The sequence below is a fragment of the Wolbachia endosymbiont (group B) of Longitarsus flavicornis genome (genome assembly GCF_964028135.1).
In the GTDB taxonomy this organism is placed as follows: Bacteria; Pseudomonadota; Alphaproteobacteria; order Rickettsiales; family Anaplasmataceae; genus Wolbachia.
This window is the reverse complement of sequence record NZ_OZ034758.1, coordinates 691,833-749,503: the sequence shown is the minus strand read 5'-3', so window position 1 is coordinate 749,503 and position 57,671 is coordinate 691,833. Positions and strand designations below refer to the sequence as shown.

At 33.9% G+C, this 57,671-nt stretch carries 43 protein-coding genes, 1 tRNA gene and 6 pseudogenes (2 of these 50 cut by a window edge); 13 read left to right on the top strand and 37 right to left on the bottom strand.

Features of this window, described 5'->3' with window-relative positions; genetic code table 11:
• From ABWU45_RS03450 to rnhA (ABWU45_RS03380), 15 genes and pseudogenes are all read right to left on the bottom strand, one after another.
• On the bottom strand, nucleotides 1–184 hold the start of the coding sequence (locus ABWU45_RS03450; protein WP_265024140.1) for a phage tail protein. It extends 977 nt beyond the left edge of the window; 184 of the gene's 1,161 nt are visible here — the first part of the coding sequence; it begins with the start codon at nucleotides 182–184; the stop codon falls past the left edge of the window.
• Nucleotides 184–984, bottom strand: a complete 801-nt coding sequence (locus tag ABWU45_RS03445) for a baseplate J/gp47 family protein (protein WP_265024141.1) — start codon at nucleotides 982–984, stop codon at nucleotides 184–186. The genes ABWU45_RS03450 and ABWU45_RS03445 overlap by 1 nt, the downstream gene beginning before the upstream one ends.
• A gap of 2 nt (nucleotides 985–986) precedes the next feature.
• On the bottom strand, nucleotides 987–1,322 hold the full coding sequence (locus ABWU45_RS03440; protein ID WP_265024142.1) for a GPW/gp25 family protein: 336 nt from the start codon (nucleotides 1,320–1,322) through the stop codon (nucleotides 987–989).
• 7 nt (nucleotides 1,323–1,329) lie between these two features.
• Complete coding sequence (locus ABWU45_RS03435) at nucleotides 1,330–2,361, bottom strand: YhcG family protein (RefSeq protein WP_338406667.1); 1,032 nt, start codon at nucleotides 2,359–2,361, stop codon at nucleotides 1,330–1,332.
• Nucleotides 2,362–2,396: 35 nt separating this feature from the next.
• On the bottom strand, nucleotides 2,397–2,651 hold the full coding sequence (locus ABWU45_RS03430) for a PAAR domain-containing protein (protein WP_019236415.1): 255 nt from the start codon (nucleotides 2,649–2,651) through the stop codon (nucleotides 2,397–2,399).
• Nucleotides 2,652–3,116 carry a phage baseplate assembly protein V gene (locus tag ABWU45_RS03425; protein ID WP_265024145.1) on the bottom strand — a complete coding sequence of 155 codons (465 nt, stop codon included), beginning with the start codon at nucleotides 3,114–3,116 and terminating at the stop codon, nucleotides 2,652–2,654.
• A pseudogene (locus tag ABWU45_RS03420) lies at nucleotides 3,103–3,513 on the bottom strand (hypothetical protein); the annotation flags it as partial. The pseudogene ABWU45_RS03420 and the gene ABWU45_RS03425, both read right to left, overlap by 14 nt.
• A gap of 18 nt (nucleotides 3,514–3,531) precedes the next feature.
• Nucleotides 3,532–5,463 (bottom strand): recombinase family protein, encoded by a 1,932-nt coding sequence (locus tag ABWU45_RS03415; RefSeq protein ID WP_353279002.1) that lies wholly within the window; start codon nucleotides 5,461–5,463, stop codon nucleotides 3,532–3,534.
• Between the two features lie 186 nt (nucleotides 5,464–5,649).
• Entirely contained in the window at nucleotides 5,650–6,543 is an 894-nt protein-coding gene (locus ABWU45_RS03410; RefSeq protein WP_250120255.1) for a helix-turn-helix domain-containing protein, read from the bottom strand.
• Nucleotides 6,544–6,592: 49 nt separating this feature from the next.
• Complete coding sequence (locus ABWU45_RS03405) at nucleotides 6,593–7,498, bottom strand: helix-turn-helix domain-containing protein (RefSeq protein ID WP_353279001.1); 906 nt, start codon at nucleotides 7,496–7,498, stop codon at nucleotides 6,593–6,595.
• Between the two features lie 79 nt (nucleotides 7,499–7,577).
• The gene (locus ABWU45_RS03400) at nucleotides 7,578–8,717 is read right to left on the bottom strand and encodes a hypothetical protein (RefSeq protein ID WP_353272557.1); all 1,140 of its coding nucleotides are present in this window, start codon (nucleotides 8,715–8,717) and stop codon (nucleotides 7,578–7,580) included.
• 106 nt (nucleotides 8,718–8,823) lie between these two features.
• Nucleotides 8,824–9,481, bottom strand: a pseudogene (locus ABWU45_RS03395) (JAB domain-containing protein).
• Nucleotides 9,482–9,651: 170 nt separating this feature from the next.
• Nucleotides 9,652–10,582, bottom strand: a pseudogene (locus ABWU45_RS03390) (helix-turn-helix domain-containing protein).
• A gap of 67 nt (nucleotides 10,583–10,649) precedes the next feature.
• Nucleotides 10,650–12,422 (bottom strand): annotated as a pseudogene (gene mutL, locus ABWU45_RS03385) (DNA mismatch repair endonuclease MutL).
• On the bottom strand, nucleotides 12,413–12,946 hold the full coding sequence (rnhA, locus tag ABWU45_RS03380; RefSeq protein ID WP_264376578.1) for a ribonuclease HI: 534 nt from the start codon (nucleotides 12,944–12,946) through the stop codon (nucleotides 12,413–12,415). The pseudogene mutL and the gene rnhA (ABWU45_RS03380) overlap by 10 nt, the downstream one beginning before the upstream one ends.
• 416 nt (nucleotides 12,947–13,362) lie before the next feature.
• On the opposite strand from rnhA (ABWU45_RS03380), the gene ABWU45_RS03375 reads away from it, so the two are divergent.
• A complete protein-coding gene (locus tag ABWU45_RS03375; RefSeq protein ID WP_338406617.1) occupies nucleotides 13,363–14,316 on the top strand; it encodes an Rpn family recombination-promoting nuclease/putative transposase in 954 nt (317 codons plus the stop codon).
• A 345-nt stretch (nucleotides 14,317–14,661) separates the two neighbouring features.
• Here the strand turns inward: ABWU45_RS03375 and ABWU45_RS03370 are convergent, their stop codons facing one another.
• The 8 genes from ABWU45_RS03370 to ABWU45_RS03335 all read right to left on the bottom strand — a co-directional run bounded on the left by ABWU45_RS03370 (nucleotide 14,662) and on the right by ABWU45_RS03335 (nucleotide 28,757).
• Nucleotides 14,662–19,836 (bottom strand): ankyrin repeat domain-containing protein, encoded by a 5,175-nt coding sequence (locus ABWU45_RS03370; protein WP_353279000.1) that lies wholly within the window; start codon nucleotides 19,834–19,836, stop codon nucleotides 14,662–14,664.
• Nucleotides 19,837–20,492: 656 nt separating this feature from the next.
• Nucleotides 20,493–21,437, bottom strand: a complete 945-nt coding sequence (locus tag ABWU45_RS03365) for an IS110 family transposase (protein ID WP_353277894.1) — start codon at nucleotides 21,435–21,437, stop codon at nucleotides 20,493–20,495.
• Between the two features lie 217 nt (nucleotides 21,438–21,654).
• Nucleotides 21,655–24,639, bottom strand: a complete 2,985-nt coding sequence (locus ABWU45_RS03360; protein WP_353278999.1) for a hypothetical protein — start codon at nucleotides 24,637–24,639, stop codon at nucleotides 21,655–21,657.
• 6 nt (nucleotides 24,640–24,645) lie between these two features.
• Complete coding sequence (locus ABWU45_RS03355; protein ID WP_353278998.1) at nucleotides 24,646–25,251, bottom strand: hypothetical protein; 606 nt, start codon at nucleotides 25,249–25,251, stop codon at nucleotides 24,646–24,648.
• Nucleotides 25,252–25,304: 53 nt separating this feature from the next.
• Nucleotides 25,305–26,549, bottom strand: a complete 1,245-nt coding sequence (gene ltrA, locus ABWU45_RS03350; protein ID WP_007302363.1) for a group II intron reverse transcriptase/maturase — start codon at nucleotides 26,547–26,549, stop codon at nucleotides 25,305–25,307.
• A 52-nt stretch (nucleotides 26,550–26,601) separates the two neighbouring features.
• Complete coding sequence (locus tag ABWU45_RS03345) at nucleotides 26,602–26,742, bottom strand: hypothetical protein (RefSeq protein ID WP_019078704.1); 141 nt, start codon at nucleotides 26,740–26,742, stop codon at nucleotides 26,602–26,604.
• A gap of 318 nt (nucleotides 26,743–27,060) precedes the next feature.
• A complete protein-coding gene (locus tag ABWU45_RS03340; RefSeq protein WP_353278997.1) occupies nucleotides 27,061–27,324 on the bottom strand; it encodes a hypothetical protein in 264 nt (87 codons plus the stop codon).
• A gap of 185 nt (nucleotides 27,325–27,509) precedes the next feature.
• Nucleotides 27,510–28,757 carry a hypothetical protein gene (locus tag ABWU45_RS03335; protein WP_353278996.1) on the bottom strand — a complete coding sequence of 416 codons (1,248 nt, stop codon included), beginning with the start codon at nucleotides 28,755–28,757 and terminating at the stop codon, nucleotides 27,510–27,512.
• Nucleotides 28,758–29,452: 695 nt separating this feature from the next.
• Between ABWU45_RS03335 and ABWU45_RS03330 the strand changes: the two genes are divergently transcribed.
• Nucleotides 29,453–32,062: a hypothetical protein gene (locus ABWU45_RS03330; RefSeq protein WP_353278995.1), complete on the top strand. Its 2,610-nt coding sequence runs from the start codon at nucleotides 29,453–29,455 to the stop codon at nucleotides 32,060–32,062.
• Between the two features lie 354 nt (nucleotides 32,063–32,416).
• On the opposite strand, the gene ABWU45_RS03325 is transcribed toward ABWU45_RS03330, so the two are convergent.
• Complete coding sequence (locus ABWU45_RS03325; protein WP_353278994.1) at nucleotides 32,417–33,046, bottom strand: hypothetical protein; 630 nt, start codon at nucleotides 33,044–33,046, stop codon at nucleotides 32,417–32,419.
• Nucleotides 33,047–33,185: 139 nt separating this feature from the next.
• On the opposite strand from ABWU45_RS03325, the gene ubiH reads away from it, so the two are divergent.
• From ubiH to ABWU45_RS03310, 3 genes and pseudogenes are all read left to right on the top strand, one after another.
• On the top strand, nucleotides 33,186–34,355 hold the full coding sequence (gene ubiH, locus ABWU45_RS03320) for a 2-octaprenyl-6-methoxyphenyl hydroxylase (protein WP_353278993.1): 1,170 nt from the start codon (nucleotides 33,186–33,188) through the stop codon (nucleotides 34,353–34,355).
• Between the two features lie 46 nt (nucleotides 34,356–34,401).
• Nucleotides 34,402–35,023 (top strand): annotated as a pseudogene (locus ABWU45_RS03315) (IS6 family transposase).
• Nucleotides 35,024–35,154: 131 nt separating this feature from the next.
• Nucleotides 35,155–35,931, top strand: a complete 777-nt coding sequence (locus tag ABWU45_RS03310; RefSeq protein ID WP_010406361.1) for an enoyl-ACP reductase — start codon at nucleotides 35,155–35,157, stop codon at nucleotides 35,929–35,931.
• A gap of 395 nt (nucleotides 35,932–36,326) precedes the next feature.
• Here ABWU45_RS03310 and ABWU45_RS03305 read toward each other — a convergent pair whose 3' ends face one another.
• Nucleotides 36,327–37,508 (bottom strand): hypothetical protein, encoded by a 1,182-nt coding sequence (locus ABWU45_RS03305; protein WP_353278992.1) that lies wholly within the window; start codon nucleotides 37,506–37,508, stop codon nucleotides 36,327–36,329.
• Between the two features lie 118 nt (nucleotides 37,509–37,626).
• Between ABWU45_RS03305 and ychF the strand changes: the two genes are divergently transcribed.
• Nucleotides 37,627–38,721 carry a redox-regulated ATPase YchF gene (gene ychF / locus ABWU45_RS03300; protein ID WP_353278991.1) on the top strand — a complete coding sequence of 365 codons (1,095 nt, stop codon included), beginning with the start codon at nucleotides 37,627–37,629 and terminating at the stop codon, nucleotides 38,719–38,721.
• 31 nt (nucleotides 38,722–38,752) lie between these two features.
• Here the strand turns inward: ychF and ABWU45_RS03295 are convergent, their stop codons facing one another.
• The 3 genes from ABWU45_RS03295 to glpX all read right to left on the bottom strand — a co-directional run bounded on the left by ABWU45_RS03295 (nucleotide 38,753) and on the right by glpX (nucleotide 41,288).
• Nucleotides 38,753–39,220 (bottom strand): hypothetical protein, encoded by a 468-nt coding sequence (locus ABWU45_RS03295; RefSeq protein ID WP_353278990.1) that lies wholly within the window; start codon nucleotides 39,218–39,220, stop codon nucleotides 38,753–38,755.
• A gap of 35 nt (nucleotides 39,221–39,255) precedes the next feature.
• Nucleotides 39,256–40,221, bottom strand: a complete 966-nt coding sequence (locus ABWU45_RS03290; protein WP_353278989.1) for a hypothetical protein — start codon at nucleotides 40,219–40,221, stop codon at nucleotides 39,256–39,258.
• 143 nt (nucleotides 40,222–40,364) lie between these two features.
• Entirely contained in the window at nucleotides 40,365–41,288 is a 924-nt protein-coding gene (glpX, locus tag ABWU45_RS03285) for a class II fructose-bisphosphatase (protein WP_254230082.1), read from the bottom strand.
• 257 nt (nucleotides 41,289–41,545) lie between these two features.
• On the opposite strand from glpX, the gene ABWU45_RS03280 reads away from it, so the two are divergent.
• Nucleotides 41,546–42,763, top strand: coding sequence for an ankyrin repeat domain-containing protein (locus tag ABWU45_RS03280; protein ID WP_353278988.1), 1,218 nt, complete (start codon nucleotides 41,546–41,548; stop codon nucleotides 42,761–42,763).
• Nucleotides 42,764–42,827: 64 nt separating this feature from the next.
• On the opposite strand, the gene ABWU45_RS03275 is transcribed toward ABWU45_RS03280, so the two are convergent.
• Nucleotides 42,828–42,901: transfer RNA gene (locus tag ABWU45_RS03275), tRNA-Arg, on the bottom strand.
• A 151-nt stretch (nucleotides 42,902–43,052) separates the two neighbouring features.
• Here ABWU45_RS03275 and ABWU45_RS03270 point away from each other — a divergent pair.
• The 6 genes from ABWU45_RS03270 to ABWU45_RS08375 all read left to right on the top strand — a co-directional run bounded on the left by ABWU45_RS03270 (nucleotide 43,053) and on the right by ABWU45_RS08375 (nucleotide 47,418).
• Entirely contained in the window at nucleotides 43,053–43,790 is a 738-nt protein-coding gene (locus ABWU45_RS03270) for an ABC transporter ATP-binding protein (RefSeq protein WP_007302769.1), read from the top strand.
• A 140-nt stretch (nucleotides 43,791–43,930) separates the two neighbouring features.
• The gene (locus ABWU45_RS03265; protein ID WP_006013840.1) at nucleotides 43,931–44,098 is read left to right on the top strand and encodes a twin-arginine translocase TatA/TatE family subunit; all 168 of its coding nucleotides are present in this window, start codon (nucleotides 43,931–43,933) and stop codon (nucleotides 44,096–44,098) included.
• A 126-nt stretch (nucleotides 44,099–44,224) separates the two neighbouring features.
• The gene (locus tag ABWU45_RS03260; protein ID WP_007302768.1) at nucleotides 44,225–44,878 is read left to right on the top strand and encodes an exopolysaccharide biosynthesis protein; all 654 of its coding nucleotides are present in this window, start codon (nucleotides 44,225–44,227) and stop codon (nucleotides 44,876–44,878) included.
• A gap of 114 nt (nucleotides 44,879–44,992) precedes the next feature.
• The gene (locus ABWU45_RS03255) at nucleotides 44,993–45,649 is read left to right on the top strand and encodes an exopolysaccharide biosynthesis protein (RefSeq protein WP_007302767.1); all 657 of its coding nucleotides are present in this window, start codon (nucleotides 44,993–44,995) and stop codon (nucleotides 45,647–45,649) included.
• Nucleotides 45,642–47,036 carry a cysteine--tRNA ligase gene (gene cysS, locus ABWU45_RS03250; RefSeq protein ID WP_064085935.1) on the top strand — a complete coding sequence of 465 codons (1,395 nt, stop codon included), beginning with the start codon at nucleotides 45,642–45,644 and terminating at the stop codon, nucleotides 47,034–47,036. Before ABWU45_RS03255 ends, cysS begins: the two co-directional genes overlap by 8 nt.
• On the top strand, nucleotides 47,005–47,418 hold the full coding sequence (locus tag ABWU45_RS08375; protein ID WP_012481730.1) for a YqaA family protein: 414 nt from the start codon (nucleotides 47,005–47,007) through the stop codon (nucleotides 47,416–47,418). Before cysS ends, ABWU45_RS08375 begins: the two co-directional genes overlap by 32 nt.
• 30 nt (nucleotides 47,419–47,448) lie before the next feature.
• Here ABWU45_RS08375 and ABWU45_RS03245 read toward each other — a convergent pair whose 3' ends face one another.
• From ABWU45_RS03245 to hemJ, 8 genes and pseudogenes are all read right to left on the bottom strand, one after another.
• Complete coding sequence (locus tag ABWU45_RS03245) at nucleotides 47,449–50,385, bottom strand: AsmA-like C-terminal domain-containing protein (protein WP_353278987.1); 2,937 nt, start codon at nucleotides 50,383–50,385, stop codon at nucleotides 47,449–47,451.
• Nucleotides 50,378–50,815 (bottom strand): ribonuclease HI, encoded by a 438-nt coding sequence (rnhA, locus tag ABWU45_RS03240; RefSeq protein ID WP_010401349.1) that lies wholly within the window; start codon nucleotides 50,813–50,815, stop codon nucleotides 50,378–50,380. The genes ABWU45_RS03245 and rnhA (ABWU45_RS03240) overlap by 8 nt, the downstream gene beginning before the upstream one ends.
• Before the next feature lie 175 nt (nucleotides 50,816–50,990).
• The gene (locus ABWU45_RS03235; RefSeq protein WP_052264838.1) at nucleotides 50,991–51,878 is read right to left on the bottom strand and encodes a heme o synthase; all 888 of its coding nucleotides are present in this window, start codon (nucleotides 51,876–51,878) and stop codon (nucleotides 50,991–50,993) included.
• 1 nt (nucleotide 51,879) lies between these two features.
• Nucleotides 51,880–53,430, bottom strand: a complete 1,551-nt coding sequence (gene ctaD, locus ABWU45_RS03230) for a cytochrome c oxidase subunit I (RefSeq protein WP_353278986.1) — start codon at nucleotides 53,428–53,430, stop codon at nucleotides 51,880–51,882.
• Nucleotides 53,431–53,445: 15 nt separating this feature from the next.
• Nucleotides 53,446–54,210 carry a cytochrome c oxidase subunit II gene (gene coxB / locus ABWU45_RS03225; protein WP_264375831.1) on the bottom strand — a complete coding sequence of 255 codons (765 nt, stop codon included), beginning with the start codon at nucleotides 54,208–54,210 and terminating at the stop codon, nucleotides 53,446–53,448.
• A 542-nt stretch (nucleotides 54,211–54,752) separates the two neighbouring features.
• A pseudogene (locus ABWU45_RS03220) lies at nucleotides 54,753–55,580 on the bottom strand (IS982 family transposase).
• A gap of 138 nt (nucleotides 55,581–55,718) precedes the next feature.
• Nucleotides 55,719–57,230, bottom strand: coding sequence for an HlyD family type I secretion periplasmic adaptor subunit (locus tag ABWU45_RS03215; RefSeq protein WP_264374713.1), 1,512 nt, complete (start codon nucleotides 57,228–57,230; stop codon nucleotides 55,719–55,721).
• 154 nt (nucleotides 57,231–57,384) lie between these two features.
• A protein-coding gene (hemJ, locus tag ABWU45_RS03210) for a protoporphyrinogen oxidase HemJ (RefSeq protein WP_264374712.1) crosses the window boundary here: on the bottom strand, nucleotides 57,385–57,671 show its 3' portion. Its footprint extends 142 nt past the window's final position; the window shows 287 of its 429 coding nt (coding positions 143–429); its start codon lies off the right edge, out of view; its stop codon occupies nucleotides 57,385–57,387.

Sequence of the window (57,671 nt, the reverse complement as noted above, 5' to 3'; positions counted from 1 at the left end):
TCGCTCTTCTTTTATCTTTTACCCAGCGTAGTATCTCCCCCAATTCATATTCCTCAATCAACCACGGCAATGTTTCTTCTTTAAGACTAAACTTAAACCCTCTGATGCAACTTGGATCAACTTTATAATCCGTTGCATCTACTAGCGCTTTTTCCTGTTTTGTTGCATTTGGTGGCAATAACATTAATTCAACTCAATCTCTAAGTTTCTTAAAGCAGCACACTCATTACCTAGCACCACAACATCTTCTTTTGGCTCGATTAATTCCACATTTTCTACACCATCTACAAATAAATTCGCTATTATCCATGATCTTGTCACACTCCACCCCAATCTCTTTGCTAACTCAAATTTTTCGATAAATTGTTTCTTTGCTATTTCAATAATTTCTGGTAGTGCCTGTGAATTAACACTGATCCTGCTGTGAATATCTATTTCCGTAATATTGCAACCAATTACTGTTACTGTATCTGTTAAAACCCTTATATCATCTCTGGTAACCTGCTTTTTTACAATTTCAAGTAGGTCTTCTGGCACTGTGGATAACTCTGTGGATAAAATTGAGATCTCTACACTTCCTGGCACTTTTGACTCAACCAGCGCATCCTTTACTCTTTTATCTGCTGAAAGTGCATGATATCTATAATATTCTTTACTTCCTCCTGTTGACCAACCTGCTATTTTTGCTTTGATTCTTTTTCTAAATCGTTCGTCCTCTTCTTCTTTTTGCCTCTCCACTCCATAAAACTCAGCTAAATTATCAAGATCTTCTCCTGTCGCAAATTTAAGTAAGTTACTCTTTACTGCTTCATTTATTCTTTCTCTAAGCAAAAGTTCTTGCCATGCTGCTACTTCTAATACCTTCATCGCTGGATCACTTTCAACTAATGCTGTAAAACTTGCGTCACGCTTCACCAACTCTTCCCTCATCCGAGACAGAATTTCTTCGAAGTTCAGTGGCTCAATAATGTTAGTCTGCTGCATCTTTATACTACGACTCCATCAAAGCGAATGTTTTTCCCACTTGGTACGTATAATCCTTCTAGGTCAAGCGTTACTTTTCCTTCTTTCACCTCTGTCATTTTTACTTTTTCTAACTTAAATCTCCTCTCAAATTTCCCCAGTGCTTCTGCAGTTGCTGCATATATCTCAAGTGTTAAATCTCTATTTATTGGCTTATCCACCAATTCAAATAATCTTGACCCATAATCTCTCCTCATTATTCTACTGTTAATAGGAGTGGTCAGTATATCAATTATCGATTGCTTTAAGTGCTCTATTCCTTCTAACGCTTTTCCTGTTTTAGCATCCATTCCTTTCATATATTTTTCATGGATTTGACTTAATACTTGCATGTTTTTCACGTGCTATAGAAATAGCCTTTCTCAACTTCTTTTCAAGAATTTCTTTAGAAGGAAGCTGTGTTAAATACTGTGCAACATGAATATTAGAGCCTTCGAGTTCAAGATATTCTATATCCTCTTGATCCTTATCAGCACATAAAATAATCCCTAACGGTTTTTCTTCACCTGCTTTTCGTTCATTTTTATCTAACCAATTTAAATACCATTCCATCTGTCCTTTATAAGCTGGTTCAAAGCGACCTATTTTTAGTTCTATTGCTATAAGGCGTTTTAATCCTCTGTGAAAAAATAGCAGGTCCAAATACCTGTCAGTTGTTTTAGTACTCATCCTTTTTTGACGTGTTACAAAACAAAAATCATTTCCAAACTCTTGTAAAAATTTTGTCAATTCATCCAAGATTGTATTTTCTAGATCAGTCTCACTATAACTTGATGGCAATTCCATGAAGCTAAGGAAGTATGGGTCATGAAAAATGAATTCTGGTGCTAACATATTTTCTTCACGTAAATTTTTTATACTCCTTCTTATAAACTCTTCAGTTTTTTTTGCTAGCGCTGTACGTTCATACAACATAGTATCGATTTTACTACGTAGTGCCCTAACACTCCACCTTTCAATACGACACATTTCTATATAATAATTACGCTTCAGCTCATCAGAAATTGCAATAATTTCTACAAAATGTGACCAACTCAATTGTTGTGACAGTGTCGCGACAATTTCTTGATCAGAAAAGAATTTAGAAAATTGCACCATACGAAATAATGACGCTCTATCAAAACCACGTCCATATTTAATCTGAAGTTCTTTTGCAAGTTGGGAGATGATTTGCTTCCCATAATCTGCACGTTTGTGCTTTAGAATATCTTGATCAATTCTAGAGCCAATTTCCCAGTTTAACAATACTAGAGTAGAATTGAATTGAACAGAAAGATGATTTTTTGCTCTATCTATTAAATTACTAATGTCTCCTAATAGGCTAGTAGTTATATCCATATTCATAACTTTATTTTTGATAAGTATAGCATATTTTATCCTGAAAAAATGTTACTGCTACCACTGATCACCTTGGAACCACAAGAAACCATATCACCAACTCTTCCCACTCCAAACCCATTTGCAAACACTGTTTTTGATCCTTCAGTTAATACTCTACCTTCTGTAAAATTATCTCCTTTTCGGCAAACTGGCTTACCATTTACAAAAACATTGTTACTGCCACTAACGCAAAAATGTAGTGTTGCTTCTGCACAATGATCTCCTACTCGCACAACCGATTTATTCATTTAATTAAGGTTTATTTTATCTGCCTTCAATTTTATTCCACTTTTTGTCATTTCTATTCTCGATCCCCCAGCTTTCAGTGTTATTTTGTCTACTACTTCAATCTCTAAATGATGCTTACCTTTATCATATGTAAACTTCGTCCCATCTTGAAATTTTATACTATTTATTTCTTTTTTATTCTCTGGTGCAGGGTATTTTTTCTGATATATTCCTCCTAATACCACTCCTAATGATAGTTCACCAAAAGGAGAAAATACCACAACTTGTTCATCGATACCTGGTGAAGACCAATTTCTATCTTTTCCTGCTTTACTTGTTATCCACGGTAAATAATCTGTTAAAAATTCTCCTATTTTCACTCTTACTTTTGCTTTTTCATAATCTACTTCTTTTACAACTCCTATACGAATGATATTCGCTACTTTTCTCTGTAACTCTGCAATGGCAAAATTATTTTCCAACATGCATTTCTCCTACTGCTATTTTATGTGGCTTAATTTTCCCCTCTTCCCATACTGATTTACCTAAATGAAGCTGATGACTCCAATCAACCATCCACACCAAATATGCATCTAATTCGGGTCTAAATCCATCAGGCTCTGCAGAGAGAAATTCAGCAGGAGAAATATTCTTTACGTTCCAAGTATTTTTATTTACTACTCTTGCTACTTCTGCTGCTAATGACCTTACAACTACCGAGGAATCCTCGACTGTTCCATCAACTACAATTCGTGCTTCAAATTTTGCTCTCAACGCTAATTCTTCTGTTCCTGGATCATGTCCTTTTTCAAAGCCACTAAGTTCCACAAATACTGCCGGTGCTATCAATTCTTTCCTTATTGTTGGATAAATTTCGCATGATTATACATATTGATGCTCCTATAAAAAATTTGGGTTGTTGAGTTTACCATTTTTAAAATCCGTAAGGATTCTAACAGTCTCTGGCGTATCTTCAAATAAATATTTGCCTTTGGTTTTACTATAATCTTTTCGTATTTTAATTTGGCCATTATCGATTCTATAATAAAGCCAATATTTAGTAACATTGAGGATTTTTGCAATTTGTGGAACAGTAAGGTATCCAGGTACTTTAAGTGGTTGTGATTTATTCTTTTCTCGCATAATATTATTTTTTAATCGAATATTTGCTACTGTACATTCTAAAACGATATTCTTTGAGCATGAGGGAGAACGATGTCCTTGTTTTTCTAAGTACTTAGCGATTTCTGCATCTGTTTTACCTTCTTTACTCAACTCTATTATAGACTGTTCCATTTCTGCTGCTCTAGTCAATGTGTGGAAGGAGCGTACTGGAATAGGAACGTGAGAAGTCGTAGTTTCACCGCCATGCCATACAATGCGTACTTGAAGGCAATCACGTCTGATCCGGTGTGCTACCACCTTATCAATTAGACAACGAAGAAAAGATTTTTGTTGCTGACGTGACAGAACTGATTGATGCCAAATTTCAGGTAATTTCTTACCTACATCTAAAAATACTGTTTTCAGTTCCTCAGATAATTGAGGAATCGGTTTACTTGGATACTGACGTTCACATGTAATTTCCGCTTGCTTAAGTTCATTCAACGCTTGTTCCCAACGTCTTTCAAGTTCTGCAGCTACAAGACGATTATCAGGATCAACTTGATTAAATTGTCGTTCTGTCAATCCCACTTGGTATCTCAGGCGTTCTAATTGTTGTAAATAAGCTTTATTAACTGCTTGTTCAGATTGTAGTTGCGAATTAATAGCCTCGGTATAAGCGTCTAGCTCGATTTGACTAAGTGCTGCAAAAAATTTAGGAACTACTTCATTGTCAATAATATCAGCAGGTAAAAATTGACATGCAGGTAAAAGATATTGTTGGTGTAAGTACTTGCATAAATAATGATTTCCTCCTTTATACTTCACTCTCATTTTGTGTCCACATTCTCCACAATAGATTATTCCATGTAATAATGCTGCACCTGGTCTAACTATACCACGTGTTCTATTGTGATTATACTCTGCATGATTATCTTTTAGTATTCCCTGAATCTTTATAAAAGTTTCCCAATCTATATAAGCTGGATATTTATCTTTAATCAGAACTTTCCATTCCTCCATTGGCAATTTCTTTGTTGTTTTGTCAGCAGAAGATGGTTTGTGACGTGTAGTACAAGAACGACCATAAACAAATGCTCCTCCATAAGCTGGATTTTTTAGTGTTGAGAGAATTGCTGTAATCGTCGGTTTTTTCCATTGCAATTCTTTAAATTTGTCATACCTAGGAATGGTAAGTTGGTTGTTGTTAAAATATCTTAGAACTTTTGCTACTGTTCGCTTTTCTAAAAAAGTTTCAAAAATAAGCTTAATACGGTGCTGAACTTCAAGGTTAGGATCCTTATGCACAGAATCATCAATGTTACGAACGAAACCGACTGGAAGGGATAAGGCTAAATCTCCTCTGGTTGCTTTATTTAGCAGTCCAGCATTTAGTCTGGCTCTTATAGTAGATAACTCCATTTCAGCAAGCTGTCCTTTCAGACCAAGTAACAACCGACCATTAATAGTACCAGGGTCATAAACACCATCCCGATCAGCTATCAAACACTGTTTATAGCCACATATATCCAATAACGGATACCAGTCAGAACAATTACGTGACAAACGAGTCACATCGTAAGATAGGATAATCCCTACCTTTGATAAAGCGACTTTAGCGAGAATCTCTTTATATCCTTCGCGCTTTTCAGCACTAGCACCAGTTAATACTATCACATTATCAGGAAAAGTAATCGGGAGTACTGACGGCTGTGGCGATTTTACCAACTAGCTCCTCTGCTAGCATTAGCAATATGTGTTTTCAGCATCAATTTTAAAAGCATTAAATTTGAAGTTTATCAAACAACACGAATTAGCAGCAAAACTTTATGAAAATGCTTCAGTTGAGTCAGCTAAACAAGGATTTAGAATGGTTAATATATTGACTATTTTTACTTGTATCTTAAACACAATTCAATTTTCACACTCATCGGCAGTTAGGCCACTTGCTCGCAAAATAACATCAGTAGAAACACCCGCCTTCACTAGATTTTTCGCAACCTTGATCTTTTCTGTTTTTTTAACTTTCTCTTTGCTATTCTTCATATCCCTAGATAAAAATTTCTTCACTAATTCTTGCTCTTCAGTTTTTCTTAGTAAATTAAGTAGTTCACTATCTTCATTTGTTTTAGGCAGCAGAACTTTAATATTCACTGATAATCCTTCTGCTATTTGATATAATTTGTCAAATGATATGGCAGTGTATCCTATTTCATACTCGTGTATTTCCTTGAGTGTTAAACCAACTTTGTTTGCTAAATCTTTCTGAGTATACCTTTTTATCAATCTCCATTCTCTTATTCTTTGCCCTATTCTGTAGTATATAGAATCAGTGCAGACTTCTTTCTCTGTATTATCATACTCGTAAATAGATAAGCCGGTTGCTTGGGAAATTATGTCAACTGAAACCCCTTCTTTCACTAGATTTTTTGCTATTTCCAACCTTGCCTCTTCTTGATTAATTTTTTCGCTAATATGAACAAACCTGACTAATGAAGGTACTATTTTGCCTAACTTTTGATTCTCGTATATTTTCGTTAGATAGAGTATTTCCTCGTCTTCATAGCTGTCTTCCCTTACTATTACTGGTTCAGGTAATAAATCTACAACGTCAACTGATAATACTCTTGCTATTATATATAGTACTTCAATTGGAATAGGAATATACCCATCTTCATAGCTGTTTACTTCTTGGTATGTTAAACCTATTTGACTTGCTAATCCTATTTGAGTATGCCCTCGCATTAACCTACAATTTTCTATTCTTTGCCCTATTCCGTAACTAACATTGCTTGCAGAAACAAACATTTATCCTCCATTTAAGAAAAAAACTTTATTGCTATAATTTTTTTACGAGCTATCCATCTAAAACCATATCAATAGATAAACCTACCGCTTGCAAAATAGTATCAATAGAAATTCCCCCTTTTACTAGATCCTTTGCAACTTTAATCCTTTCTATCTCTCTCACTTTCTCCTCACAAATACGTATCCCTTCAAACAAAGATTTTATTAGTGCATGACGTAGTTCTTGGCTCTCAATTTCTTTGTATTCTTTAATCAAATTCGGTAGCTCATTTTCCACTTTACTACCTTCATCTTCCTCTGTTAGTAGATCTGTAATACTAATCGATAATGTTTCTGCTATCTCATATAATTTTCCCAGTGGAGTAGCTACGCGTCCTTGTTCATAGTTGCTTATTTCGTCACGTGTTGTACTCATTTTCTCCGCTAAATCCTTTTGAGTATACTCTCTCACTAGTCTCCATTCCTTTATCTTTTTGCCTATTTGGTAGTAGATAGAACCAACTTTTTCTTCAACACATTTATCAGCAGACAGACCAATTGTTTTTGCAACAATATCAACAGAAACTCCTGCTTTAACCAGACTCTTTGCAATTTTTATTTTTTCCGATTTTCTACTACTTTTCTCACTAACTTGGACAAATTTGGTTAGCAAACAAAACATCTTACGTAACTCCTGATCGTTAATCTTTTTATATTCTCTTACTAGATTTAATATTTCTTCTTCATCTTCAAGACAGCTTTTTGATACAGGAATAAGATCCGTAATACTGATTGATAGTGCCTCAGTTATAGCATACAACCTTTCAATTGGAACTCTACGATTCCCTTTCTCATATTGCAATATCACCCAGTATTTTACACCAATTTTCTCTGCTAAATCTTTCTGAGTGTACCCTCGCTCTAACCTCCAGCTTTTTAATTTTTCTCCCACTTTATAATCTAGACTTTTTTCCACAAAAAGAACCTTGCATATAATATTTTCTATTATAGCTCAAAGGCTCCAGATATAATAGCCAGACTCTGGAACCTTTAAATTAAAGTGCCCTACAAGTTTCTTTACTATTTTCACGTACTTTGTCTACCCATGAAAACAATTTTTCACTTACTTCCTTCTGCTTTTCACTCCATATGCCACATCTAGTGAAACTACCTTTCTCTACTGCTTCTTTAAGTTTTACTCCCCCGAAAAGGCAATTTTTTCCAATTTCTTCCCCTATTTGTTGTAATTCAGCCCACATTTCCTTGTTTTCTACTCTGACTTGTACTTGATCATATTTTTTTACATCGTGGTACAATATAACATTTAGCTTACCAATGCTTGTAGGAAATTCTAATATAATAGAGCTTTCATCTGACATATCGATATAGTTTCTTATACCTCCCTTCTCACTTTTAACCTCAACTGCATCATTGCCAATTTTTAAAATATTACTTCCTAACTCTCTCAGTATTTTGGCTACCTCTACCTTGCTATTATCAGAAAATTCTATATACGATGTTGTATTGTCTATCTCAACATCTATTAATTCTCCTTCTTGCACAGCATTTTCGCCAGCTTCCTCTAGCTCTTCTAGTTGCTTATCTATCTGTGGCTGAACTTCTGGCTGTAGCTCATTATAGATTTCACCTATTAGTTTATTCTGCAATAAAGTATCATGAAAATCTGCACCACTTAGCATTAATTTACGCATTATCTTTTTTCGATCAGTCTTATCAAATTTATGAAAATGTGTACCCAATACTACATACTCTGCAATGCTCCATTCCCCATCGTTATATGCATTTATTCTTGCTCCAGAGGCTAGTACTTGGTCTATAGTTTTGTGCAATTCATTTACGTTTTTTGCCTCTACCACTTCACTTTTAAACCAGCTCAACTTTTCGCTTTCGCTTATACTTGGCTTTATTTTTTGCAAAGCTGAAGCAAATGGATTTTTATCTTCTTGATCACTTACAGGTTTTGTGCCATATATATAATCAAGTCCTTTTCCATAGTTGATTTTGTTTTCGCGAACGTTTCTGCTAGGGAAAGGCATTGTATCTTCCAGTTTTATCTCCTTCTGGCTATTAATTTTACTCACAAATTTAGACTGCTCTATATCAACGCTTTCAAGAGCACCAAATATTTTCTTGTGATTAACATTAGTCTTTTTATTCTGATCTTTACTAGTCATATAAACCTCATATTAAAAATACTTTTTAAGTGTACAATAAACTTTGTTATTATACATTATATTACTCATTATAAATTATAGTGGGTAGATTTGCAAATACTTTCTGCTATAACAATCCGTTTTCTCTAAAGCTAAAATAACCCCCACTTGTAATGATAATATGATCAAATAATCTAACACTTACAGTACTACACGCTGCTGCTAAGCTCTTCGTTACTGCTTGATCTTCTTCTGAAGGTTCTAAACTTCCCCCAGGGTGGTTGTGTGACATTATTACTAATGTTGCATTCTTTATTAATGCTTTTCTTGTAATTTCCTTTATGTATACTGGTGCTTTTTCCATTTCACCAATATAGGATTCTTCTCCGATTAATTGGCGCCTTTTATTCAAGTACAGTATTTTTACACATTCCCTTTCTGAGTGGCCTATACTTACGTTTAAGTACTCTACTAGCCCTTGTAAGTCCATTATTGGCTCAACTCTTGAGCTTTTCTCTCAGTACCCTTTCTAGTGTTTCCTTAACACACATAATCATTGCTACTGCAGAATCAGTTACTCCTTCTATAACTTTCAGGTCATCCATTTCTCTACCTAAAATCCTTCCTACTCCCGTATAAGTATTCACCAGATTTTTAGCAATTTCTTGAGCCTGTGGTCTTTCATGTACTGCACTTAGAAACGTTTCCATTATTTCACGATCAAGTAGTGCTTTGCCTTTGCTTTCTAATATTCTGAACTCTATTTCCTCTTTACTTTTATTCATATAATTTACCTTTCACTAACAACAAACTTTTTTTAAATATTTACTGCTGTTTTTTATCAGCATTGGCATAGAGCCATAGCTTTCGAGTGAAGTCAAATCAATTTCTCAATCTTTTTTACTTATTTTTTCATCAAGAAGTGAAGATATTAATATATGGTGATTTTTTTATTTTAAACTTGTTGAATTTCATCTAAAGAAATGCCTACCGCTTGCAAAATAATATCAATAGAAATTCCTCCTTTCACTAAATCCTTTGCAATTTTCATCTTTTCTGCTCTTTTCACTTTCTCTTCGCAAATTCGTATCCCTTCAAACAAAGATTTTATTAGTGCATTACGTAGTTCTTGGCTTTCAATCTTTTTGTATTCTTCAATTAAATTCGGTAATTCATTTCCTACTCTTTCATCTGCATCTTCTGCTAGTTCAAGTAGATCCACGATATTAATCGATAACACCTCTGCCATTCCATATAATTTATCAAGTGGAACAGCAACCCTTCCTTGTTCATAATTGCTTATTTCGTCACGTGTTGTGCTCATTTTCTCTGCTAAATCCTTTTGAGTATACTCTCTTCCATTCTTTTATCTTTTTTCCTATTTTGTAGTAGATAGAATCCGTTTTTTCTTCAACACATTCATCAGCAGATAGACCAATTGTTTTTGAAACAGTATCAACAAAAACTCCTGCTTTAACCAGAGCTTTTGCAATTTTTATTCTCTCCGTTTTTTTACTATTTTCTTCACTCACTCTGGCAATTTTAGTTAGTAAACAAAGCATTCTACGTAACTCCTGATCGTTAATCTTTTTATATTCTCTTACTAGATTTAGTATCTCTTCTTCTTCGTTTTTAAGGCAAATTTTTTCATTTGATACAGGAATAAGATCCGTAATATTAATTGATAACACCTTTGCTATAGCGCACAACTTTTCAATCGAAATTTTTCGTGTTCCTTTTTCATATTGTAGTACTATTTGATACGTTACACCGATTTTTTTTGCTAAATCTTTTTGAGTATACCCCTTTGCTATCCTACAACTTCTTACTTTCTGTCCTACTACTTTATAATATAAAAAATTAGAGTAATTATTCTCTTTTTTCACATTTTATACTCATAATCAGAAGAGCCGTTACGTATACCTAATTGGGAACCTTTTTGACAAACTGAACTCATCTCCTTTCAAACAATTTTTCTATATCACTTAGTTTTATTTCTATATACGTTGGTCTTTCATGACCAGAATATAGAGTTTTCTCAATTTGTCTTAGTATCTCATTCATCTCTTCCAATTTCATTTTTCTTCCTGCTCCATGGCAAGCGATTGTGGCTGATATTTTATTCACCTTATCCTCTATTGGCACCGTATCTTTCATTTCCATTAACTTATCTACTATATCAACTAGCATCTCTTTTATATCTATTGTTCCCAAGATTGCAGGTATTTCTTTCACCCTTACTTTATCTTCTGATTCTATTTCAATACCAAAACCCATTTCAAAAAGCTCATCTTTATAAGTTTCAATCATCTCCATTCCAGCTTGGTTTTTGATTTCAACTGTTTCAGGAAGAAGAAGTTTCTGTCTTTTTATGCTTGATTTTTGCTTTAAGCACTCGTATATCAATCTTTCATGAGCTGCGTGCTGATCTACTATAATTAATTTGCCTTTAGCCTCAGCAATAATGTAAGTACTGTGGACCTGACAGCGTGCATACCCTAGAGCTCTATTAAATCAATTTGCTCCCTTTCTAGAACCATCGCTCCCTTTTGGGGTGGAGATTCTCCATACTTAAACGTTTCTGGTAAGCTTTGCCTTCTTTCATCTGGTGCATTGAATTCTTTCATTAGACGATTTTCTAAAAGACTTGGTCTCTTTTCATAAAACTCTTTTTGATTTTTTTCCTCTTCACTATTAACCTTCTCTTGGCTATCAAACTCTTCAATACTTTGAGACTTAACATCACTTGCTGCGAACCTCGTCAATAATGCTTTTATTATCCCTCTTCTCACTATTTCATATATTGACCTTTTATTCTGAAATCTTACTTCTGATTTATTTGGATGCACATTTACATCTACTTGATCGTATGGTATCTCTAAGTGCAACACTGCAAAAGGATACCTCCCACTTAGAATAAAATCTTGATACGCATATCTAATTGCACCAATAAGTAGATTGTCTTTTATTGGCCTGCCATTAACAAACGTATAGATCTGAGTTGAATTGCCACGACTAATAGTTGGTTTACAGATGTGTCCCTTAAGTTTGATGCCTTCTTCTTCCTCTTTAACTTCCAGTGAATTGTTTTGAAATTCTTCTATTTCACATAATCTGTTGAACAGCGAAGTTTGCTTAACATATTTTAAGAGCTTTTTATTACCAGAAGTGAGAGTAAACCCAATACTATAATTAATCATCGCTAAGTTATTCACAATATCAACAATACTTTGTGTTTCTGCCCTTTCGGTTTTTAGAAATTTTAGTCTATTTGGAGTCGCAAAAAATAAGTCACGAACTTCAATATATGTACCCTGCAATAAAGAATAAGGGGTAATCTCTCTTATTTTTTCTCCTCCCTCATACCTTATAGACCATGCTTCCTTTGCTCCACTTGCCTTAGACGATAATTTCATTCTACTTACTGCTGCAATTGAAGGTAAAGCTTCTCCCCTAAACCCAAGGTGCTTGATTTCTATTAACTCACTATCGCTTAATTTTGAAGTGGCATGCCTCATAAATGCTAGTTCTAAGTCGTCCTTTTCTATTCCATTTCCATCATCTGTCACAGTTATAAGGTTACGTCCACCACTTTCTATTTTGATCTCTATCTCTGAACTTCCAGCATCTATTGCATTTTCTACTAATTCCTTTTGCTGGCCTCTCTATTACCTCTCCCGCTGCTATACGATTTATAGTTTTTGTGTCTAAAAGAATTATTGCCATAATACTCCACCCAATCTATGAAACTTAGAGTTCCCTCTATTTTTTGGTGATTTCTTGACCTCACAATCTCTATATTTTAGCTTTTTAGATTCCTTTCTAGCAAGTCTATCTGCCTCCTCATTGTACATATTACCGTTGTGAGCTCTAACCCACTTCCAATTAATATCATGCTGCAAAGCAACTTCATCTAGTTCCTGCCATAATTCTCTGTTCTTCACTGGCTTTTTATCGGCTGTCTTCCAACCATTTATTTTCCACTTGTTGATCCACTCTGTTATACCTTGTTTAATATACTGACTATCAGTGTGTACAATAACTTTGCAGGAAATTTTTAACATCTTTAGTCCATTAATTACAGCCTTTAGCTCCATCTTGTTATTTGTTGTGTTTTCTTCACCTCCAGAGATACGTTTTTTGATAAAGACACTTTTATTTTCATACATCACCACGGCTGCCCATCCACCGGGACCAGGGTTTCCAGAACAAGCTCCATCTGTATATATTATAACCTTCTTTTTGTCCATATTGACAGGATATAGATTTAACATAAATTTGCTACTGAAATGTTGACACTAAGTTTCAAGATCTTTATCATGTAAAGGTGTGGGAGATTAATGAACCTGTCCTCACGATATTAGGTAAATCGTAATTGAGCTTTTGGGCTTGTATTTTTATTAGGAGGTTAATCTCTCACACCCAAAATAAGTGTTTTTAAAGCTCTTTATAGCTCATGAATTCATTTGCTGGGGTTTATGGAGGGAGTTGTAAAAGATGATAAAATAAACAGCTAAGGTGCGCAGTAGCATTCTATGGTCATCTATGAAGGTAGTTTTTTGCCAACTCTTGAAATTTAGCTAACTTTAATAGACTTTAGCACAAAAACGTTGAATATTTCTTCACAATTGTGTATAATTATTAATGCTTTTTAGGTTAATCCGTCATGGCTCTTTCGAAGTTTCTCGATCCAAAGAATGATATATCGTTCAAGCGCATCTTTGGCACTGAAAAAAATAAAGATATCCTTATTCACTTTCTTAATGATATTCTTGGCTTCACCGGCAAAAGTGCAATAAAGGATATAGAGTTTTTAAGTACTATTCAAGACCCTGATATTGCCTCTAAAAAACAAAGCATTGTCGATGTTCTTTGTAGAGATGAAAATGGGCTGCAAGTCATAGTCGAAATGCAGGTCGCTAAAACCAAAGGCTTTGAAAAACGTGCCCAATATTACGCAGCTAAAGCTTACTCAAGACAAGCTAGTAAGGGTGATCAATATCATGACCTTAAGGAAATTATCTTTATTGCTATAGCAGATTGTATTTTATTTCCTGATAAGTCTGAGTATAAATCAAAGCACACTATTCGCGATGAAGATACTAATGAACATGATCTAAAAGATTTTTACTTTATATTTATTGAGTTGCCTAAATTTCCAAAAACCAAAGAAGATCAGCTTTCAAGTATAGTTGAAAAATGGGTATACTTTTTCAGATATGCAGACGAAACTAGTGAAGAAGAGCTAGAGAGAATAATAGGAAGTGATCTAATAATTAAAAGAGCTTATGAAGAACTAAATAGGTTCAACTGGTCTGAAAAAGAATTTATTGCCTATGAACAAGAGATCAAGCGTATTCGTGATGAACAGGCTGTTCTTGCTCAAAAACTCGATGATGCTAAACAAGAAGGTAGACAAGAAGGTAGACAAGAAGGTAGACAAGAAGGTAGACAAGAAGGTAGACAAGAAGGCATCGAAATCGGCCATGAAAAAGGTAAAATTGAAGGTAAAATTGAAGTTGCAAAAAACTCACTCAAGGCCGGTGTTTCTATAGATGTTATAGCTCAAATTACCGGTCTCTCTCATTCTGAAATTTTACAACTCAGGGAAAAAACATAAATACTACAACTTATTCACTTCAACATTTATGAAAACCTTTCTTAAGTTAAACATACCCCATAATTAAGAGTCTAATAAACTGTCTAAAACAGCTATAAAGATTGCACAAAGAATTATATAAATTACTATCATAACGTTACCCAAACTTCTATATCAAAGCTACGTGCTGTAAGTTCAATATGGAAAACACATTAACCACTTAGCATTATTATCTGTAATATCTACTTCATCCATGTTAGTATTAGAACCATCAAACTTGGTCTGGTATCTCTAATTATTTTGGCTACCTTCACTTTAAATTTTCCACTACTTGGCATATTATAGCTCCACCCCTTATATTATAACTCACCTATTGAGATTACCTCTAAGCTTGGTTACTCCTATCTCAGAAAGACAAGTTGATACTTTTGAATGGCTGTGAACTGAAGCATTACTTAAATAACTTTGAGGCTCTAAACTCATTTGCTTTGCATCATCAACTTCTAATCTACCATCTCTGTTGTGTAATATCTGCTCTATTGATTGATTTAGCAGACCCTTATTAAATTGAGCTATAAACTTGTCAAATTTCTTCGGACTTAATTTACCAGCTTCTTCATCAGGACATGCTTTCCCTACATACAATTTTAAAATCCCTGAAATTTCATTAAATTTACCACTCATGACTTTTCTAGTAATCTCTTTCTGCATTCCCATATAATCAATATTTAATCGATGCATTGACACACCACTTTTTAATCCAGCTTGCTCTACTACTTTCTCAAATCCCTTTGTAATATTCAATGCATAGCCCTGTGCTTCTAGTGGAGATATAGACTGATCTACTGTAGAAATGTACTTCTGACCTGTAGCTTTTCTAATGAGCACGTCAAGTAACATTATTGTACCATTTACATCGATTGGTGCACTAATTTGTGAGATTGAACTTTGAGTGAATGTTTTCTCAGGTAAAGCAGCTCTAGAACCTAATAACCCACCTATAGAGCTCTTTACCCAACCAAATAAATCATTTATCCATGAAGATGGTCTTGTGCCACTACTTGCTGCTATCTCAGGTTGATTACTTGAATCTATAGCAAGAGGTTTACGTGATAAGTGATGACGACTATGATCTCCATGATGATGACGGCGTTTGCGTTGTAAAGGTTCTCCTCTTTCTTCCTTAACTTTTTCCAAATATTCTACAACATTATTATGTTTTTGCTCAATAGCAATATCTAGCGGCGTTTTGCCATCATTAGCTTTAGCATTAACTTCTGCTCCTCTGTTTACAAGATACTTTACTACATCCAAATGGCCATTCTGAGAAGCCCAATGTAATGGTGTCCAACCACTTTTATCAGTATCATTAACATTTGCTCCCTTGCTGAGCAAAAGCTCTATAACGGTTTCATAATTTTTTTCAGCAGCACGATGTATAGGTTTCTTACCATAAATATTTTTAGCATTAATATCAGCACCTTTTTCTATTAAAGATTTTGCAATCTCTAAATTGCCTTTTGATGCAGCCCAATGTAATGGTGTCCAACCATTTTTATCGGTAGCATTAACATTAACACCTTTTTCAATAAGACACTTTACTATATCTAAATGACCATTCCAGGAAGCATCATATATAGGGGTTCTACCATCATGATCTTTAGCCTCTAAATTAGCACCTTTCTCAATAAGATATTTAACTACATTTAAGTAACCTTTCGATGCAGCATTGTGTAAAGGAGTGTTACCATCTTTGTCTTCAGCATTAATATCAGCTCCTTGCTTAACAGAATCTTTCACTTTACTAAGATCCCCAATTTTCGTAACAGTCAACAATTCTTGATTCAATTTGGCTTGTTCTAAAATTTTTACTATACCCGCATGCCTTTCTTGTTTAGCTAAATATAAAGGTGTCTGGCCATTCACATCTACGACATCAACATTAGCACCACTGTCAAGGAGAAGCTTCACTACGTCTGATTTATCTTTATCAATAGCAAAATACAAAGGTGTTTGACGATACATATCTATAGCATCAACATTAGCGCCATTACCCAGAAGAAGCTTCATTATATTTAATCCGCTTACTTCAGCAGCAAGATGCAAAGGTTTACGATTATAGCTGTCCTCAGACTCAACTTTAGCACCTTTATTAAGAAGAAATTGAACCATACCCAAATCATTTTTTTGAACCGCAAAATGCAAAGGTGTTCCTTGATACGTTATTTCATTATTAAACTTAGCACCACGAACTATAAGGAATTTTACTATATCCCATTTACTTCCTTTAGCAGCATAGAGTATAGGCGTCCAGCCATGATTATTGTCATCCGTAGCGTCATGAATATCTATAGCATCTAAGTTAGCACCTCGACTTACAAGATCTTGAACTTTATTAAGACTACCATCTTGTACTGCAGTAAACAATTGCTTATCTAGACTTAATTGTGTTTGTTGTAAGTATTCTACAACATTATCATGTCCCTTATCTCTAGCAATATCTAGCGGCATTTTACCATTCCTATCTTTAGTATTGATATTGGCTCCCTTACCTACAAGGTATTCTATTATATCAAGATGGCCATTCCAAGAAGCCCAGTGCAGAGGCATCCAGCCGTCTTTGTCAACCTCATTAACACTTACTCCTTTATTAAGAAGAAGTTCTATAATATTTTTATTATCGTGCTCAGCAGCAATGTGTATAGGCTCTCTGCCATAAACATTTTGAGGATTAATATTAGCCCCTTTGTCAACGAGAAACTTTGCAACTTCTAAACAGCCTTTCGACGCTGTATAATGTAGCGGTGTCCAACCATAGTTACTGGTATCATCAACGCTTACCCCCTTACCGAGAAGGAACTCTATAATATCTTTGTAATTTTTTTCAGCAGCAATGTGTATAGGTTTCCTACCAAAAATGCCCACTTCTATAGCATTAACACTAGCACCCTGACTAACAAATTTCCTGACTTCAGGAAGATCTCCATTTTCTATAGCAGTCAATAATTTTTTGTCTAATTGTGTTTGTTTTAAAAACCCTACTATATCTGTGTAATTACCTTGAATAGCTAAGTCTAAGGGTGTTTTTCCATCTTTATTTTTAGCTTCAATGTTAGCCCCTCGACTTGAAAGTACTTTAACTATATCAAGCCTGTCTTTGAAAACTGCATAATGTAAAGGTGTCCAGTCATCTTTCGTTTTAGCTTCAATATTAACACCTTTATTAAGAAGAAACTCAATTATTTCAGGTGTAGCACTATTATGCTGAATAGCCACATGCAAAGGCGTTAAACCATCATTAGTTTTAGCTTCAAGGCTAGCCCCTTTATCTATAAGAAGCTCAATTATTTTCAATTGACCATAAGCATTTGCTATATGTAAAGGTGTTTCACCAACGTTAGTTCTAGCCTCAATATCAGCATTTCGATTTAAAATTGCCCTAGATATATCAAGCTTATTATCATTGTCGGCAGCACAGTGCAAAGGTGTCCAATTACGTCTATCTCTAATATTAACATCTGCACCCATACTAAGAAGATTATCAACTTCACTAAGATTATTTTGTCTCACAGCATTAAACAGCTGCTCTGTCGATAGAACTGCTTTTTCTTTATTAAGCTCCACTATAACATCTTCTGAATTACAAGTAGAAGCTATACATTTTGAGTTAGAAACCATTGTATCATTGAAAGCAAACATCATTTCTCTTGCTGGTTGATAAGTATTCCAGTTCTCTACTTTTACAAGAGTGTTATTTTTATGTGATAGCAATAAGGTATCATTCATAACTTTCATATCGCAATCTAATATAGACTTATCTTTCAAATCAACTAAACCAATATCATTCTTGTTAATAGGTTGATTATGATAAATCTGTAACCCTTGCTCATCTGGTTGGTAATATCTGAAAGAACTAAATTCATCAGCTCTTTCTCCAAATTCTTCTGGTTCTATAATTCTATTGTTCAGTCCTACAGATAAATCCCAGTTTTTATGAACAGAAGAATAGTAATCCGATATTGATAATGCCCCTCTATCTGATAACAACAGCAAATCATTATTTAGTTTCAAAAAAAGCACTTTATCTGAGTCAAATACAAAACAATTATGATGATTTAAAAGGTCAGTACCATTAACACTAAATCTTCCATCTATTTTCAAGCTATGAGAGCAATAATCTCGCTCTAATTCTCCATTCTGAAGTTTGTAATATTCTTGCCCATCAAATGTAACTGTGACATCTTTATAATCTGGTAGCAAGGTTACATTTAGGCCATTTTTATTAATCTTTATTTCTCCTTTATTATTTTCTATAAATGGTATATCATCTAATGTACAATTTAATTGGCTAAAATCCAATATACCATTTGCTTGAGCAATTGTAATATTAGCGTTTCTATTATCGAAAAGATAAAGATGACTTATATTGCTTGGAGCTTCCCAGTAAAAATTATGATGTTCTTTATCAGGATAAAAAATATGATTACTGGAACTACCTATAGTGCTATGATAATTGGCACTTGATAATTGCTTTGTAATATTAAAGTTTGAATTATCTATCTTCCGTAAATTATCCAACTCATCATCTAACACAACATCACCACTTATGCTTTTTGTCACATGCAAGTTTGTTACTACGCCAGTCTTATCATCTACTTTTGTTGGTGTTACAAATAAACCATCTGCTGTTTTTACCAATGTTTGTTTATCTACACTTATAAAAGCTCTACTTTTATTATAGATGGTTGTTATATTGTTAATGTGTGTTATGTTACCTATATCATTAAAATTTATCGGTAATAATACTAAACCTTTTCCATGAATGGAATCACCAAAATAACCCTTTATTGTAGTAAAGTTTTTTGCTGTTATTACATCATTTCCACCCTTACCATCTACATAATCCGCATGAGAAACTTCTATATGATTAGCTTTATCACTGCCAATAATAGAATATATATTCTCTGAATCTGTAAAATTACCTCGCGTTACAACTATATTATTTTGTCCAATAGAAGATCCACCTAAATTACATACAAAATTATCTTTTGCTATGTAGAAGAAATTTGTTCCTTGTTTATGAACATCACAATTACTTAACTGATTTGTAAAATAATACCTATTCTGTGCACTAGATCCTTGATTATCGATTCCATAACTATTAAGTAGTATATTATTACCATTAAAAATAACATCGATGGTATAGTTAGAAGTTACATCTATAAAAGTATTTTGAGATGTAATATAATATATATGCCCATATCCACGGGAACTTTTTCTCTCATATATAATTATGTTACTACAGGCAGACGGGAAATTCTTGAAAAAAAATTTTGTTTTTGTTGTTGTTACTGTTCTGGTGTAACTAGCACTATACTCTTCACCTTTTGTTGTTCGATTATATACTTTGAACGATATATCATTACTAATAGGCCCACAAACCACATTATACTCATCTATAATAGGAACTAACCTTGAGACAGTACCATCAAGTTGCAAAGGATACTTAATGTGTGTTTGGATACTAGAATCTAAAGTCATACTATATGATTCGGAACCATCTCTACATTCATTCTTGTAATAGCCGCCTGAAGCAATTTTGTTTCCAACTCGCCTAAGATGACAAGCATTATATACTCCCTTGGATTCCAGTATTGTAGGTAATGTCATAGCTATTCTATCATACCTATCTCTAAATTTATTTATAACATTTGATATATACTGTTTATAAATGTTTTCTGCTTCTATATCATTTTCTATATAATCTGGTACCTTTTTACCAAGAAAGAAATCCCAATAAAAGTCATGCTTTTCCTGATCTGTAAGATTTATGTGCTCTTCTAGTTTTTCTACCTCAAGCTTTGCTTCTGCAAATTGTGATATGATAATAGCAGCAACTGAGATACCAGCACCAACTGGACCAGCAAATTCTCCTATTACCCCGGTTTCTAAACCTGCTACTGATCAACTATGTTTTTTTTAATTTTTTGAGTTTAGTTTTATTACAACTCTTGTTTATAATTTTGTATTTCTACTCAACTAAAAAATGTATTTTCGGCAATAAAAAATCTAATTTATTACAGAAAAAGAATTTTATATCAAACAGCTGTTACTGCTTAGATCTTATGATTAATGAATATGTGCTTTCAGTTTGTGTGGGCGCACATATTCATTAACCTATTTTCTATGCAGCTTTTTTATTTCATATTAATTGCTTCTTTAAGTCGTGCATTGGCAATTACTATGATCTTTCGCATTAGAGCTGTTATAGCCACCATCTTCTTTTTACCTCTACCAATAAGATCAGAGTAAAAAGTACCAAGTGCAGATTTAGATCTTGTAGCAGCCATCGCAGCTGTAAAAAGCTTTGTACGAACATTGCTTCTACCACCTGTTATTCTTCGATAGCCAATAGTTTTTCCACTTTCCTTTGGATGTGGCGCAACTCCAGCAAGACTTGCGACTTCTTTTTTGTTTAAGTAGCCAAGTTCTGGCATTAGACATACAAAGTCTTGAGACAATTTTGGACCTATTCCTGGCACTGTTCTAAGGATTTTTTGGCGCTTCTGTAACTCTGGATTTTCATCGATAATCTTTTGTATGGAATCGTTGAGCTCCTTTATCTGACTGTTAAAAAAGTCAATAGTTTTTTGGCAACTTTCTTTTACATAGCTGTTTTCAGGTGCTTCTAATCTGCATTTCTCTTGAGTTCTCATTTGCGTAAGATCATCACGACGTTGGCAAAGTGCAGCTAAAGTTGTTTGTTCCTTTGACATAGGTACAAATAGAGGTAGAGTACTATAGCGTTCAAATCCATATTGAGCAATAGCTTTTGCATCTGATTGATCAGACTTTGCTAAAGTTCCATGAGATAAGGTAAAGCTTTTTACTTTGCGAGTATTAGCTCGATGTACAGCAATATTCTTATCAACAAGAAAATGTGCTAAGCCAAGTTCGTACTTTCCTGTGTTCTCCAAAGTTACTAAAGAATCAGGTAAGATATTTGAAAACTCTTTAAACAATTGTTGCCAACCAGCAGTATTATTGTTAAATGTAACAGCGTTTTTCTGATTGTGAACTGCAACAACATTTTTAAATTTTCCGATATCAATGCCTATAAAATTTTGATAAGATGTAATCATGATAACCTCGATAGTTTAATTAATTTAAGATTGTAAACGGGTGCATACATATGTCCCACGCAACTATTCAAACGTATCGAGAGATAGGGCTAGTGTACCTTGATCAATACGGTTGTAATACCAATTGTTTCACCGGTCGCACACACCCGTGATAACTCTATTCCTATAGTGATTAGAGTTATCTTCCCTCTTGTTTCCTTTATATCACATTTTTAACTTACAACATTGTTTCAGTAACAACTGCAGGTACATCTGCAGATATAAAGATGGAGTTAGTTGCTATGTTTAAGTCAGCAATCTTTATATCTACAGGATCTATTGCATTCTGCCTTGCTTTTATTGACTCTGCTAGCCCTAAAAATGCTGCAAAGTTACCTATAGCACGTCCCATAACTGGGGCAAATCCTTTTAACATCTGAGAATCAAGCTTTGTTCCTAACTCTAATATTTTTCCAGAGATCTTTTCACCAATCTTTGGCATTACCAAGAGATTTAATGCATCATAACCTAGCCCTTCTACATCTCCATTTGCTATATGTTTACCAACTAAAAATACCGTAAAGGCAAGACCTGCACCTTCTGCTACTTTCCCTATTTTTTCTGCTACTCCAGACCTTCTCAGGATATTTTTCATTTCTTCTTTATTTTCTATGTTGTCCTTCATCTCCTTCACAATATCCCTAATCTCTGGATCTATTGAACTTAGATCTATATTTTTAACTTTTGCGATAAATGCTTCTTCAACATTTTGGTCTATAGTTTCACCTCTAGATATTCGCTCAGAAACCTTGAAAAGCTGATCATAAAACTCAATATTCTTTACTCTTTCTGCTACCTTGTCAGCATTAAACAACTCTTTGATACGTTGTTCTTTTTCCTCTTCTGTAATCTCTTCTTCATCAAACGAATCCTTGCAGGCCATATTTACACTTCTTTCTCTTCTTGGTTTTTTACTTGGTGGATACTCTGGTGATGAAGGTTCTCTTTTTTCTCCTTTAGAACACTGCCCTACAGTAGGTAACATATGAACTGAACTATGAACTACACCAACAGGAATAAATCCTTCCTTAGCTGTCCTACTTGTTAAAATAAGTTTATTTGGATTATTAGATCCTTTATCGAAAACAACACCGATAAATTTCACCTCATCACCATCTGTGAGTGTTTTATAGGTAACGCCCTCTTTATACTCTTCATTTATTTGATCATTTGCTTCCCTCAATAAAGCTTTAGCTCCTTTGCCCTGCCTTGATGTCTTAAGTTCTAATCCTATTGGAGTGTACTCCTCAGCATTTCCACCTTGAGCTACAAACTTAATACCATGAACTAGCATATCAATGCGTTCCCCTCTACCAGTTTGAAACTCAGTTAAAACTAATGCTCTAGTTTCTGGTGATTCTTGTAATTTTAGGTCGCTATAATAACTAAATACTCCATTCAATATTCCCTGGAAATGAGCTTCTTTATTAACGAGGCTCTTAAAAGGGAATATTCCTTCTCCAATTTTTTCTAATAATCTACTATATCCTCCTATTGATAAAGATTGAATATCTAATGCTCTATCGAATGTTTCTTTTAACTCATTAGGATAAGGAACTTCTTTGAAAGTACCTTGAAATCTATTATCTCCGTTGTTGTACTCTTGTAAAGAATTGTATTTTTCAGCCCAAATAGTAAGATATCTTTTAAAATCTGACTTGTATCTAGTGTCAAAATTAAGATTTAATTCAACTATTTCCCTATTCCCTATTTCTCTATTTAATCTATCAAGAGGTAGCACTTCATTTAGCATGTTCAGAACATCTTTTCTGTTAGCTTCAATAATATTTATCACATAAACCAATTTCTCTGTATTTTCTGGAATAAGCACCATTGTTACAACTGCATGGCTTGCATCAAGATTAGCCGATAGTCTTTCTCTGGCTCTTTCAGCTGCTGGACGTCTAAGCCTACGAAGATTAGGATGCACTTCAGTAGGTATATTGCCTCCATAGATAAAAATGTATTTTTTTAAACTTGTTCCTGAATCTTCACTTAATAATAACAATTGCCCTAGTAAAAACCTACTAAAATAATGATTATCTCCCTTTTCCGGTGTACCAGGAAACGTGTGATAGATACGTTCCATATTATTTTTTATTCGTTTTTTTAGCGCATTTGTGTAGATTTCTTGCGTATCCCAATCATCAGCAGACTTTAATATATCTTGAAAAAGAGGAATTACTCTCCCCTCACGGCTCGACCCTCCGATATTAGAAATAGGAGATGAACTATCAAGATTGACACCAACACATAAAATTTCGTCCGCAGTGGTTAAAACCCGCATAACATTTGGTTGGAAGCCTTGTGCATACCTCTCTGCTTGTTGCAAAGCCTTATCTGGAGTGGCATTAGGACCTGCCCCTGCTTTTAATTCAATAATAATGGGAATAGAGTTTAATGCACGATCAGGACCACGAGCTAGCAGGATAATATCTGCATAACCCCTTCCTGCAAATTGCTCTGGATAAACTCTAAGATTATACCTATAGTGGAAATTCATGAAAACGCCTACCATAAATCCATGATGTGCTGCTTCACGTGCACTATTATCATAGACTACTGATTCTACATATTCAGAATGAACGTTATTAATTTTTTCAAGAACTTTTTTTAAAGACCTGCTAACTGTTTGCGCATCAGAATCAGATAGCTTCGCTATATCACCTTCGGGATTATTCCATATTCCTTTCTCTACTTCATGAAATTCTTTACCAGCAGGGGAATCAAGTATCTCTTTAACTTCCATATTAACAAAAATTCCATCCTTTCCTTTGTAGATCTGTACTAATCTGGATTTTATTCTATCTTGAATTTCATTCTTAATATTTTGCTCAACGTTCCGATCTCTAATCTTACTCCTATCTATATTATTTCTTAATATGCTCTCCAACTCATTAACAGTAAACTGATGGCCACGCTTACCTTCTGAAATGGAAAATAAATCTATATTATTAATAGCGTCTTCAGCATTTCCAATTTGACCATTTTTGACAATAGCTACTTTTAAAGTTTTCGAGGTATCAAAACTAAAATAAATCTTTTTAATATTTAACTTTTCTGCAATCCCTGTATCCAGCAAAGTAGAAAAGCTCCCTAAGAAGAAGTGCGTAAAAAATCCTGCTTTTTCTACAGAGTGTAAATAAGATGGAACCTGATCCACAAATGACTAAAATCTCGGTTCAAAAGATTTAAAGTCCTCATCTTGCCGGCTTATACCAACTCCTTTACCTGCTTCCTCTATTAATAACTGTATTAATTCAAAATCTTGTGGTCTTCCTTTACCCATGACTTTTTTTAAACCTTTCGCAAGCTCTACATCATTATCAACATTACCTCTCTTAAGACCAAAGTTATAATGATTTCGTTTACCTGGTGCGCCAACATGAAATAACTGTATTTGAGTATTTCCATTTTCATATCGACTTTCAGTTGCACCAGAAACACTAATCCTTGCTCTGAGCATTTCACTCATTGCTTTTATTTCAGGTTCACCTCCCCAAGCATTAGGTTTCCGCATGTTCTCTAAGTAATTATCAAAATTACCTTCAACAAAATCTCTGAACTCATTTTCATGATCACGTATATAATCAACTACTCGGTTGCGAAACACATTTCTTACTAAGTTTGCAAATGTATCATCATAATTGGCAGTACTTAAATTCCTTACCAAATTCCTAATAAGATCTAAATTTTGAATTACAGCTCCTTCATTTCCAAATAGTACTTCATACCTTTGTCGAAATAGGAGAGTAGACCGGCGGAGCTTCCCCACCAGTCTCTCGCAGAACTGCACGGAAACCTCTCGACTTATACAGCTCCCATTATTTAGCCTTTTGATCCTAACCCAAGTGTCCAATGATAGAAAATACTTGGAGACCTCTTTCTCACTTTTCCTAGAAATTGCTTTGCTAGTCTTCCGTGATCACGAAGTTTCTTATATTTTGTCCTGACCCATCTTATGAGGTATCTCTCTATATTTCTGAGAGATGGATACATCTCTGATTTATAAAACCTGCCATAGTACTGAAACCAGCCTCTGACTATTGGATCTATTTTCTTCGATATTTCCTCTAGTGTGGTCCATGTAATCCGATGTATTCTCCATGACTTTATGGTTTTCTTGATCTTCTTCTTGGCTTTGTTACTAATTGCAGGTAGAAATGAGATGAAATAATTCCTCATCTTATTCTTTGCTACTCTAGGTCTAAAAGTATAACCTAGAAAATCAAAGCTTTGTTTAGGAAATTGTTCTTTTCTATCATCATCCTTACTGTACACAATCTGTGTCTTTTCAGGATGTAACTTCAATTTACACTTAGCCAATCTTTCTTCAATCATTACTTTCATAAATCCTGCCTGTCTTTTAGTTCTGCAGTGCACTATCGCATCATCTACATATCTTTCAAATGGTACTGTTGGATAATTTTGTTTCATCCACATATCAAACGCATGGTGCATAAATATGCTTGAAATGATTGGGCTTATTGAACCTCCTTGCGGAACTCCTTTATCCCTTGTTACCCTACTGCCATCTGCTTGCTGAATGGGGGCTTTCATCCACCTCTCAACATACAGTATGACCCATTTGCAGTCTGTGTGTTTCTTGATAGCCTGCAGTGCTAAATCGTGGTCCAGATTGTCGAAAAATCCAGATATATCAAGATCTACCGTCCAATCATTTTTCCAACATCTCTTCCGTGCTGTGTATACCGCATCCAGCGCAGACTTATTTGGTCTATAACCATATGAATCTTCGTGAAATTTCGGTTCTACTAACGGCTCAAGATACATTGTAGCTGCTGTTTGCGCTATTCTGTCGAATACTGAAGGCACACATAAAATTCTTTGCCCTCCTGTATCTTTTGGTATCGCAACAGCTTTTACCGGCTCTGGAAAATAACTTCCGGATGACATCCGATTCCATAATTTGTATAGATTATCCTTTAGATTTTCTTCAAACTTTGTTATCGAGACCTCATCTACACCTGCTGCACCTTTATTTTTCGATACTTGTTTATAAGCTCTCCAAATAAGTTGCTTCGGTATATCAAAAGACTTTGTTTTATTCATTAACTCCTCCCTTTCGGTTGATAAATAATTAAAACTAAATAACTTAGCCCCTTCACTCCATTTCCATTACAGAAACTTCTTCGCTACTACGAGCTAATCCGCCCCTGTTTTTCGCATCGGTACTCTCATCCTCAGAGATCAGCTCTTTGGACTTCTCCCTTTTCATCGAAACGACAGGTTCCCGTAGTTCCATGCAATAGCCTAAAATAGATTCACGCCACTTTTATGCCGGACGCCACCTACCCAGTAAACAAGCTCCCAGTAGATTCATCCCAGGTTAACGACTACCCCCTGGTTTTGACGTCGTCTCTACGCTTTCGACACTTCATCAGTGGTTCACTTGCGTTCGTCTCTCTATTTCATACATGACACATAATTGTGCCTTTTCCATAACGCTCACTACCTTAGCTCTTTACCAAAGCAGCTTATGGCTGTTTGAAGCCTGCTCTTGCAAACCGGCTCCGAGGGGCCCTCCCTCATCTACTGCACAGCTTCAACACTTTCCGTGTTTCTACGGCGCACAATCATCGTCGTTTCTGACAGGTATTAAGTAAGCCATAGTAACAGACCAAAACAAGCAACTACCATCTCCTGGAACATCGATTCTCTTAACCTGACTTCCACTTTCGGAATCAACATCAGATCTACGATAACGCTTAAGTTGAGAAAATTCTTTAGCTTGCTCTATATATTGTATTTTACCCGATGATTCGGTAATTTTTGAATTAATGCCTCCTTTTTTTAGATGATCTATTGGATACTGTATCTTGAACATAAAACCCCCTTCATTATATTAAACTCACTATATCAAGCCTAATTAATATAAGCTGTTTTTATCTATATACTAATTTATATATAATATGTGTATTATAATGCAATATCTTTTTGACGAAAACTAAACAAGCTAAAGTAGTAACAAGAAACCACCACCTGTTTTATAGAATTGCCTCATAATACCTCTTAATTACCCAACCCTAATTGCTCACATGCTTTACTTAATTTAACCTCAGTTAAGCTAGTAAGCTCTTCAGCTGTAGACTTACCGTATGATAAAAATTTATTTAATGAATCAATATCTCTTTTCTCTAATACAGATCGTATATACTCCGCTTGTCTAGAATCCATAAATTCTTTGATTTGATCAGGATTAGCCTTATCTAATATTGCCCATACCGGTTCCATGTAACTTTGATTTACCCAAGGTACTAATAAACTTTTAACAAGAAAGCAAGATCTATTAGAAACTTCTTCCTTCAGCACATAAGTACGATGGCTATCAAATCCCTCCTTTCTCCACATATGCATAAAAAGCTTTGCACCTTCACCAGCATAATATGAGCTGTTCTCTGTTTTTATATAGTGTAGCCAGACAAGATATTTATCTTCTGAAACATTACTTGGTTTCAAATAGTCAAACAATGCTTGAAATTGATCAAAGCGAAGTGCACCCTGTAGCGTGTTTAGACTACCATAATAACCATTTTCAGCTAAATCTCTTTTTAGAAGTTCTGTATATTTATCAGGATTTATTTGACTAAAACAAAATTCGAATATTTCAGGATAACTATTACAACGACTACCTGCTGCATACACTGCTGTCTTCATGAAGATCTCATCCTTTTTCTGTGAGCCCATTTCATCTTCAGGTAATGACTTTATTTTATTCCAGAAGAATTCTACTGCTTCCGCTTGTTTCAAATCTATAGCACATTTAAGTCCATATTCATATGGATGACGACCATCTAGATTTAGTTTAGAGATGTAACCGCTAACAAAATGTGACCAAAAACCTGTTAAAAGGTCGCTTGTTAAAGATTTAACTAAGTGACCATACTCCAACAGACTACTTTTACCTTGAGCTGATAATCTTTTTTTTCTTTCCTCAAATAAAGCAATAATATCTTCCTCTAAGCAGCACCTACAGGCAATTTCATAGCTAGGGTTACTAAAGGGACTGCCTGGCATTATCAGCTTTTTACCTATCACCTGCCTATCAAGTTTAACTTTATGTAAATTGTCTACTTTCTTCCAACAATCCTCATTAGATAGCACTTGTGAAAGAAAATTGTGCCTCTTTTTACCACCCCTTTTGTGCAAGTCCCAATTTGCATAACACCAGCGCTCAATTTGAAAAAGCTTAGATGCTCTATAGGGATCATCCTCTTTAATAGACGAAAACAAAACTTTTGGAATATCTGAACGCAGCATAATTACCCCTCTATGAATGGAAAAACATGGAAACTGTTACGTCTAACATACACTATAGTAACTTGATACCATTTCGAGTAAGATATCCCTTTTCTAAGTTTTGTCAATCCTCAATTTGAAAAATTTTTTTAGACTTGAATAACTCTCAACAAAAGCCTCTTAATATGAGAGATACATGACGTTTTGTTTATTTTAAATTCTGTTTTTTATAAGTCTACCTTAGTTATTATTCTAAAATAAACTAGTATTAATTTAGCAGAATGTATTATTAAGATCTTAAGTAAGATAACCATTTCCAGAACTCAAAACCAGCTAATGAGAGAAGAGTTTGTTTTGGGATGGGTTGGTCTACCATGTGTAACATACGAACTTTTTTATATATTAATTTTGCTATACGCTAAAACTATCCATATTAGCCTACTTCAGCTAAATTTACATATGAACCAATTTGTCTAAATTTGTTGTAAAGATTTCAAGCTTCTATTTTCACAATCCTGCTTTTATTTGAGCTGCTCTCACAAAGGTAGGCACTTTTCTTGCGTCTTTTAAAAGAGTAAATGATCAAATTTGTTGTAACGCTATAGAATCCAGTATTTTCTGCAAACTATAATATAGTTCAGTTAATATATTAGTAAAGTTGACAATTGTTAAAATATTAATTAGAATATTAATTAAGTAATATTAACAAGGTAAAAATGAATTTCATTCAGTATACTAGAGGCAACAGATTACGTTTGTATGATCAAGAAGTAGATATCAATAAATTGATAAGCTTTTTGCAAAAGAACAAAAATATTACAGAACTTTCTCTCATTCATTGTAATATTGGTAACGAAGGAGCAAAAGCTTTAGCTAATCTTACAAACCTTACTGAACTTGATTTACATCGCAATAATATTGGTAACGAAGGAGCAAAAGCTTTAGCTAATCTTACAAACCTTACTAAACTTGATTTGTGGTTTAATGATATTGGTAAAGAAGGAGCAAAAGCTTTAGCTAATCTTACAAACCTTACTAAACTTAATTTGGCGGATAATAATATTGGTAACGAAGGAGCAAAAGCTTTAGCTAATCTTACAAAGCTTACTCAACTTGATTTAAGTTACAATAATATTGGTGCAGAAGGAGTAGAAGCTTTAGCTAATGGTAATCTTACAAAGCTTACTCGACTTTATTTAAATGACAATAATATTGATGCAAAAGGAGCAAAAGCTTTAGCCGAATCTGAGAAATACTGCGAATTCATAGATAAAATTACTCAGATAGAAGGTAATAACGAACCTATGGGTTTTTGTAAACGTCTGAAAAAATCATGGTCTCAAGCAAGAGTAAAATCTAAGAGTAATGTTCGCAAGCTAGATGAAAGCACTATAAGGAGTTTGTTTTTTGATCTTGCACAACACGGTTATAAAGGGGGAATAGAGGTTTTGCTCGATGACTATGATAAATATCCTTTTCTAATTAATTCAAGAAATGAGCAAGGACACACACTATCTCATTTCTATAATCACGACCCTGGAATGCAAAGGTTTTTCTTTGAACGTGGTATGATACCTAAACAAAGACCTGAACAAAAAAGAGATGACTTGCGCAATGACTTGAGCATTGTACAAGACCGTCAATCTGTCCATGCAAGTCCAGCAGTTAAAAAAACAAACTTTCTTGCTAAAAAACTGGTTGAATCGACGAAAGCAGATGAAGAACAGTTAAAGCAAGCAGCGACTTCTTACGTAGAAAGTATAGAACTACTTAAACAATATCAGAATGATCCAATAAGACTAAATCTTCTTAGTGTAAATGACAAAGAAAAAAGCAGTGTGATGGAGAAAGCATTAGGTGATAATCCTGTGCCGAATGATAAAGATTTTATTGGGGATATTATTGATAAAGTTAAGGAAGCACTAAAAAAGAAGTATTTAAAAAAGAACTCCCACGATGAATATGACCAAGGATATCCTACACAAGGATTACAATATGATTATACAAAAGATGATGTAAAAATTACTATACCTGAATCTATAGGCCGTATAAAACTACTTATTGATAATTTTTCCATTCCATTGAAAGAAAAAAAAGAATTGCTAGTTACTCTCATGGCACAAAACCAAGATTTAGTAATGAGCAAACTCTCTGCAGTAAAAAGAGAACTTGGAGATTTCGATACAGAACAACTTGATAAAACGAAACTACATACATTGTTAAATGATATAGACGACAATAAAAAAGTAGATGTGTTATTTAAAGAAATCAGTGATCTAGATATAGAAAAGATCTGGAGAGAGCAAAAAGAGTTCATTCTTCTAAGACAAATATATATAGCGTCAACAACATATGGTAAAGGTAGCAGTGCCTGCATTCAAGGCACATGGACCCAAATTATTAATAGTATAGACGAAATTAGCTCTGAGATCTTGGAACAATATGATCATTATTTAGAAGAAGAACTAAAGCTAGAAGAACAGAAAAATGCTATTACAGAAGAGAACATTAAACCATTTCTGGAAGATGTGGCCAACAGATTAATTCAATATGTTAAGGATAACCCAGAGTTGAAAGAGGTTTTGCAAGATCACTTATTATACTTAAAACATATAGATGTTGATCATCCTGAGAAAGTTACGTTTGAACAGCAAAAAATTTTAGCAGAGATAAATAAATATTTTTATGAAAATATTAAAGAGGCTTTACCGAATTACGATAGAAATATACCAAATAATGATGAATACAAACTTATCATCGAGAAACTGCCAGAGATAAAAGTAATGCAAGATTTTGCACAAGATCCATCTAATCAGCAGGAGAATACCATAAGAGAAACGGAAGCTCAAATTGATGAGAATAGTGAGGATAAGTTTTTTGATGCAGAAAATTATAATAAAAGTCGTGCAACTATTAGAGAAAGCGACACAGATGAAGAATTTAAAGATGTTAATGAGTCAATTTTTCTAGAGGAAAATAATACACAATTAGTTCCAGAAAGATTACACTCAGAAACTTCAGTTGTAGCAACAGATCAAACAAATGGTATTCAAAATAATAATCAACAGCCAGGTAATTTAAATAATGATGATTCACGAAGTAAAGAAAAAAATAAACGGCCTACTGTATGTGCTTTCACATTAGCAATAGCTGGAATTGTTTCAGGGATAGCTATTGCAGTTTACTCAGGAATGTTAGCGGTAGGAATAGCAGTTGGAGTTTGTTGTCTAATTGCTGCTGCAGTCATATACTGTTGTAATAGTCCTTCAAATTTACTTAAAGATAGCAATGTTGAAATTGTAGTGAATCAAATAACAGTGGAATGATTATAACTCAAGGTAAGGAGAAATATCAGGAAGGTTGGCTTTGTTACCTATGAAAGGTTACCTTCCTGAAAATGTTATTTTTTTGCAATCAATTTATCCAATTTAGTGGGAGTGTTAAATTTACTAATCTTTCCATAAGCGAGGTTAAAGAATTGTAGAAACTTTAATTATTTATAGGTTCTTCTAAAGAAATTATCTTATTTTTTATTGGCAGACAGCTTGCTTAAACCCGTAAAATTTCTCCATCTGCTCACTCCATAACATCGGTATTTCTCTTTTGAGCTTTCTCCATAACACAAGAAAAACTAACCTCTTTTTTAGCGAATGTCAGGCTAATTTTTCTTTCAACTTTTACTATAAAATGCTTTCTTCTACTTGAATATACCTCAAGATGTTCTGTGTATCTTCTACAAAGTTATTCTTAATGTTTGCTAACTCTTCTTCTTTCTCGGATAACTTACTCTCTATTATTCTATTAAAACAATCAAAATCTCTGCATTTCAATTTTAATCTCATATCTTCATTTTCATAAAAGCTTTTTATAACATCATAATATTCTCTAGTTTCATCGGTCTCTGGCTGTTGTTTCTCTTTAAATATTGCTTTTAATTTTGAATCTATATCTAACTCTTTTCTTATTTCTTCAATTGCTGCTTTATGATACCCTTCATAATCTTTAAGTTTCTCTAATATCCTACATTCTGCTGTCTCCTTTAATGTTTTAAGTAGATCTTTAGCATGAGATTTTTCCGTTTTTTGCTTCCATTCATCATACGTATATTTACCACGTTGTGTATCTTGACACTCGCCTCCTACATTAAATAGTTCTTCATTACAGATTGTATCACCCTGATAAAAGTAATCGCTTATATTAATTTTATTATTGCCAGTTATGGTTTGTTCAATTGCTTTTTTGTTGTTTACAATTTCTTCTCTGTACCTAGAAATGCAATTTGATAATTCTTTTTTGCAATCTGTAGTCATAAGCTGTTTCCTTTAATAAAATAATTAATATTTTATTACTATTTTGGTTATAACTAAGATAGTAATGAGAAGTTCAGTGTCTACAAAGTTTGTTTAAACTATTTTCAAAATGGGTAGAATGTAATTTTAGGTTAATAAAATGAATTACGATGTAATCATTTCAGGTAGTGGGCTAATTGGTCTTATTACTGCTATTGGCCTGAGTAATGACTCTGTATCTGTAGCCGTAATTGAGAAAAATAGTTTACCACGTGCAGTTGATGATAATCGAGCATTTGCTATTTCTCAAGGATTAAAAAAAATACTAGAAAAATTAGGGATTTGGCGGCTCTTAGAAGGCGAAGCTGAACCAATACTTGATATATGCATATTAGATGGAGATAGTCCATTTACTGTGCATTATGACCATAAAATGGTTGGTGAAGAGCCAATGGGCTACGTAATCAAGAGCGCTATTATATGGAATGCAATCAATAACAATTTTTTGCATAAACTCAATATATATTCTCCACGTTCCTATAAGACAATCTCTTGTGACGAAGGATACATGGAAGTTACTCTTGATAATGATCAAAAATTGATATCATCACTATTTATCTGCGCTGAAGGTAAAAACTCTAAGTTGCCAGAGTTGTTTTCTATACCAATGATAAAATTTGATTATAAACAAAATAGCATGGTATTTAATGTAAAACATGAACTACATCACCAAAACTTAGCTGTAGAGCGGTTTTTTCCTGGTGGTCCATTTGCAATTTTGCCAATGAAAGGTGGCTATACTTCTTCAATAGTTTGGACAGAAAAATGCGAAATTTCAAAAATGCTGATGAGCTTATCTGAAGAGGAGTTTATCATAGAACTCAAAAAAAGATTTGGTTCTTATTTGGGAGAAATTGAATTAGAGGGTGAAAGAAAATCTTACCCTTTGAGTTTTACTTTTGCGAGAAAGCTTCATAAAAGCAGAATTTTGCTTATTGGCGATGCAGCACATTCAATCCATCCAGTTGCAGGTCAAGGACTTAACCTTGGAATGAGAGATGTAGAGAGTGTTATTAGACAAATAACTGCTGCAAAATCCTCTGGCATTGATGTTGGCAGTAATTATCTATTGAAGAAAATTTCACGTGATAGATACTTTGATAATTTTACTATGGCACTTGCAACTGATGGACTAAATAGAATATTTTCCAACAGAATACTTTGCGTTAAAGTTCTGAGCAATCTTGGTTTAATGGTAGTTGAAAATTCAGATTTTCTTAAAAAAAGCTTCGTTCGACATGCTATGGGGTTGGTTCTGTCGCATTTGTAGGGAAGTAGAAAGAAGAATGATATAATTGTCTAAAAAAAAAGCAAAGATGTTTCGTATCAATCAAAAATTGTTGCCATATTTCAAAGGATTTAGCTTTTCAGAGGATGTTATCTGTATACATGAAATGTCGATTCTCTTTGAGCTATCGAGATTTGGAAGAAATGATGAGTATAAGGGGAGCAAAATGCTACGTCACAAAGGTGGGTTATCACCACTGATAGATGAGGCAGTAAGGAAAAGAAAGAAGCAGGTTGGTAGTAGTTGGAGAGACTTACATTAAATTAAACGGTAAATGGGTTTATTTATATACTGTAGACTTGTGTGTTAGTAGAGACAAGTCTGCAGCACTTGCATTCTTTCGTAAAGCCTTCAGGAGTACCTATCTTCCTGAGAAAATTGTAATTGATAAAAGCGGCAGTAATACTGCTGCTCTTGATGATTTGAATGCAGAAATTTCTGAAGATTACAGTTCTTCAAATAAAATATCTAAATAATATTGTTGATAGATTTATCAAAAAACTAATAAAGCCAATGCTTGGGTTTAAAAGCTTCCATTCCGCAAAGATTACCATCACAGGCATAGAAAATATTCGTATGATTCAAAAAAGACAAATTATTAAAATAATGTTTCTACTTTTGAGAATTTTGCTATGTTAATGGCTTCATAACTCCTATAATCTCAGCTTTTTTCCTATGGTTTATAGATGCGACAGAACCTTTTTTATACGTTAGCTACAGTTAAAACATAATTGACTTTGCCTAGTTAATATTTCAAATTATAAAAAAGGCAAATAATTCTATGATATTGCAGGGCAAAAAAGGGTTAATAACCGGAATAATAAATAAGAGGTCAATAGCATATGGTATAGCACAGACCCTCTCAGAACATGGAGCTGAGCTTGCAATCACTTATCAAAATGAAACAATAAAAGAGAAATTATTACCAATAGCAAGTGAATTAAATGTAGAGTTAATATTGCACTGTAATGTTTCAAATGAGGAAACTATAGATAATGCTTTTAAGGAAATAAAGGAGAAGTGGGGTGCTATTGATTTTTTGGTACATGCAATAGCATTCTCCGATAAAAATGAGCTAAATGGTAAATATGTCAATACTTCACTAAACAACTTTATTAATGCAATGCATATATCGTGCTATTCTTTTACTGCTTTAGCGCAAAGAGCGGAAAAAATGATGTTAAATGGCGGTAGTTTACTTACTTTATCTTACTATGGTGCTGAAAAAGTTATGCCAAATTATAATGTGATGGGTTTATGTAAAGCAGCACTTGAAGCAAGTGTAAAATATATAGCATGTGATCTCGGACCACAGAACATCAGAGTAAATGCAATTTCTGCTGGTCCAATCAGAACTTTGGCATCTTCTGGAATAAGTGACTTTCACTCCATATCGGAATGGAATAGAAGTAATTCTCCACTTAGACGTAATGTTACAATAGAAGATGTTGGCAAGGCAGCACTATACTTATTAAGCGACCTGAGTAGTGGTACAACTGGAGAAATTTTACATGTTGATTCAGGGTATAATGTTGTGGGAATGAAGATAGTAGACTAATACAGTACTGCAGATGCATGTGAAGCCTGTGTTTTTTTGTTATCCGAGTAATTGACATTGGAGCCCAGTGTCAGCTACTCGAATGACAACATTTTTTAATTAAATCTCGCACATTAACCATAGAGTTATTATTTTATAAGTATTTGTTGCTGCTGATCTTCTATTTTTACTTCCTCCATTTGGGTTAAGAGATTGTGCGTGAGGGTTGCTCTTGAAGTTGCCTTGCAAGGAAAAAGTCTTTTTCCTCCCGATCTTGGAGTTGCTTTGCAAGCAAGAAATCCTATTGTTCTTGTGTTTGTTTTGCTAAGACTTTATTCTTATTAAGCAGTGGTTAAAAATGAGCATGGCTTTTATTATAGAATGCCCCCCTATAGAAGTATATAGACTATGAAGACTTATCTTACAGGTTGTGGTACTTGTTGTTGATAAAATGTTTTTTCTACACGTGCTTCTTCCACACTGCACCTTCTTGATAAGACTGGCTCCTCAAGGCATTTTATACGTTGTTGTACATCATTAATGCACTGCCCTATAACATCACCAATTTTTCCATTAGCATTTCCTGCCAATAACTCATCAAACTCCCTCTCAATCTCTACTCTCTCAGAGATATCCTTTGAAAGATCACAATATTCCAAAATTTCATCTATCTGAAGTTGTTTTGCTAATAGAAAGTCTTCTTGCTCCTGCTGCTGTTTTATTAACTCTTGAGTTACAATTTTAGCCCTAGAGTAATGATTTCCTTCAAGATATATTGTTTCTCTCTCTTTACTACCCCATAACTCGTCATTTAATTTATAACTCTCACGATTAAACATCTGATTTAGTTGATCATTGTTTATCATTTCAGGATTTGGTTCAAACTTTTGTTGTTTCTCTCTGCCGCTAACTTTACAATGGACATTAATTTCAATGTTAGCTAAAGAAGCTAATAATTGAATTTCTTCAATAAAAGGAAAATAACTTTTACTTTCTATTGCTTCTAGATAGGATTGATAGAGTTCAGGTTTGTCAAGAAATGAGCGTGTAATAAAATCACTGTTATATTCGGCATTATAGTCACTCTCACCAATGCCATCAAGAGCCTCTGCATATTCACTTAGATTAAGCACAGCTTGATTATGCGATATATTAAATTTGCTAACAGCTCTACTTACCAACCTCTTCACATTACCTTCAGCATTTTCAATTTTCCTATTTGTTTGCTTAACCAGACCCTTTATTTTATCAGACTTGCCAGTTAAATCCCCTGGCTTATTAAAAAACATATTAAAAACCTTTTCTAGCTGATCCTTTAAAGGAGCTGGCATACTTGGATCATCTAAAGACGTAAATCGACTTAAAAATTTGTGCCATTCCATTCTCATATCTTGCGCTCTTTCAGCTTTATATGTACCAGAACTGTTATCACCAAACACTGCATGAAAAAAGCAATTGCCATCACCTGCAGTATCATATTTAACTACTTGGTTATTAGAAGGTTCTTTTTCTACATTACTCTCTGAAGTCTTGCGTCCTTTAGCATTTTCAATACTGTCAAAACCATTTGGTAATTTCCGTTTTCTAAGCCCAACCATAATTTCTACCTTAATTCAAGCTATATGTTATTATATTAACTAACTTATTAATAAGTAACTAATTAGGTATAGCAAAAATTTTTTAATTATGCAATAATTAAGGCTTTAAATAGCAAATATGAGCTTTAACTGTGGTATAGTTGGACTGCCAAATATAGGAAAATCAACTTTATTTAATGCACTTACAGAGTCAAGTGCAGCTGAAGCTGCAAATTATCCTTTTTGCACAATCGAGCCAAATGTTGGCAAAGTGCCAATACGAGATCAGCGTTTGAAACAAATTGCCGCGATTGCTCACTCAGGGAAAATAATCTACAATCAACTGGAAGTCGTCGATATTGCCGGCTTGGTTAAGGGTGCGAGCAAGGGTGAAGGACTAGGAAATAAATTTTTGAGTCATATCAGAGAAGTTGATGCCATTGTTCATCTGCTCAGGTGCTTTACGGATGACGATATCAGCCATGTAAACAGTAAAATAGATCCAATATCAGATGCTGAAATAGTGGAAATGGAGTTAATTCTAGCTGATATTGATAGCATAGAAAAAAGGCTTCCTCAATTGGAAAAGAAAGCAAAGCAAGGTGATAAAGAGCTAAAGAGACAACTTGAATTAATGCAAGAGGTATTAGCTACTTTAAAATTAGGTAAACCGGCAAGAAGCTTGGAGAATATCGATGAAGATGAGATGAAGTTGCTTCAATTGCTAACAACAAAGCCTGTTATGTATGTATGCAATGTTGAAGATACGAATATCATAACTGGTAATGAACTATCTAAAAGGGTGAAAAAAATGGCGGAAGAAAATAAAAGCAAATTTTATTGTATTTCAGCGAAACTTGAAGCAGATATTGCAAATCTTGATAGTGAAGAGGAAAAACAGAATTTTTTATCAGAATTTGGCTTACAAGAATCAGGACTTGATGGAGTAGCACGTATTATGTATGAAGTGCTAAGTATGATAACTTTTTTTACTGTGGGCCCCAAAGAAGCACGTGCATGGCCAATAAAGATAGGATCAACAGCTGACAAAGCAGCAGGTGTAATTCACACTGATTTTGAAAAGGGCTTTATAAAAGCAGAAACGATAAGCTTTGCAGATTATATAAAATATGGAAGCGAATCAGCTTGCAAAGATGCAGGGAAGATTCGCTTCGAAGGCAGAGACTATATAGTGCAAGATGGTGATATAATGCACTTTAGGTTTAATGTGTAGTATACATCTAACTACCAAAGTACCCGGGAGTCTAGCCTTTCTTTATGGCTTCCTCTTCGCTGATCTTATCTAGTTCCACGCCATGGAGAATGGAGCTAGGTGTTGTAACAACTTCTTTTCCCTGTGGTTGTATATTCTTCTCTTCCTCACATAATACGTTCTCCAGACATTCTTCTAAAAATTCATATAAAGCTTGATTTTCTATAAGCATATCCTTATTTTGCTTAGCTAATTCTAAAATTTCCCTTACTTGAACATCTTTACCATTAATAGTTACCTGACCAATCTCAATATTACTAGAATTTGCATTTAAACTAATAAAGCAGTCAACAAATTCACCTTTTTCATTTTTTGCACTCCACTTAATTTCCATGTTGCATATTGCATCTTCTTCAAAGCAGTAATTTCTTTTTCCATTATCATTCTTCTCAACCGTTGCTATTCTTTTATCGTTACTGTATATTTCTACTATCTTTACCTCATTTTTATTTCTTTCCATCCCTTCAATTTTGTCAGTGAAAAGACGGCTGATTTCTAAGCTACACCCAGGCTTAGAAATATTAATACTAATAAGCTACACCCAGGCTTAGAAATATTAATACTAAGATGATCATAATGATTAAGAGAACGTTTTGCATATGCGCATGGCACATAACATCCATCAAAAAAGGCACCTGCACTATCAGTTTTGAGAAATTCCTGTCCGTTACTCATCCCTTCTTCGACTCGAAGAAGATATCTACCCAACCTCTTTTTAAAATTCTTTCGCTTGTCTTCAGGAATAGACTTTTCATTCAATATACTTATTATTTCTTTTTGCTTACTTAATACCACATAATTAAAAAGGAAAATGTTCTTATTCCATCGATAATAATTCGCTATTTTGTCAAATGGATCTGCAGGCCAGCCTTTATTATAATTTACGTTATCCTTATCATCTTTACACAAATTATCCTTAAGGCCAAAATTCAATTTTCTAAAATCTGATAATACTTCTTCTACCCTATCTTCAAAAAATTGAAGTTTATTTTGAAATTCTTTCCCATAATTCATTTTCTCATTTATTTTAAGAAGATATTCACTAAATTTCTTCCTAAAATTTTCTTGATCTTTGTGGGCAAGCCTCTGATCTAATATATTGATTATTTCTTTTCGCTTATTCAATATTACGTAGTCAAAAAGGCCACTCTTTTCCTTATTTTCATAATCTTCTGCTATTTTTTGAAAACACTCATTACTGTTCTTAAAATCCAATTTTTCGAAGTCTTGGAGCACGCTTTTTACATCATCCTCACTAAATTGAAGATTTGTTTGAAGAAATAGGTTAGTTGTATTCTTTCCGCTTTGATTATCAGGTAAAACACATTGAGAATCTCTTTGAGTGGATGAGATATCTAAACTTTCTTTGCTTTTTAAAGAAGAATTATTATTTTTTTCAGGCGGTGAGTTTTTCTCCTCACTACTGAAAATATTAAAAAAATTAAAAATGCCACCAATCATTTCACACCTCTTATACGGAAATAAGCTTAATTATAACTTAATGCCAAATGTTATAAAGCTAAAATTAATATGTAAACTCATTTTTTTACAAGACAGCTACAGGTAGCTTCTACAAAATTATATAATTAGTATATAATAAATGTTCAAGATATTGATTTCGTTTGTATTTTTACTACCTTACCAGGTAATATTATTAATGAACGGGTCAAGCAGATATCTCGATTAAGTTTTACTCCATCCACAAGTTCTCCATTTGTTACTCCAGTTGCAATAAACACTGATTCACCCTTTGCCATATCTTTTATGGTGTAGATTTTTTCTGGGTCCGTGATATTCAAAATTTTTGCTCTTTCTCTTAACTGATCGGTGTCAAATATCAATCTTCCTTCCATCTGTCCACCGATTGAGCTTAGTGCTGCAGCTGCAAGCACTCCCTCTGGTGCTCCTCCTATGCCGATATACATATCGTGGTTGCCATTTATTAGTGAAACTACGGCTGCAACATCACCATCATCTATTAGTTTAACTTTTACTCCCAATCTCCTGATTTTCAATATTAATTCATCATGCCTTTCACGTTTAAGTACAGTTACTATAAGATCACTTGCTTTACATCCTTTTGCCTTGGCTAAATTGTCCAGATTCTTCTCAATCCTATTTTTTAGTGAGACTACACCCTCTGGGAGATTTTTTCCCACTGCTATCTTTTCCATATAAACATCAGGTGCATGTAAAAAATTACCTTTTTTTGTTGCAGCAAGAACAGACATTGCCCCTTGTTTATAATGAGCGCAAATCGTAGTGCCCTCAAGTGGATCAACAGCGATGTCAATCTCAGGGCCACTTCCTGTGCCAACTTTTTCTCCGATATATAGCATCGGTGCTTCGTCCCTCTCCCCTTCCCCAATCACAATTGTACCATTTATTTCCATTGAGTTTAGCACCGTACGCATTGCATCAACTGCAACCTGATCGGCCTTTTTTTCATTACCAAGGCCTGCCAATTTATATGCAGCAAGTGCTGCAGCTTCGGTTACTTTCACTAACTTATAAGCTAAATCTTCCATCATTTGCTCGAGAATAATAAATCAATATATATCATGCCATTTGATACTGCAAGATTCCTTGACTGACTTTGATAAAGTTGGTATAATAGAGCATTGTAATAGTAGGTTTAATTATGTTGTACAGTCAGGAAGAAATCAAGGAATTGTGTCTAGATGCAGATAGGTTTTTAATTAATGATAATAGGTACAACAATAAAATCACCCTTGAAAGCTTGCAAAATAGGTTAAGAAGAAAGACTAAATTTAAAGACATTGATTTGCAAAGTAAATGCGAAGGGAACAATTCATTAGGAGACTTACTTCTAAAACTTGCAGATGAAAATGACAACCTAAGTGTTAGAGAATTTTTCCTTGAAAACGGATTCAAGCTTCCTGAGCAAGAACAAGTAACTGCTGATGAAAACAAGGAAAAGGAAGAGCAAAATACACCTAATTTAGAAGAAGATAGAGCAGAACTTAGCAACAAAAATGAAGATGATCAATTTTCTACTTCATACAACAAGATAAAGAAAATTGTAGCTAGCAACCCTAATATAACTGCTGAGGAGTTTTGTAATGAGCTTAAAAAAGAGAAAATAGATATAAAAATAACAAACCAAGATGGTTGGACTTTGCTTTATTATGCTGTCCGTTCAGAAGGACCTGGTATTATCGACGATCGCATTATATTCCTAAAGATTGTTGAGTTACTCACAAATTTAAACATCGGAATCGATTTTAAAGATACTGCTTCCAAAACTGTGTTGGGTACAGCTGCAATAAATAAACAAGCTGATGTTATAAAGATACTCTTGGATAGTGGTAAATTTAATGAAGAAGAAAAATTTAACGCTCTGCGTCTTGCTATTATCCAAGGTAATGTTCAAGAAGTTAAAGCATTTTTAGGTTATGTAAATGCTGAAAGCAGACAAGCAGCTTTAGAGTGTGCTATGAATAATACACAAAATAATACACAAGAAGAAATTACTCAGGTACTTTTAAACTTTATTACACCAGAAACACCCAATGTAAAAGAAAATAGAGCAAAACCTTGCAGCAGTAATGGAAATATTGGTAATAGATCTGTAGCAACAGCGCCTCCAGTTAGTACTAACGGTAATAATAACAAAAATGAAACGCCTGTATCAACAAGGGCTGACCCAACTGTCACACCAAATAATGATAAGAGAGCTAACGGCTTTGTAGAGGCTCAATTTTCTCCACCACATGAAAAAGAAACTAAATACAAAGAAAGCAAAGAAAGTTTCTACACCTCATTAAGGAGTGATGTTATTGGAGTTGTTATTACAGGATTGTTTGTTGCTACTGCTGTGATAGTTCCATCTGTAGCTGGTGCAGTAATTTGTGGTGTTGTAGCTGTCTTGGTTACAATAGTAACTGGATTACATGTAAAAAATTCTACATTGCCAAGTTATAGAGAGATGAAAGAAAATAAGGTTGAGTCTGCAAAATCAATCGAAAACGTTGTAGGTTAAAACTCTAGCTTTTAGAGCAATGTTGCAAATTTGTATTAGTTTCTTTCATTTTATTAAGATTAAGTGGGACTAGTGCGATTCGAACGCACGGCCTTCGGATTAGGAATCCAACGCTCTATCCTACTGAGCTATAGTCCCATGTCTTCTGCTATTTATGCAAAATTATAGCAAAAAGTCTCGCATTTTTCTAGGCACCCTGTACAATTAATTCACAATAATAAAAAATATTTCTGTATTTCTTGAATGTAATACTGTTATATTTAATAATACGATTCCAATTGAAAGATTAATGCTAGTTAACAATATTAGTTACTTTTATAGTAATCAAGATGGCTTTGCTTTAAGCAACATCAACATTCAAGTGAAGAAAGGAAGTGTTGCCTGTTTACTAGGTCATTCTGGCTGTGGCAAGTCAACAATTCTAAAATTAATCGCAGGAATAGAAAATCCAAAATCTGGAACCATTGTTATAAATGATAAATTAGTTGCAAGTAACAAAGTGTCAATTGCTATAGAGCGTAGAAATATCGGATTGATTTTTCAGCATTCTGCATTATTTCCTCATAAAACAGTAATAGAAAATATAACTTTTGCTATTTGCAGTACTTCTAAAAAAGAAAAATACCTTACTGCATTGGAAATCTTAAAGCTATTTAATATAGAAAAATATGAAAACATGTACCCTCATGCTTTATCAGGAGGACAGCAACAATTAGTTGCAATAGCAAGAGTAATGGCGCAAAATCCTGATGTTGTTTTGCTCGATGAACCATTTTCTAATTTAGATATACTGCTCAAATATCGAATAAGGCACCATATATTGTCACTTTTTAGAAGCAAAAATATTCCTGTACTCATGGTAACTCATGATCCGCAAGAAGCGTTGAAAGTTGCAGATTTTATTTACGTGATGAAAAATGGTAAAATTATTCAATCAGGAGTTCCTAGCTACATATACCACAGACCTAAAGATGATACGTTAGCAAAATTTTTTAGTGAGCTTCCTTTTACTCTACAGCTAAACTAAACTTAATGTTAGGCTAAAACTATTATAAGATAATTAAAAACTCTTGATTTATAATTCAATAAAAGTGATATAATTTATGTATCACTTGGCTTCAGTCAAGTTTTAATACCTAAAAGTTAATATTTTCAACGGAGGTACAAATGAGTTTAGGTCCATGGCAGCTGTTTCTAGTCTTAATAATAATCTTAGTTCTGTTTGGTGCAGGTAGGTTACCACAAGTTATGGGTGATTTAGGCAAAGGCATTAAAAACCTTAAACAAGAACTTAAGGATTCAGAGAAACTATCATCTAATGAACCAGATCGTTAGCTTCCTTATGTTTCGTGACACGCACTAAAGTGCGTGTCATTTGTTTAAACAAGGCTAAAGAATTGAAGAGGTATGATTGAAGTACAGTAATAATTATGTTAGTTAGAATGTTATTAAAGGTTAATCGTGGAAGAAAGTGAGAAATTGACTGAAGATAAAAAATTGGCCTCTGATATTCTAAAAGAGGTTGCAGATACCAATAACAACGATAGTGATAAAGTAACATTGTTCGACATCAAAACAGCTTTACATGAGCGCGGTTTTGGTATTTTAATAATCATCTTCTCTTTACCGCTATCAGTACCTATACCTGTTCCACCTGGCTATACAACCATTCTTTCTATACCTTTAATCTTATTTTCACTGCAGCTTCTATTTGGGTTTGATTCTCCTTGGATGCCTAATTGGCTAGAAAGGAAATCTTTTCAACGTTCAACATTAGCTCTCGTGGTAGAGAAAACTTCACCTATATTAAAAAAAATAGAAAAGTTCATGAAACCAAGAATGTCTTTTATTTTTCTTGGTCCGGGTGAAAAGATTCTAGCTTTTATGATGTTGCTTTGTGCAATAATAATAGCTCTTCCATTACCTTTTACTCACTTCCTTCCTGCAATTGGTATAACTCTTATTTCACTCGGCATTATGGGTAAAGATGGATTTTTATCTACGTTAGGAGTGTTAGTTTCATTCTGTGCGTTATTGGTTACCCTTATTGTAATAGTTAAAGGACCAAAACTTATAGCCGGAACACTTTCTCTTCTTAAAAGCCTTATAACTTAAAAGCTTTACAACACTTTAATAAAAGAATGAAGTACAGCATGAAATGAATAATCGATATTGAAATATAGCAATAACTATGTTAGTTAGAAGTTATATTGTTATTAAAGGGTAACTGTGGAAAAAAGTGTGAAATTGACTGAAGATAAAAAATTGGCCTCTGATATTCTAAAAGAGGTTGCAGATACTAATAATAACGATAATGATAAAGTAACATTATTTGATATTAAAACAGCTTTACATGAGCGTGGTTTTGGTATTTTAATAATCATCTTCTCTTTACCGCTATCAGTACCTATACCTGTTCCACCTGGCTATACAACCATTCTTTCTATACCTTTAATCTTATTTTCACTGCAGCTTCTATTTGGGTTTGATTCTCCTTGGATGCCTAATTGGCTAGAAAGGAAATCTTTTCAACGTTCAACACTAGCTCTCGTGGTAGAGAAAACTTCACCTACATTAAAAAAAATAGAAAAGTTCATGAAACCAAGAATGTCTTTCATTTTTCGTGGTCCTGGTGAAAATATTTTAGCATTTATAATGCTGCTTTGTGCATTATCGATAGCAATCCCACTTCCTTTAACTAACTTCATTCCTGCAATTGGTACAACTCTCATTTCACTGGGTATCATGAGCAAAGATGGATTTCTCTCTATAATGGGAGTATTAGTATCATTGTGTGGGTTATTACTTACTCTTGTCGTAATAGTTAAAGGACCACAGCTTATATTTGGAGCATTTTCTTTTCTAAAAAGCTTTGTATATGGTTAAGCTTTACAACACTTTAACAAAAAAAAAAGAGCCCTTTACACCGATCGATAAAGATCATATAAAAATGTACGTTTGTGGGCCAACAGTATATGATACAGCACATATAGGTAATGCACGTTCTATTGTTGTTTACGATGTATTATTTCGACTGCTTAAATTTTGTTATGGAAAAGTTACTTATGTGCGTAATATAACCGACATCGATGACAAGATAATCAATGCAGCAAATGAGAAAAATAGTAATATAGAAAGCATTAGCAAATATTACACTAAAACTTTTCATGAAGACATGGAAAGCATAAATTGTGCAGAACCAACATATGAACCAAAAGCAACGGAAAACATAGATAACATTATCAAGTTAATTGAGTCTTTGCTGCAAGCTGGTCATGCTTATGAATCCAATAAACATGTATATTTTAGTGTAGAATCTTACCCTGAATACGGCGTTTTATCAGGAAAAAAAATTGATGAATTAAACTACGGTAGTAGAGTTGAAGTTGGTGAAAATAAAAAACACCCAGGAGACTTCGTACTTTGGAAACCTGCAAACGAAACTGACTATAAACTTTCAAGTCACTGGAATAGTCCATGGGGAGAGGGAAGACCAGGGTGGCATATAGAATGTTCAGCAATGTCATATGCTTACCTTGGCAAAGATTTTGACATTCACGGTGGGGGTATAGACTTGCAATTTCCTCATCATGAGAATGAAATTGCACAGAGTAAATCTGCATTTGCTGAGTCAACGTTTGCAAAATATTGGGTACACAACGGGTTTCTTACAGTAAATGAAGAGAAAATGAGCAAATCCTTATTTAATATAGTCAAAGTAAGGGATTTGTTAGATAGTGGAATAAAGGGTGAAGTAATACGTTATGCGCTGCTTAAAACTCACTACAGAAAACCACTTGATTGGACAGAAAATGTTATCTCTGAGTCGCAAGAAACTTTAAACAAGTTTTATCGGTTATTACGTAGTACATGTATTGAGGAAAGTGATGCAGAAGTCTCTAAAGATTTTATAGAGGCTTTGAAAAACGATTTAAACATTCCTGAAGCTGTAGCCATATTGCATGAAATGGCTACAGAAATCAATAAGACAAGTAATGAATGTGAGAGGCTCAAATTAACTAAGAAGTTTGTTAAAAGCGCAAGGTTCATTGGTATTCTTGAGTCAAGTTATCAAGAGTGGTTTGCAAGTGGTGTGAGTCATCAAGAAATAGAAAGGTTGATAGACTTAAGAAAAGTAGCAAAACAAAATAAAGATTATGATACTGCAGACAAAATAAGAGAGCAATTGAAACAAATGGGGGTTACAATTTCTGACAACGAAGATGGTACAACAACTTGGTATGGAAAATTATCTCCTATTGTTTATAGATAGCCTAGTATCATCGCTTATCTTACCCATACATCAAGGTTTTGTACTTTACACTATGTTATGCTTTAGGTCAAACTACGATCAACTACTTATATTACTTTTTGGAGTATTAGGATCCAGTCTTGGTGGAATAGCTAACTGGTATTTAGGTAGAATAACAATTTTTATCAGAAGATCACATCACAAATTAGAGAATGAAGACAAAACACCAAAAATCGTAAGGCACCTACTGATTTGTGCAGTTGCATTGCTTTCGTGGGTACCAGCACTTGGAAGTGTGACTCAGATTTTATCCGGTTACTTCAAGTTAAACCTTTATATTCTTGTTCCCTTAATTATTTTATCTAACTTCCTCTGTTTGTTGTATCTAACGTTTACCATCTAACTAAACATCAATAAACAACTTTTCTTCTGGTCATATTGAGCTAAATTTCTTCTTCAAACTACCTTTTAAAATGCTTTTATTAGTTTTTGTCATAATACGATCAAATACTCCTAATAACCTCTTAAGTAAGCTTGGGGTTAGCGAAGAGATAGGATTAACAGATACGTTGTTGTTTTTATCATCACCATTTGCTTTGTAGTCTATTGAAATAATCCCCCTACTCTTCCCACCAGTCAGAAGTTTTCCGATTATAGGGATTTTCAACAAAGATTTGTTAATTGAATATGCTGGTATTACTTGTCCTTCAACCTGGAATTTATAACCCTTAATATCGAGCGTACCACTAGTGCTAATGCCTAGTTCCGCTCCTTCAAGCCAAGATTCTTCAATTTCAACAGTGCCATCTTTATATGAAAAAGGTGCATTACACTTATAAAAATGTACACCTTCGTTCTTTATAGCATTTACAATACCAGGCAGTGAAGACATTGATAATAAAGTGGTAAGCAGTGGAGCATCTTTGATATAGAAATTGCTGATAGATAACATACCATAATGTTCTCCATTTTCTCTCTTAGAAGATAGATAAAGAGATAATTTGCCATTTTTAACTGATTTACCAATACCTAAAGAACGCAAAAGCATACCTGAATTATCCGAATATATTTCAAGCCCTATTTCACTATGTTCTACTAGTATATTACTGTTATCTTCTAAAAACTGTCCTGTGAATTGACTTCCACTACAATCACCTTTAGCACAAGTTACATTTAGCTTAGCATCTTTTATGATAATTCCTTCTTTCATAATTATATTATCAACATTCATAGTAACTTCTATGTTGTTATTTAATCGATTACTATCTTTGCCAAGTAAACCTAAAACATCACTTAAGTTGATTTTCTCACCATGAATAGTTATGGCATTTTTCTCCTTACCTGACTCAATCTCTATACTAAAATTATTATCAGGTAATTTAAAGTTGCTAGAATTTAAATATAGATTTCCATTTTCTACTCTTCCGCTGAATTTTATGTCTAGATCATTTCCTACAACGTCTAGTTTGTCTATTAGCAACTCACCTACTCCTTTTAGCCTTGTAGAAAATAAAACTTTATTGTGATCTTCAAAATGGTTTTTCCACCCTAAGTAGCTTGAACGTGACTCAAGCTCTGATAAATCTATATTACCATTAATATATCCCGTCTTATCTTGATATACCACTGATTCTATATTTGCATTTATGTAACCATCACCGAAATTAAGTATTTGAGCAGGCAAATCTCCAGTCAAATTCCAGGCAAAATTTCTATTTTTATTGCTACTTTTGAGGTCAAATAGAAGCTGTGTATTATTCACCATACCACTACCATTTAAATCTATAAAGTCACTCCCAAAATCGAGCTTAATATCATACTTACCAAAACTTCCATTATACACCACCAAATTATCAATTTCAGAATGAAATTTGGCCGAAAAATCTACTTTTTTATCACTAGAGTTTAGATTAAAAATGCGAAAATTGAATACAGACTTTGCTATTCCACCTACTTTATCTCTTTCAAGTTTTACCACATCATCCAGCTTAAATCTTATAGGCTCATATAACCCATAAGCATCACTTACAGCCTGACCGTTAATGGTAAGAACTGAATCTTCCTTATTTAGAGAGTTCATTTCAATATCACTACTATCGATAGTGAAATTCTGGAACTTGGCACTATTTACAATAATTTTGAGATTGTTATCCTTGAGAGTTAACTCACCGTTCAACTTCTCCACTCGTTCAAAATCTTCATCAAATTTAACGCTGCAATTTTCTATATCAGCAACAATTACAATGTCTGATAGATCGTCATTAACCAAATTGTTAATTTTGCCATTGAAACTTACAATGGTATTTAGAACATCCCCATCAATATTATTACAATACCAGCTTTTAAATTTACTATTTACTACACCATCTGGTACATAAGTACATAAATCTTTTGCAACAAGTTTACTAATATTAACTCTAAGCAAAGCATGATTTGTGCCAAAGTTCATTTTGCCAATCAAAGAAAGGTAAGTATCATTTAACCTAAAATGAAAGTTTTTTACGCTAATGATTTCATCACTATATGTCAAATTTACATTTACATTAGTCAAGGCTAAGTTTTTACCTGAGTGACTCTCTGTATTTAACACGTATATGTTTCCATCCATAACTTCATCCTTTCCATTAATTCTCATTGAGAAGTTCCCTTTGAACCCTATTTCTTTGTCCAAATTGTAACTTTTAACTAGTGTGGAAAACTCGTTAAATAGCCCCAACTTTAGGTTATAAAATGTTCCATACAAATTTAACAAATTATTGCGATTTTTTATCATAATAGATAAATCATCTAGAATCCCCTTTTTATCTTTTGTATGAACACGAATATTCAAAACATTAAAATTTTCCTCCTTTCCTACATATACTTTATCAATGAAGAATTCACCTTCCGTGCTTTTATTGACAGCAATGTTAGTAATTTCAATCCTTGAGTCTGCATTTAAGTAGAAAAAAATTTTTCTTATTGTCTTCAGCAGATTTTTTGTACTACTCATCTTATCTGTCATTACAGATGTTGTTATTCCTCTGGTCTCTTCCTTCTTGATATATATGTGTACATTACCAGCTAAAACCTGAGAGAACTTTTTGGAACTTAACTTAAAGTGTACGAAAAGCTCAGGAACTTCTATGGTAAAGTCAGGATTTGTTATTTTTAAATCTGTAATGACTAGCTTGCCATCTTTCTGCCAAATAACCGAGGTACTCTCCATGCTGACATCCGAATTGGTAAATATCTTTAATATTTTTTTCTTTATATAAAAATTAATATAACTAATATTGATTTCTAAAGGACCTTCCCCTTTAAAAGGGATAAAGAAGCAGAATATAAATAATAAAATTATAGAAAATGATAGAGCTATTTTTTTAAGCATCGATTATTGCTTTTCTTGCTAAGCTGTCGGCTTCTTCATTGTATTTATCACCATTATGCGCTTTCACCCACTTCCAGTTAATCTCATGTTGCAAAGCAACATCGTCTAATTCTTTCCATAATTCTATATTTTTTACTGACTTCTTATTACTTGTCTTCCAGCCGTTCATTTTCCACTTATTTATCCATTCTGTTATACCGTATTTAATATAGAGGCTATCCGTATACAAACTGATATTACAAGGAAATTTTAATACCTTCAGTCCATTGATCACTGCTGTTAACTCCATTTTATTATTTGTAGTATTTTCTTCTCTACCACAGATGTTCTTTCTATGATTTTGAAATAATATGATTGCTGCCCACCCTCCTGTCCCTGGGTTACCAGAGCATGCTCCATCTGTGTATATTGTCACTTCCTTTTTCTTCATCTTTAACTGTAGTGAATTAATAAAGTATATCGTTGCTTCTATAAAATCACAATTTTTATAGATATAGAGGCAATTTAAGCCGCACCTTTAAATTTTATTATGGAAATAAAAAAAAGTGCTACAACGAGCATTATTAGAAGAGAAAGTAAAAGATAGTTTTTATGTTCTTTCATGGTTAAAACAAATCAATAGAGCAGTAAATAACGCTGGCAAACAGAGAAAATAGATAAGAAATCGAATAAGAAAACATTTTTTTCTGCGAGCTATGACTCTTAAGCCTTATAACGGATGCAGCAAACCAAATAAAAACACACCCTTCAATAATTGCCATACTGAGGTAAAATAGAGCCTTTTTCAAAAATAGTGCTGGAAGTAAGCTAGTTAATACGAGTAACACGCTATAGATTAATATATATTTCCTCGTTTTTTCTGGACCATAAACGATATTGAACATTGGAATCGATGCTTTTGTATAATCTTCAGATCTATTTAAGGATAGAGCCCAAAAATGTGGTGGAGTCCACATAAAAATTATTAAAAATAGAATACAACTTTCCCAGCTTACAGAGTCAGTTACAACCGCCCAGCCAATCATTGGAGGAAAAGCACCTGCTGCACCACCAATAACAATATTCTGCGGAGTACGCCTTTTGAGCCAAATTGTATACACAAAAACATAAAATAATATGCTAATTGCAAGCAAAGCAGCAGAAACATAGTTCACTGCTATTGCCATGATAAATACTGACAATATTCCAAGAGTTATGCCAAATTCAAGCGCGCTTTCTGCAGAAACTCTACCTGAAGGTATAGGGCGGTTTTTTGTTCTCTCCATAAGCAAGTCTATATCTCTGTCATACCACATATTTATTGCACCTGCAGATCCTGAACCAAGAGCAATGCACATAAGAGATATTAGTGCAAGGAAAGGATGAATGCTACCTGGTGCAGCAACTATTCCAGCAATTGCAGTAAACACTACAAGGTACATTATCCTTGGCTTCAGCAAATGCCAAAAATCCAGTATTGTTGATTCAACATTTAGCAAAACACTTGTGTACATTCTATTTTATCACTGGTGGTTTTTCAAAAGTATGAAAAGGCGGTGGTGAAGATACCGTCCATTCTAAAGTGTCACCTTCCCAAGGATTATCTCCAGTTTTTTTGCCCCACTTAAAGAGATGTATAACTATAAATACAAAAAACATAACTGAAACAAAGGACATATATGAGCCAATTGAGGATATATAATTCCAAGGGATAAACGCGTCGGGATAATCAGGTACACGCCTTGGCATACCTGCTAATCCCAGGAAATGCTGGGGTAAGAAAGTGACATTGGTGCTAATAAAAGTGAGCCAAAAGTGTATCTTTCCTAAACACTCGTTATATTGCTTACCTGACATTTTGCCTATCCAATAATAAAAACCGGCGAAAGCTCCAAATAATGCAGCAAGCGACATGACATAGTGAAAGTGAGCAACGACATAATAGGTATCGTGCAAAAGCTTATCTATTCCACCGTGAGAAAGAATTATTCCGGTTATACCACCTCCAACAAACATGAAAATAAAACCTAATGCAAACAGCATTGGTGTCTTCAATTCAATCGCTCCACCCCACATAGTTGCAATCCAACTAAAGACTTTTACACCAGTTATAACACCAATGAAAATTGTGCTAGTGCTAAAAAATATAGCAGCATCCTCGCTAAGCCCAACAGTAAACATATGGTGAGCCCAAACCATGAAGCCAAACGTTGCTATTCCTATCATGGCATAAACCATTCCCATATAGCCAAATACTGGCCTATGGGAAAAAGTTGATATGACTTGACTTATGATGCCAAATGCAGGAAAAATAATTATGTAAACTTCTGGATGACCAAAAAACCAAAACAGGTGTTGAAATAACACAGGATCACCGCCACCAGCAGGATCAAAAAAGGAAGTACCAATATTGCGATCAGTTAGCAGCATAGTTATAGCACCAGCAAGTACCGGTAAGGCAACAATTAACATAAATGACGTTAGTAAAACAGACCAAACAAATAGTGGCATTTTAGTGAGTGACATACCTTTTGCACGCATATTGAATATAGTGACTATAAAGTTGATCGCCCCAACAATTGATGACATACCAGCAATATGAAGTGCAAGTATAGCAAGATCAACTCCTGCACTTGGGTGGGACATAATTTGCGACAAAGGTGGGTATAAAGTCCATCCTGTTCCAGGACCTTCGCCAGCAAATACCGAGAGGATAAGCAAAATAAAAGATGAAACTAACAACCAAAAACTTAAATTATTCATACGAGGAAATGCCATATCTGGTGCACCAATCATGAGAGGTACGAACCAATTACCAAATCCTCCCATTAAGGCTGGCATTATCATAAAAAACACCATTATTACCGCATGCCCTGTAATCATTACGTTATATAGCTGGTAATTATTGTTAAGTATATTAATGTGCATTAGCTGAGTACGAATAATTACCGATAATAATCCACCAATAATTCCAGCTAATATGGAAAAAATAATGTATAGTGTCCCTATATCTTTGTGATTAGTAGAAAACAGCCAACGTCTTATACCTTTTGGTACATCACTCATATCTATACTCCAAACTTAACTTACTAATTTTTTATCTTCAATCCACTTATTAAAATCTTCTTTACTCACTGCTTCAACAACAATTGGCATAAATCCATGACCTTGACCACATAGTTCATAACATTGCCCATAATAAATACCGGGCTTTGTAACGTTAAACCATGCTTCATTCAGCCTACCTGGTATTGCATCAATTTTTATACCAAAAGCCGGTATTCCCCAGCTATGTATTACATCTCCTGCTGTCACTTGTAAACGAATATTAGTATTGATAGGTAAAATAACGTTATTATCAACAGAGAATAGTTTTAAATCTCTTTCGGTAAAGTCTTCTTTTCCTTTTATATAGCTGTCAAATGAAATACCTTGATATTCTGGGTACTGGTAACTCCAATACCATTGATGACCAATAACTTTTAGTGTTATGTCAGCTTTTGGCACTTTCTCCTGTAGTTTAATTAATTCAGCATTTTTAAAAGCCAATACCCCAACAATAATCGTTGGTATAACAAACCAGATAATTTCTACAAAGATATTATGAGTTATTTTACTGACATTTTTCACTTTGCCCTTACGAAAGCGAAATACTACATAAGCAAGCAGGGCCCATACAAAAAGCATAATTGCAATCATTACACTCATCACAAACGAATGTGACTTAACTACAGCCTCCATTATCTCAGTTGCAGGCGCAGGAAATCCAAATTGCCAAGAAGTAGGAGCAGAAGCAATTGATATGTTTGAGTAAAACATTATCAATAATGCAAATAACTTCACCATATTTTTTGCTGTAAAACTAACTGTATAATAATATATATACACTTACTATGCAAACAGAGATTATAGAATGTACACAAGTGTTTTGCTAAATATTGAATCAAAAGTAAATGATGATTAATGTTTTTTTAGCATTTAATAAATATACTAATACGATACTAACTTGAGGAAAAAGCATTTACATGAATCTATTTTAAGTTAAAATATTATAATATTTTAAGTTAAGTATTTACTTTAAGGAAGTTCTATAATAAGTTTAATAGTGTCTGTTATTGCTAATAACCCTCTAGCCTCACACCTAAAAGCAGTAACAGACACTATTAAACTTTAGGTAAGTTTGCCTATTTATAATTCATTGAGGTAAAAATCTTACTAATTCCTTTAATTCTATTATACAGCTGAGTTTACTAATTAACCTTTAATGTTTACGTTAGCATTTGCATCTTAAATCAAAGATTTACATATTATAGAAAATAATTATAAAATAATACACTACTTGTGTGTAAATTTTTTTGCATATCAAACTCTGTAACCCCAACTATGGATTAGCCAGCAAAGAAAGGCATAGAAATAGAGGGCTTTTTCGACTGCATGGAATAGGAAATCAGAACAAAAAAAACATGAATTAGGAAATTTGTTGGCGATCTGTGTCTTGTGTGCTCAATCTCAAATTTGTTTTTCAAGGAGTCGAAAACAGTCTCAATAATCGATCTTTTCCTTAGTAAAATCTTCTCTTTCAGTGAAATCAGTACGTTTTTCATGCCTTTTTTTACTTTAGTGACGAGTTTTAGGCCTCTATCGAAGAGTTTCTCAAAGAGCTCTTTCTTTATATAGCCCTTATCTCCGAACAAAAGTCCGGTCAGTCTTTTAGTAAGAATTGGCAAAGGTTTTCTGTCATCAACGTTACCTTTAGTTAGAGTAAGTGATTCCAATTTCGTTAATCACCAAGTGCAATTTAAAGCCAAAAAACCAACCATACGTGCTCTTACCAATTTCTGCCAAACCATCAAAAACTTTGTTCTTGGAGATCCTTTTTTTGTGGCAAACAGCGATTGTAGAAGTGTCTATGTAGGAAGATTTTTGCTTGTTTACAGAACCATTGCAAAAGTAATGCTAAATACCATAAAACTCGTGATTTAAGAGCGATAAATCGGTCATATGTTGGCAACTTAGAAAATTCAGATTTATAAAGCGGCAGATAAAGTAGGTAAAAAGCTTTGAAATTTTTGCAAGGGGATTGATGATATAATAGAATTATGGTGAGAATTTCCGAAGTCTGGTATTCTAGTGGGTTTTCTGCCTTTTGATAGGAGCATATTAGCAAAATTATCATCGACTGTGCGACAAAAATCCTCGACGCAACAGTAAAATATCTTTCTTCATGGGTAACCTCTTAATTATTGCTAAAATACTCGAGCTTACCCTGTTTTCCTCTTCTTAGCTGCACTTTTATCTCTTTATTTAATCCATAGTTGGGGTCTGTAAACAAATTTTTAGAAAAGCAAAATAAATTATCTCTCTATGAAAGATCTATCGAATGTTGCAATTATAGGTGTAAACAAGAACGATAAAAGAGTGCGGGATTGAGTAACTATATATACTTCTGCTGGCATACCAGGATATAGGTATACGTTTTTAAATTGAGCAAGTTCTGATTTTGGTATCACCACTCGCACTGAATAATAACGCCCCATCCTTGGATCATCAAGAGCATCAGGGGAAATATGGTTTACTATACCGTTAATTAAACTTAAGCGACGTGCACTATAAGCGCTCAGCCTTACTTTAACTTTCAGCCCTTCTAGTCCGTCGATAGAGACTATATTGCTATCTTTCTTTTTTGCTGACAGTATCTCTTCTATGTTTCTGGTTAGAACTTTAGCATCTATTATTAGATCATCATCTGATGGTACTATACTCATGATTGGAACTCCAGATTGTATAACACCACCTTCAGTGTGGTATCTTATATCTGTAACTATACCATCTTGAGGTGATTTAATTATTGTACGTGCTAACGAATCTTCAGCAACCATCAGCCTCTCTTTTAAGTCTGCAATAGATGTATTAACTTCCTTAAGCTCAGCATTTGCTCTTTCTTGAGCATCATTCTTCACATTTATAATCTCTAACTCATTTTCTCCAATCTTTTGCTGTACTTGAGATATTGCAGAACGGTAATGTCCAACTCTACCCTCAATTTCAGCAAACTGTTTTTCTAAAGCTAAAATGTGTGGTTTGCTTATATGGCCACTATCAAGTAATTGTCTTTTTGTTTCTAACTCCTCAGTTATCAAGTCATATTGCTTATGGGCTGCATTTAGTTGAAAATTTAGCCCTGCTAATTCATCATTTAACTGCTTTATACGTTGTTGCAGTATGTCAGTTTTTCCTAATATACTCTTTCTCTGAGAGTTGAACAACTTTACCTGATTCTTTATCGCTTTATTTACAAGTTCATCGTTAGATAATCTTTTAACCTCATCAGAAAATTCTAGCGTATCTAAGTCTCCCCTAATTGCAATAAGTCTTGCTTCAGTTGCCAAAAATGATAAGAGTTTTTCTTTAATTATACTCAAATTTGCCTTTTCGTTAACATCACTTAATAAAACTAAAGGCTCATCTTTTTTAACTGTTTGACCTTCTTTTACTAAAATTTTGCTTATTATTCCCCCACCCAAGTGTTGCACTATTTTTCTATTTGAAGAGACAATAACTTCTCCACTTGCATGCACTGCTCCGTCAATTGGAGCTATAGCTGACCAAATACCACCTATTCCAAAAAAGATGAATATCACCACTAAACCAAAAAATAGTGGTCCCCATGTGACTTTTAGGACTTCATTTACGTTATTACTCTCACGTTTAAAAATAAAATTTATCATCGCATCAATCCATGCGAACGTCTTATCCAAAAATTGATATTTCTTCTTTCTATTTCCTGCCCTTTGCATATCTATATCATCACTACCAATCAGGCCTGTCAAAGAAAGTCCAGCACTAAGCTTTTTTAACTTACTCATTATAATACTACTGCGAATTCTTGTTAACCAGGATAACACACAAAAACAAAGAATCTATACCTTAAGTACTTTACTTAGACTACGGAACATCAGAATAAACTATTTAGTAACAATTCTTATACTCCATTCAATGGTTCAGCATTAGGCTAGAAAATCAAAAAGGTTTTACAATAACCATAATAACTATAATTATTATTAACACTGTTACTGCTTCGTTTAAAACACGAAAATAAACGTGAGTTTTCTTATTCAAGCCCACTGCAAAATTTTTCCTATGCTTTGCAAGTAGGCCATGAATAGCAAACATTAAGAATAATGCTAGCGCTTTTATATGAAACCACCCTTCGCGATATGCTTCCCTAATAATCATTAGCATAATTCCAAAACTAAGGGAGAAAAGCATTGCAGGGTTTATGATATATCTAAGGAGTCTCTTCTCCA

What these genes read in the sequence shown, in the direction of transcription:
- ABWU45_RS08375 (WP_012481730.1), top strand. Translation starts at nt 47,005, where the DNA reads ATGGAAAATTATCTCCTATTGTTTATAGATAGCCTAGTATCATCGCTT.
- ABWU45_RS03370 (WP_353279000.1), bottom strand. Translation starts at nt 19,836, where the DNA reads ATGACTTTAGATTCTAGTATCCAAACACACATTAAGTATCCTTTGCAA.
- ABWU45_RS03215 (WP_264374713.1), bottom strand. Translation starts at nt 57,230, where the DNA reads ATGAGTAAGTTAAAAAAGCTTAGTGCTGGACTTTCTTTGACAGGCCTG.
- ABWU45_RS03440 (WP_265024142.1), bottom strand. Translation starts at nt 1,322, where the DNA reads ATGAAAGGAATGGATGCTAAAACAGGAAAAGCGTTAGAAGGAATAGAG.
- ltrA (WP_007302363.1), bottom strand. Translation starts at nt 26,549, where the DNA reads ATGAATAAAACAAAGTCTTTTGATATACCGAAGCAACTTATTTGGAGA.
- ABWU45_RS03345 (WP_019078704.1), bottom strand. Translation starts at nt 26,742, where the DNA reads ATGGAACTACGGGAACCTGTCGTTTCGATGAAAAGGGAGAAGTCCAAA.
- ychF (WP_353278991.1), top strand. Translation starts at nt 37,627, where the DNA reads ATGAGCTTTAACTGTGGTATAGTTGGACTGCCAAATATAGGAAAATCA.
- ABWU45_RS03265 (WP_006013840.1), top strand. Translation starts at nt 43,931, where the DNA reads ATGAGTTTAGGTCCATGGCAGCTGTTTCTAGTCTTAATAATAATCTTA.
- ABWU45_RS03305 (WP_353278992.1), bottom strand. Translation starts at nt 37,508, where the DNA reads ATGGTTGGGCTTAGAAAACGGAAATTACCAAATGGTTTTGACAGTATT.
- ABWU45_RS03445 (WP_265024141.1), bottom strand. Translation starts at nt 984, where the DNA reads ATGCAGCAGACTAACATTATTGAGCCACTGAACTTCGAAGAAATTCTG.
- ABWU45_RS03325 (WP_353278994.1), bottom strand. Translation starts at nt 33,046, where the DNA reads ATGACTACAGATTGCAAAAAAGAATTATCAAATTGCATTTCTAGGTAC.
- ABWU45_RS03400 (WP_353272557.1), bottom strand. Translation starts at nt 8,717, where the DNA reads ATGACTAGTAAAGATCAGAATAAAAAGACTAATGTTAATCACAAGAAA.
- ubiH (WP_353278993.1), top strand. Translation starts at nt 33,186, where the DNA reads ATGAATTACGATGTAATCATTTCAGGTAGTGGGCTAATTGGTCTTATT.
- cysS (WP_064085935.1), top strand. Translation starts at nt 45,642, where the DNA reads ATGGTTAAGCTTTACAACACTTTAACAAAAAAAAAAGAGCCCTTTACA.
- ABWU45_RS03245 (WP_353278987.1), bottom strand. Translation starts at nt 50,385, where the DNA reads ATGCTTAAAAAAATAGCTCTATCATTTTCTATAATTTTATTATTTATA.
- coxB (WP_264375831.1), bottom strand. Translation starts at nt 54,210, where the DNA reads ATGGTGAAGTTATTTGCATTATTGATAATGTTTTACTCAAACATATCA.
- ABWU45_RS03335 (WP_353278996.1), bottom strand. Translation starts at nt 28,757, where the DNA reads ATGCTGCGTTCAGATATTCCAAAAGTTTTGTTTTCGTCTATTAAAGAG.
- ABWU45_RS03340 (WP_353278997.1), bottom strand. Translation starts at nt 27,324, where the DNA reads ATGTTCAAGATACAGTATCCAATAGATCATCTAAAAAAAGGAGGCATT.
- ABWU45_RS03435 (WP_338406667.1), bottom strand. Translation starts at nt 2,361, where the DNA reads ATGGATATAACTACTAGCCTATTAGGAGACATTAGTAATTTAATAGAT.
- ABWU45_RS03310 (WP_010406361.1), top strand. Translation starts at nt 35,155, where the DNA reads ATGATATTGCAGGGCAAAAAAGGGTTAATAACCGGAATAATAAATAAG.
- ABWU45_RS03430 (WP_019236415.1), bottom strand. Translation starts at nt 2,651, where the DNA reads ATGAATAAATCGGTTGTGCGAGTAGGAGATCATTGTGCAGAAGCAACA.
- ABWU45_RS03365 (WP_353277894.1), bottom strand. Translation starts at nt 21,437, where the DNA reads ATGATTACATCTTATCAAAATTTTATAGGCATTGATATCGGAAAATTT.
- ABWU45_RS03295 (WP_353278990.1), bottom strand. Translation starts at nt 39,220, where the DNA reads ATGGAAAGAAATAAAAATGAGGTAAAGATAGTAGAAATATACAGTAAC.
- rnhA (WP_264376578.1), bottom strand. Translation starts at nt 12,946, where the DNA reads ATGGACAAAAAGAAGGTTATAATATATACAGATGGAGCTTGTTCTGGA.
- ABWU45_RS03290 (WP_353278989.1), bottom strand. Translation starts at nt 40,221, where the DNA reads ATGATTGGTGGCATTTTTAATTTTTTTAATATTTTCAGTAGTGAGGAG.
- ABWU45_RS03375 (WP_338406617.1), top strand. Translation starts at nt 13,363, where the DNA reads ATGGCTCTTTCGAAGTTTCTCGATCCAAAGAATGATATATCGTTCAAG.
- ABWU45_RS03270 (WP_007302769.1), top strand. Translation starts at nt 43,053, where the DNA reads ATGCTAGTTAACAATATTAGTTACTTTTATAGTAATCAAGATGGCTTT.
- ctaD (WP_353278986.1), bottom strand. Translation starts at nt 53,430, where the DNA reads ATGAGTGATGTACCAAAAGGTATAAGACGTTGGCTGTTTTCTACTAAT.
- ABWU45_RS03425 (WP_265024145.1), bottom strand. Translation starts at nt 3,116, where the DNA reads ATGTTGGAAAATAATTTTGCCATTGCAGAGTTACAGAGAAAAGTAGCG.
- glpX (WP_254230082.1), bottom strand. Translation starts at nt 41,288, where the DNA reads ATGGAAGATTTAGCTTATAAGTTAGTGAAAGTAACCGAAGCTGCAGCA.
- ABWU45_RS03410 (WP_250120255.1), bottom strand. Translation starts at nt 6,543, where the DNA reads ATGTTTGTTTCTGCAAGCAATGTTAGTTACGGAATAGGGCAAAGAATA.
- ABWU45_RS03235 (WP_052264838.1), bottom strand. Translation starts at nt 51,878, where the DNA reads ATGTACACAAGTGTTTTGCTAAATGTTGAATCAACAATACTGGATTTT.
- ABWU45_RS03330 (WP_353278995.1), top strand. Translation starts at nt 29,453, where the DNA reads ATGAATTTCATTCAGTATACTAGAGGCAACAGATTACGTTTGTATGAT.
- rnhA (WP_010401349.1), bottom strand. Translation starts at nt 50,815, where the DNA reads ATGAAGAAAAAGGAAGTGACAATATACACAGATGGAGCATGCTCTGGT.